At 56.8% G+C, this 56,854-nt stretch carries 56 protein-coding genes (2 of these 56 cut by a window edge); 22 read left to right on the top strand and 34 right to left on the bottom strand.

The window, feature by feature from the left end; all coding sequences use genetic code 11:
- Both topA and QC816_RS15550 read right to left on the bottom strand, forming a co-directional pair.
- Window positions 1-2,592, bottom strand: the 5' portion of a protein-coding gene (gene topA, locus QC816_RS15555) for a type I DNA topoisomerase (RefSeq protein WP_085919280.1). 39 nt of this gene lie to the left of the window's left edge; the window shows 2,592 of its 2,631 coding nt (coding positions 1-2,592); it begins with the start codon at window positions 2,590-2,592; the stop codon falls past the left edge of the window.
- 302 nt (window positions 2,593-2,894) lie between these two features.
- Window positions 2,895-5,246: a DUF3141 domain-containing protein gene (locus tag QC816_RS15550; protein ID WP_085919279.1), complete on the bottom strand. Its 2,352-nt coding sequence runs from the start codon at window positions 5,244-5,246 to the stop codon at window positions 2,895-2,897.
- 293 nt (window positions 5,247-5,539) lie between these two features.
- On the opposite strand from QC816_RS15550, the gene lipA reads away from it, so the two are divergent.
- Window positions 5,540-6,595: a lipoyl synthase gene (gene lipA, locus QC816_RS15545; RefSeq protein ID WP_085919278.1), complete on the top strand. Its 1,056-nt coding sequence runs from the start codon at window positions 5,540-5,542 to the stop codon at window positions 6,593-6,595.
- Between the two features lie 19 nt (window positions 6,596-6,614).
- Here lipA and lipB read toward each other — a convergent pair whose 3' ends face one another.
- The 11 genes from lipB to QC816_RS15490 form a co-directional block, all read right to left on the bottom strand.
- A complete protein-coding gene (gene lipB, locus QC816_RS15540) occupies window positions 6,615-7,283 on the bottom strand; it encodes a lipoyl(octanoyl) transferase LipB (protein WP_085919277.1) in 669 nt (222 codons plus the stop codon).
- Complete coding sequence (locus QC816_RS15535) at window positions 7,283-7,594, bottom strand: HP0495 family protein (protein WP_085919276.1); 312 nt, start codon at window positions 7,592-7,594, stop codon at window positions 7,283-7,285. The genes lipB and QC816_RS15535 overlap by 1 nt, the downstream gene beginning before the upstream one ends.
- Before the next feature lie 58 nt (window positions 7,595-7,652).
- Window positions 7,653-8,852 carry a D-alanyl-D-alanine carboxypeptidase family protein gene (locus tag QC816_RS15530; protein ID WP_085919275.1) on the bottom strand — a complete coding sequence of 400 codons (1,200 nt, stop codon included), beginning with the start codon at window positions 8,850-8,852 and terminating at the stop codon, window positions 7,653-7,655.
- A gap of 66 nt (window positions 8,853-8,918) precedes the next feature.
- Entirely contained in the window at window positions 8,919-9,878 is a 960-nt protein-coding gene (locus QC816_RS15525) for a septal ring lytic transglycosylase RlpA family protein (protein ID WP_309783251.1), read from the bottom strand.
- Complete coding sequence (gene mltB, locus QC816_RS15520; protein WP_309783249.1) at window positions 9,875-10,933, bottom strand: lytic murein transglycosylase B; 1,059 nt, start codon at window positions 10,931-10,933, stop codon at window positions 9,875-9,877. The genes QC816_RS15525 and mltB overlap by 4 nt, the downstream gene beginning before the upstream one ends.
- Before the next feature lie 47 nt (window positions 10,934-10,980).
- Window positions 10,981-12,138, bottom strand: a complete 1,158-nt coding sequence (gene rodA / locus QC816_RS15515) for a rod shape-determining protein RodA (RefSeq protein ID WP_309783247.1) — start codon at window positions 12,136-12,138, stop codon at window positions 10,981-10,983.
- A 2-nt stretch (window positions 12,139-12,140) separates the two neighbouring features.
- Window positions 12,141-14,048 (bottom strand): penicillin-binding protein 2, encoded by a 1,908-nt coding sequence (gene mrdA / locus QC816_RS15510; protein ID WP_199285214.1) that lies wholly within the window; start codon window positions 14,046-14,048, stop codon window positions 12,141-12,143.
- Between the two features lie 54 nt (window positions 14,049-14,102).
- Window positions 14,103-14,570: a 23S rRNA (pseudouridine(1915)-N(3))-methyltransferase RlmH gene (gene rlmH, locus QC816_RS15505; protein WP_085919270.1), complete on the bottom strand. Its 468-nt coding sequence runs from the start codon at window positions 14,568-14,570 to the stop codon at window positions 14,103-14,105.
- On the bottom strand, window positions 14,567-14,947 hold the full coding sequence (gene rsfS, locus QC816_RS15500; RefSeq protein WP_085919269.1) for a ribosome silencing factor: 381 nt from the start codon (window positions 14,945-14,947) through the stop codon (window positions 14,567-14,569). Before rsfS ends, rlmH begins: the two co-directional genes overlap by 4 nt.
- A 55-nt stretch (window positions 14,948-15,002) precedes the next feature.
- A complete protein-coding gene (gene nadD, locus QC816_RS15495; protein WP_085919268.1) occupies window positions 15,003-15,668 on the bottom strand; it encodes a nicotinate-nucleotide adenylyltransferase in 666 nt (221 codons plus the stop codon).
- A complete protein-coding gene (locus tag QC816_RS15490) occupies window positions 15,665-16,972 on the bottom strand; it encodes a glutamate-5-semialdehyde dehydrogenase (protein WP_309783245.1) in 1,308 nt (435 codons plus the stop codon). The genes nadD and QC816_RS15490 overlap by 4 nt, the downstream gene beginning before the upstream one ends.
- Window positions 16,973-17,164: 192 nt before the next feature.
- Here QC816_RS15490 and QC816_RS15485 point away from each other — a divergent pair, with 192 nt between their 5' ends.
- Window positions 17,165-18,019: a hypothetical protein gene (locus QC816_RS15485; RefSeq protein ID WP_085919266.1), complete on the top strand. Its 855-nt coding sequence runs from the start codon at window positions 17,165-17,167 to the stop codon at window positions 18,017-18,019.
- The gene (locus tag QC816_RS15480) at window positions 18,016-18,948 is read left to right on the top strand and encodes a diguanylate cyclase domain-containing protein (RefSeq protein ID WP_309783243.1); all 933 of its coding nucleotides are present in this window, start codon (window positions 18,016-18,018) and stop codon (window positions 18,946-18,948) included. Before QC816_RS15485 ends, QC816_RS15480 begins: the two co-directional genes overlap by 4 nt.
- A gap of 28 nt (window positions 18,949-18,976) precedes the next feature.
- Here QC816_RS15480 and QC816_RS15475 read toward each other — a convergent pair whose 3' ends face one another.
- From QC816_RS15475 to mpl, 3 genes are read right to left on the bottom strand one after another with little or no spacing between them, the layout of a single operon-like run.
- Window positions 18,977-19,600 carry a LysE family translocator gene (locus tag QC816_RS15475; RefSeq protein WP_309783241.1) on the bottom strand — a complete coding sequence of 208 codons (624 nt, stop codon included), beginning with the start codon at window positions 19,598-19,600 and terminating at the stop codon, window positions 18,977-18,979.
- A gap of 3 nt (window positions 19,601-19,603) precedes the next feature.
- Complete coding sequence (locus QC816_RS15470) at window positions 19,604-20,263, bottom strand: flavin prenyltransferase UbiX (protein WP_085919264.1); 660 nt, start codon at window positions 20,261-20,263, stop codon at window positions 19,604-19,606.
- Window positions 20,263-21,648, bottom strand: a complete 1,386-nt coding sequence (gene mpl / locus QC816_RS15465; RefSeq protein ID WP_264826210.1) for a UDP-N-acetylmuramate:L-alanyl-gamma-D-glutamyl-meso-diaminopimelate ligase — start codon at window positions 21,646-21,648, stop codon at window positions 20,263-20,265. The genes QC816_RS15470 and mpl overlap by 1 nt, the downstream gene beginning before the upstream one ends.
- A 212-nt stretch (window positions 21,649-21,860) precedes the next feature.
- On the opposite strand from mpl, the gene QC816_RS15460 reads away from it, so the two are divergent.
- From QC816_RS15460 to pepQ, 8 genes are all read left to right on the top strand, one after another.
- The gene (locus QC816_RS15460; protein ID WP_309783237.1) at window positions 21,861-22,247 is read left to right on the top strand and encodes a glutaredoxin family protein; all 387 of its coding nucleotides are present in this window, start codon (window positions 21,861-21,863) and stop codon (window positions 22,245-22,247) included.
- A 279-nt stretch (window positions 22,248-22,526) separates the two neighbouring features.
- Window positions 22,527-24,104: an ABC transporter substrate-binding protein gene (locus QC816_RS15455; protein ID WP_085919261.1), complete on the top strand. Its 1,578-nt coding sequence runs from the start codon at window positions 22,527-22,529 to the stop codon at window positions 24,102-24,104.
- A 97-nt stretch (window positions 24,105-24,201) separates the two neighbouring features.
- Entirely contained in the window at window positions 24,202-25,248 is a 1,047-nt protein-coding gene (locus tag QC816_RS15450) for an ABC transporter permease (RefSeq protein ID WP_085919260.1), read from the top strand.
- Window positions 25,245-26,186 (top strand): ABC transporter permease, encoded by a 942-nt coding sequence (locus QC816_RS15445; RefSeq protein WP_085919259.1) that lies wholly within the window; start codon window positions 25,245-25,247, stop codon window positions 26,184-26,186. Before QC816_RS15450 ends, QC816_RS15445 begins: the two co-directional genes overlap by 4 nt.
- Before the next feature lie 7 nt (window positions 26,187-26,193).
- Entirely contained in the window at window positions 26,194-27,210 is a 1,017-nt protein-coding gene (locus QC816_RS15440) for an ABC transporter ATP-binding protein (protein ID WP_085919258.1), read from the top strand.
- Window positions 27,207-28,274: an ABC transporter ATP-binding protein gene (locus QC816_RS15435; RefSeq protein WP_199285209.1), complete on the top strand. Its 1,068-nt coding sequence runs from the start codon at window positions 27,207-27,209 to the stop codon at window positions 28,272-28,274. Before QC816_RS15440 ends, QC816_RS15435 begins: the two co-directional genes overlap by 4 nt.
- A 46-nt stretch (window positions 28,275-28,320) precedes the next feature.
- Entirely contained in the window at window positions 28,321-29,235 is a 915-nt protein-coding gene (locus QC816_RS15430; RefSeq protein WP_085919256.1) for a LysR family transcriptional regulator, read from the top strand.
- A gap of 9 nt (window positions 29,236-29,244) precedes the next feature.
- A complete protein-coding gene (gene pepQ, locus QC816_RS15425) occupies window positions 29,245-30,534 on the top strand; it encodes a Xaa-Pro dipeptidase (RefSeq protein WP_085919255.1) in 1,290 nt (429 codons plus the stop codon).
- 95 nt (window positions 30,535-30,629) lie between these two features.
- On the opposite strand, the gene QC816_RS15420 is transcribed toward pepQ, so the two are convergent.
- Together QC816_RS15420 and QC816_RS15415 are read right to left on the bottom strand one after the other, a co-directional pair.
- Window positions 30,630-31,241: an OmpW/AlkL family protein gene (locus QC816_RS15420; protein ID WP_309783232.1), complete on the bottom strand. Its 612-nt coding sequence runs from the start codon at window positions 31,239-31,241 to the stop codon at window positions 30,630-30,632.
- Window positions 31,242-31,829: 588 nt separating this feature from the next.
- Entirely contained in the window at window positions 31,830-33,626 is a 1,797-nt protein-coding gene (locus QC816_RS15415) for an NAD(P)/FAD-dependent oxidoreductase (RefSeq protein ID WP_309783230.1), read from the bottom strand.
- Window positions 33,627-33,907: 281 nt separating this feature from the next.
- Here QC816_RS15415 and QC816_RS15410 point away from each other — a divergent pair, with 281 nt between their 5' ends.
- The 3 genes from QC816_RS15410 (at window position 33,908) to QC816_RS15400 (ending at window position 38,028) form a co-directional block, all read left to right on the top strand.
- On the top strand, window positions 33,908-35,890 hold the full coding sequence (locus tag QC816_RS15410; protein WP_309783227.1) for a sigma-54-dependent Fis family transcriptional regulator: 1,983 nt from the start codon (window positions 33,908-33,910) through the stop codon (window positions 35,888-35,890).
- Between the two features lie 98 nt (window positions 35,891-35,988).
- The gene (locus QC816_RS15405; protein WP_199285203.1) at window positions 35,989-36,843 is read left to right on the top strand and encodes an AAA family ATPase; all 855 of its coding nucleotides are present in this window, start codon (window positions 35,989-35,991) and stop codon (window positions 36,841-36,843) included.
- A gap of 3 nt (window positions 36,844-36,846) precedes the next feature.
- Window positions 36,847-38,028: a vWA domain-containing protein gene (locus QC816_RS15400; RefSeq protein ID WP_309783225.1), complete on the top strand. Its 1,182-nt coding sequence runs from the start codon at window positions 36,847-36,849 to the stop codon at window positions 38,026-38,028.
- A gap of 26 nt (window positions 38,029-38,054) precedes the next feature.
- Here the strand turns inward: QC816_RS15400 and QC816_RS15395 are convergent, their stop codons facing one another.
- A complete protein-coding gene (locus tag QC816_RS15395) occupies window positions 38,055-38,618 on the bottom strand; it encodes a hypothetical protein (protein ID WP_309783223.1) in 564 nt (187 codons plus the stop codon).
- A 127-nt stretch (window positions 38,619-38,745) separates the two neighbouring features.
- On the opposite strand from QC816_RS15395, the gene QC816_RS15390 reads away from it, so the two are divergent.
- On the top strand, window positions 38,746-39,144 hold the full coding sequence (locus tag QC816_RS15390; RefSeq protein WP_309783220.1) for a RidA family protein: 399 nt from the start codon (window positions 38,746-38,748) through the stop codon (window positions 39,142-39,144).
- Here QC816_RS15390 and QC816_RS15385 read toward each other — a convergent pair.
- Together QC816_RS15385 and QC816_RS15380 are read right to left on the bottom strand one after the other, a co-directional pair.
- A complete protein-coding gene (locus QC816_RS15385; protein WP_309783217.1) occupies window positions 39,104-40,570 on the bottom strand; it encodes a cobyric acid synthase in 1,467 nt (488 codons plus the stop codon). The genes QC816_RS15390 and QC816_RS15385 overlap by 41 nt on opposite strands.
- Window positions 40,571-40,657: 87 nt before the next feature.
- The gene (locus QC816_RS15380; RefSeq protein ID WP_309783215.1) at window positions 40,658-41,512 is read right to left on the bottom strand and encodes a bifunctional transcriptional activator/DNA repair enzyme AdaA; all 855 of its coding nucleotides are present in this window, start codon (window positions 41,510-41,512) and stop codon (window positions 40,658-40,660) included.
- 166 nt (window positions 41,513-41,678) lie between these two features.
- On the opposite strand from QC816_RS15380, the gene QC816_RS15375 reads away from it, so the two are divergent.
- Window positions 41,679-42,599, top strand: a complete 921-nt coding sequence (locus QC816_RS15375) for a glutaminase (protein ID WP_309783213.1) — start codon at window positions 41,679-41,681, stop codon at window positions 42,597-42,599.
- Between the two features lie 10 nt (window positions 42,600-42,609).
- On the opposite strand, the gene QC816_RS15370 is transcribed toward QC816_RS15375, so the two are convergent.
- Complete coding sequence (locus tag QC816_RS15370; protein WP_309783211.1) at window positions 42,610-43,314, bottom strand: aspartate/glutamate racemase family protein; 705 nt, start codon at window positions 43,312-43,314, stop codon at window positions 42,610-42,612.
- Window positions 43,315-43,464: 150 nt separating this feature from the next.
- Between QC816_RS15370 and QC816_RS15365 the strand changes: the two genes are divergently transcribed.
- Window positions 43,465-44,067 (top strand): LysE family translocator, encoded by a 603-nt coding sequence (locus tag QC816_RS15365; protein WP_268902196.1) that lies wholly within the window; start codon window positions 43,465-43,467, stop codon window positions 44,065-44,067.
- Here QC816_RS15365 and QC816_RS15360 read toward each other — a convergent pair.
- Entirely contained in the window at window positions 44,056-44,886 is an 831-nt protein-coding gene (locus QC816_RS15360) for an AraC family transcriptional regulator (RefSeq protein WP_268902197.1), read from the bottom strand. The genes QC816_RS15365 and QC816_RS15360 overlap by 12 nt on opposite strands.
- Before the next feature lie 171 nt (window positions 44,887-45,057).
- Here QC816_RS15360 and QC816_RS15355 point away from each other — a divergent pair, with 171 nt between their 5' ends.
- The gene (locus tag QC816_RS15355) at window positions 45,058-45,882 is read left to right on the top strand and encodes a DUF1206 domain-containing protein (protein ID WP_085919242.1); all 825 of its coding nucleotides are present in this window, start codon (window positions 45,058-45,060) and stop codon (window positions 45,880-45,882) included.
- A gap of 15 nt (window positions 45,883-45,897) precedes the next feature.
- Here the strand turns inward: QC816_RS15355 and QC816_RS15350 are convergent, their stop codons facing one another.
- The 4 genes from QC816_RS15350 to QC816_RS15335 form a co-directional block, all read right to left on the bottom strand.
- A complete protein-coding gene (locus QC816_RS15350; RefSeq protein ID WP_085919241.1) occupies window positions 45,898-46,686 on the bottom strand; it encodes a slipin family protein in 789 nt (262 codons plus the stop codon).
- 59 nt (window positions 46,687-46,745) lie between these two features.
- Window positions 46,746-48,131, bottom strand: coding sequence for an NfeD family protein (locus tag QC816_RS15345; protein ID WP_309783204.1), 1,386 nt, complete (start codon window positions 48,129-48,131; stop codon window positions 46,746-46,748).
- Between the two features lie 315 nt (window positions 48,132-48,446).
- A complete protein-coding gene (locus tag QC816_RS15340) occupies window positions 48,447-48,863 on the bottom strand; it encodes a DUF4019 domain-containing protein (protein WP_264826188.1) in 417 nt (138 codons plus the stop codon).
- A 152-nt stretch (window positions 48,864-49,015) separates the two neighbouring features.
- A complete protein-coding gene (locus QC816_RS15335) occupies window positions 49,016-49,945 on the bottom strand; it encodes an alpha/beta hydrolase (RefSeq protein ID WP_309783202.1) in 930 nt (309 codons plus the stop codon).
- A gap of 256 nt (window positions 49,946-50,201) precedes the next feature.
- Here QC816_RS15335 and QC816_RS15330 point away from each other — a divergent pair, with 256 nt between their 5' ends.
- Together QC816_RS15330 and QC816_RS15325 are read left to right on the top strand one after the other, a co-directional pair.
- Window positions 50,202-50,768, top strand: a complete 567-nt coding sequence (locus QC816_RS15330; RefSeq protein WP_309783200.1) for a cysteine hydrolase family protein — start codon at window positions 50,202-50,204, stop codon at window positions 50,766-50,768.
- Window positions 50,761-51,756, top strand: coding sequence for a GlxA family transcriptional regulator (locus QC816_RS15325; RefSeq protein ID WP_309783198.1), 996 nt, complete (start codon window positions 50,761-50,763; stop codon window positions 51,754-51,756). Before QC816_RS15330 ends, QC816_RS15325 begins: the two co-directional genes overlap by 8 nt.
- Window positions 51,757-51,943: 187 nt before the next feature.
- Here the strand turns inward: QC816_RS15325 and QC816_RS15320 are convergent, their stop codons facing one another.
- The 5 genes from QC816_RS15320 to QC816_RS15300 all read right to left on the bottom strand — a co-directional run bounded on the left by QC816_RS15320 (window position 51,944) and on the right by QC816_RS15300 (window position 54,699).
- Window positions 51,944-52,414 carry a RidA family protein gene (locus QC816_RS15320; protein WP_309783196.1) on the bottom strand — a complete coding sequence of 157 codons (471 nt, stop codon included), beginning with the start codon at window positions 52,412-52,414 and terminating at the stop codon, window positions 51,944-51,946.
- Window positions 52,415-52,474: 60 nt separating this feature from the next.
- Entirely contained in the window at window positions 52,475-52,921 is a 447-nt protein-coding gene (locus QC816_RS15315) for a GNAT family N-acetyltransferase (RefSeq protein WP_309783195.1), read from the bottom strand.
- Between the two features lie 95 nt (window positions 52,922-53,016).
- Complete coding sequence (locus tag QC816_RS15310; RefSeq protein ID WP_309783193.1) at window positions 53,017-53,565, bottom strand: nucleotidyltransferase family protein; 549 nt, start codon at window positions 53,563-53,565, stop codon at window positions 53,017-53,019.
- 230 nt (window positions 53,566-53,795) lie between these two features.
- Window positions 53,796-54,266: a YehS family protein gene (locus QC816_RS15305; RefSeq protein WP_309783191.1), complete on the bottom strand. Its 471-nt coding sequence runs from the start codon at window positions 54,264-54,266 to the stop codon at window positions 53,796-53,798.
- A complete protein-coding gene (locus QC816_RS15300) occupies window positions 54,256-54,699 on the bottom strand; it encodes a tetratricopeptide repeat protein (protein ID WP_309783189.1) in 444 nt (147 codons plus the stop codon). Before QC816_RS15300 ends, QC816_RS15305 begins: the two co-directional genes overlap by 11 nt.
- 118 nt (window positions 54,700-54,817) lie before the next feature.
- Here QC816_RS15300 and QC816_RS15295 point away from each other — a divergent pair, with 118 nt between their 5' ends.
- On the top strand, window positions 54,818-55,645 hold the full coding sequence (locus QC816_RS15295) for a PAAR domain-containing protein (protein ID WP_309783187.1): 828 nt from the start codon (window positions 54,818-54,820) through the stop codon (window positions 55,643-55,645).
- A gap of 1 nt (window position 55,646) precedes the next feature.
- Window positions 55,647-56,261, top strand: coding sequence for a tetratricopeptide repeat protein (locus QC816_RS15290; RefSeq protein WP_309783186.1), 615 nt, complete (start codon window positions 55,647-55,649; stop codon window positions 56,259-56,261).
- Between the two features lie 101 nt (window positions 56,262-56,362).
- On the opposite strand, the gene QC816_RS15285 is transcribed toward QC816_RS15290, so the two are convergent.
- Both QC816_RS15285 and QC816_RS15280 read right to left on the bottom strand, forming a co-directional pair.
- Entirely contained in the window at window positions 56,363-56,758 is a 396-nt protein-coding gene (locus tag QC816_RS15285) for a GFA family protein (protein WP_309783184.1), read from the bottom strand.
- 75 nt (window positions 56,759-56,833) lie between these two features.
- Window positions 56,834-56,854: the final stretch of a VOC family protein gene (locus QC816_RS15280; protein WP_230447939.1), read on the bottom strand. It continues 405 nt past the right edge of the window; 21 of the gene's 426 nt are visible here — the last part of the coding sequence; its start codon lies beyond the right edge, outside the window; it ends in the stop codon at window positions 56,834-56,836.

Genomic DNA, 56,854 nt, shown 5'->3' with positions numbered 1-56,854 from the left:
TTCAAAAGTCGCTTTCCAGCCTGTCGCCTTGCCCTCCTCGTCGGTCATCACGTACTGCTCTTTGAACTTGCGCGAGTAGCGAATCTGCGCAGGCCGCCCGTCCGGGTCTTCGCTGGGCGCCTTGAGGATGAAATGGTACTTTTCAGGCAACTCATCGGCATGGGCCTTGAGTTCTTTGACAAGCGGCGGACGTGTTTCACGGTTTTTGGGAAACTTGCTCGCTGCCAGAAACAGTCCGCTGGCACCGTCGCGCAGTACGTAGTGGTCATCGACTTTCTGACAGGCCAGTTCCGGCATATCAATGGGGTCCATCTTCGGCGGTGCCACTTCGCCGCTCTTCAACAGCTTGCGGGTATTTTTACATTCACTGTTGGTACAACCAAAGTACTTGCCAAAGCGCCCGGACTTCAGCTGCATGTCCGCACCACACTTATCGCATTCGATAAGCGGCCCATCATAGCCTTTAATCTTGAACTTGCCGGTTTCAACCTCATAACCTTCGCAATCCGGGCTATTGCCACAGATATGCAGCTTCCGGGTTTCGTCGATCAGATAGTTATCCATCGCCGTGCTGCAGACCGGGCAACGACGCTTGGCACGCAGCGCGTCGGTTTCAGCCTCTTCACCCGCATCAGCGGCCACGGCCTCTTCACCGGGAATCAGGTCGATGGTGGTCTTGCAGCGCTCTTTGGGCGGCAGGTTATAACCACTGCAGCCGAGGAAAACCCCCGTCGAGGCTGTACGTATCTGCATCTGACGACCGCAGGCGGGGCAGTCGATATCGGTGGGCACCGGTTGATTGGGCCGCATGCCGTCTTCGCTTTCAGCCTGGACCAGCTCTTCCCGAAATTCTTCATAGAAGGCATCCAGCAGGGCCTGCCAGTTACGCTCACCTTCGGCGACTTCATCCAGGCTGTCTTCCATGCGGGCGGTGAACGAAAAGTCCATCAAATCAGGGAAGGACTCTTTTAGACGCTCCGTCACGATATCGCCGAGTTTTTCGGCGTAGAACCTCCGGCTCTCGAGCTTTACGTAGCCGCGATCCTGGATCGTCGAGATGATCGAGGCGTAGGTCGACGGACGCCCGATACCCTGCTTTTCAAGTTCCTTGACAAGGCTTGCCTCCGTATAACGTGCGGGCGGCTTGGTAAAGTGCTGCTGCGGGTCAAGGGTTTCAAGCGACATGGGCGTACCGGTCGGCAGATCCGGCAGACGCTGGTCTTCATTCTTACCACTGGGTTTCATTACCCGAGTGTAGCCGTCGAACTTCAGCACACGACCTTTGGCACGCAGCTCATAACCGTCAACGTCGATACTCAATGTGCTTGAGAGGTACTCGGCAGGCGTCATCTGACAAGCCACGAACTGACGCCAGATAAGCTCGTAAAGGCGCTCGGCATCACGCTCCATGCCCACCAGGTCGGTCGCCTGACGGTCAACGCTCGACGGACGTATAGCCTCGTGAGCCTCCTGGGCGCTTTCCTTGCTGGTATAGCGGTTGGCTGACTCGGGTAAATAGCGCGGCCCGTATTCTTCACCGATAAATGTCCGCACGTTGTCCACCGCATCTTTGGACAGATTGGTCGAATCGGTACGCATATAGGTGATATAGCCCGCCTCGTACAGACGCTGGGCCATGGTCATGGTCTTTTTGACCGAGAAGCCTAACCGCCCGCTGGCCGCCTGTTGCAATGTCGAGGTGATAAAGGGGGGTGTTGGCTTCGAACTGGTGGGTTTATCTTCCCGCGAGGTGATCGAAAGCGACGCGCTCCTGAGCCGCTCGATACGCGCCAGGGTGTCCTTTTCAGACGTCGGGCGGAAGGCCTTGCCGTCCTGACGGGCCAGCACGAAGCGCACCTGTTCGCCATCCGGCGAGGCAAGGTCAGCGTGCACATCCCAAAACTCTTCGGGAATGAATGCCCGTATCTCCCGCTCCCGCTCGACGATCAAGCGCACGGCAACGGACTGCACGCGGCCAGCCGAGAGCCCCCGGGCAATCTTGGCCCAAAGCAACGGCGACAGCATGAAGCCCACCACACGATCAAGAAAACGCCGGGCCTGCTGGGCTTCAACACGCGGAATATTCAGTGCCCCAGGGGCTTTAAAAGCGTCCTGAATGGCGTTTTTGGTGATTTCGTTGAACACCACGCGCTTATAGCGGCTGTCGTCCCCGCCGATGGTTTCGCGCAGGTGCCAGGCAATGGCTTCCCCCTCGCGATCCAAATCCGTTGCCAGATAGACGGCATCAGCCTTCTCGGCCAGCTTCTTGAGTTCGGCAACGACTTTTTCCTTGCCGGGAAGTACTTCGTAGTGTGCTTCCCAGCCGTTATTGGGGTCGATGCCCATTCGTCTTATCAGCTGGTCCTGTGCCTTGCGCTTTTTATATTCGGCTTTATCGTCCGCCGACATTTTACGTGTAGCCGCGGCTTGGCGAGCGCGCTCCTTGGGGTCAGAGGCTGTCTTGCCTGAGCCGCTGGTCGGCAGGTCACGGATGTGACCCACGCTCGACTTTACGATGAAATCGTTGCCGAGGTATTTATTGATCGTCTTCGCTTTGGCGGGCGACTCGACGATGACCAGTGACTTACCCATAGTGCTCCACTTTCTGAGTGCACACGCTGAGGTGCGATGAATACGATGCCGCAACAGCCATCAAAACCGTGCGGGCGAAAAAATGCGCCTACCCTACCCCAGCCCATAACGAAGCGCCAGTGGTGAGCACGAGGATGCAGTCGACTCAATGATGATGAACATCACACTTTTCAACTAATTTGTAGCTAGACACTAGACTGCCGATTGCGCAACGGCAACCCAAAAATCAACGCCGCACAATGGAGATGCCAACGCAAACGCCCCTGCCATTGGACAGGGGCGTGTAGCACTCGATGAAACCGCTACTGTTTAGGCGGCGATTTGCGCCGTGACGTCGCGGACGTCTTACTCGCCGTCGATGCCTTGGCGGGCGACGCCTGGGGAGCCTGCTGAGGCGTCTGTGGACTTGCCGCAACGGCTTTTTCAACAGGCCGGGCCTGATTAAACAACTCCTTGGCCTGTGCAAAGCGCGATGCAGCATGCTCAGAGAGCTCACCACTGGCCGACAGCACATCCTCCAGGTGCGAAAGATGAGCATCAATCTCGTCGTTGGTCTGGCCTTCTAGCAGTGTTGGCAAGGTGTTAAGCGCTTGCTCCCGATCCAGCTTCAGGATAAAGAACTGCTCACGCACCAGGCTCTTGAAGTCGCTTAAATTGGCGCTGGGCTCCAACGCCGCTCTGGACGCGCGCAGCCGCTTGAAGTTGCGCTCGTCCGTCGCGGGTGCGCCACCCAGCACGTAAATAACGGCACGCATGACCGCTTCGTGAGGCCCACCCTGGGCAATCTTGGCAAGCAGTTCGTTCTCGCGCTGCTCCAGAAAGCGGCGGTGTTCCGGCTCGTCGCCGGGGCGACGGCGGTGCACGTGGGCGTCACCGTAAAGCCCAACAGCGGCCTGTAACAGGGGTTGCCCGTAGATATCCATGAACAACCGCTCGGTGGCACCGTCACGGGCATCGCGCCAGGCATTGAGCCCTGCCACGATCTGATCAGAGGTCATGGTTTCAAATGCCTTGAACAGGTTGTCCTTGCCCACCGGGTGACGCGACTGGCGAACCTGCTCGGCCATCACGGGTAGCGGCACACTCATCGGGTTACGGTCAGAAAGCAACTTGTAGCCCAAACGAATCGGGTGCATCCGGCGGATCCAGCGGGCTGCTTCAGGGGTCATGACCGCCTGAAGCCAGGGCTGCATATAAAGCCGATAAAGACCCAGATTGATTTCGGAAATACGCGCCACGGTCGCGAAACGCCGGTCATCTTCGGGCTTGTGCATGACTTCACGATCAAGCTCGTCAAAGTTACGCGGCGAAAATTCAAGCAGGTAGTCCCGCTCGAGGCTCTCGCCGTCGTGGCGTTCATCGGCGTGTGTAATCGTGGTTTCGTAAAGCCCCGGCGGCATCACATCGATATAATCCATGTTGGCCGTGAACTCGGTATGCTCCTTGCGCGACACGCTGCTCGACACGAAGATACCCAGGTGACCGGTTGTATCATGCTGGCAATAAACAATGGTCTGTTCATTGGCAATGATATCTTTTTCATCTTCGTAAAGATCACGGATCCAACCCAGCGCCTGTGGCGGCGGCGTAATATCGTCGCCCCGCGAGCAGAATACCACCACCGGCGAGCGCACGTTGCGTAGGTCGATGCGGCGACCGTCACGCGTGACCAACTGTGCGGTGGATAGCCGGTTGCCGACAAACAGGTTGTCGACGATATATTGAATCTCTTCGCCACCAAGGACTACGTGACCACCCCACCAGCGCTCAAACTCGAGGTATCGATTTGCCTCAGTATCAATATTGTCAAACAGGTGGTACTGCTTTTTCCAATAGGTGTTCGCCGGGTTGAGACGCTCGAAATTCTGCACCAGCCAGGCACCGTCGAACAGGCCATTACCCAGGTCGCTGGTCATCGCGGTTATCCAGCTACCGCCGGTCATGCCCCCGGTATAACGCATGGGGGCCTTGCCATGCTCGCCTGCCCAATACGAAAGCGGCGCACCGGCGATCAGAATCGGGCCGAACACCTCAGGCTCAAGGGCCGCCGCCATCATGATCTGCCAGCCCGCCTGGCAATTCCCCACCACCATGGGCTTTTCGCTGGTTTCAGGATGACGCTCGATCACATGACGCAGAAACGCCACTTCAGACTCGACCACATCTTCAACCGTTTGTCCGGGCTCGGGAAACGGTAGAAAGCCGATAAAGTAACAAGGATGACCCGCTTTTAATGCGACACCAAGCTCGCTGTCGGGCTTGAAACCACCGATACCGGGTCCATGACCGGCTCGCGGGTCGACCACTACAAAAGGACGGCTTTCAGGATCTGTTTCAATGCCTTCCGGCGGTATCACGCGCAGCAGTTCATAGTTGGTAGGCTGCGGCAATGTACGCCCATCCACCAACACTTCGGTGTCAAACCCCAGCACACTGGGTTTGGTCTGTTCCATATGTGCCAGGTATTGATTCCCGCGCTCACGCATCACGTCCAGGTAAAGCACGCTACGCTCAACGCTATCTCGCCAGTAATCAAAGGCGGCGCGGCCAAATCCGAAAGGATCGAACAGCGTGGCCATGGCATCACTGACAGATGCCGTCGCTTTATCCTGGTTTTTATGAGTCGGCGATAAAGGGTTAGCGAAGAAATTCATAGGATCTCCCATTGGGTTGATGCGGTAGCATCGAACCCGAAAGCAATGATGCTGCAACGCAATATAGTTTAGGCCTTTCCCCGCATCACGTCGATGCCTAACGCAGACTCATTGGTATAATCTATTACCGGTGCACAGGTTACCCATGACAGGTATCCACCCTGCGGTGTCATGCAAAAGCCAACCTATGTTACATTATGTCTTACTACCTACGTATCAATCGGCATGCAGTCGGACATGGCTTACATCGCCGCATGACATTGCCTGCCGCCCAGTAGAGAGGCTCTCTCGCTATGAGCAATAACACCTCGCCACGTGTCCCCAGCGGTGAAAAATTCCGCAATGAACACGGCATGACGGTGATTAAAGATGGCATGAAGCAGCGCAAAGCAGACGCCGATGCCCCTTCTCTGGATCGCAAGCCCAAATGGCTTCGCGCTCAAATCCCTGGTGGCGAGCGCTTTGAGGCGGTCAAAAAGAACGTTGCCACCCATCGGCTTAGCACGGTGTGCGCCGAGTCCCACTGCCCTAACATGGGCGAGTGCTGGAGCAACGGCACGGCGACGATCATGCTGATGGGGTCGGTGTGCACCCGCGCCTGCCGTTTCTGTGCAGTCGACACAGGCAACCCGAAAGGCTGGCTCGACCATGAAGAGCCAGACAACACGGCAAAATCAGTCGAGTTGATGGGCCTGCGCTATATCGTGCTTACCTCGGTGGACCGTGACGACCTGGACGATGGGGGGGCCAGCCACTACGCCAACTGCATTCGCGCCATCAAGGCACGCACCCCCCACGTGGTGGTTGAAGCACTGACCCCGGATTTTGACGGGGCGCCCGCGGCCATCGAGCAAGTTGCCGATTCAGGTCTGGAAGTCTTTGCCCAAAACGTCGAAACGGTTGAGCGCCTGACCAGCCGGGTTCGTGACCCGCGTGCAGGCTACCGCAAGACCCTTGACGTCCTGGCCCACGCAAAACGTTACCGTCCTGACGTGATCACCAAAACCAGCCTGATGCTTGGCCTGGGTGAAACAGACGAAGAGATTCTCAAGACATTCGACGATCTTCGCGAAATCGGCGTCGATATCGTGACCCTGGGACAATATCTGCGTCCGACCAAGAATCACCTGCCAGTGGAGCGCTGGGTAACGCCTGAAGAGTTCGACCGCTACCGCGAAATCGGGCTTGAGAAAGGCTTTATGGAAGTGCCATCTGGCCCACTTGTTCGCTCAAGCTACCGTGCTGACCGCGTCTTCGAGAAGAACAACCTCGGGCTGGCTTCGCCGGCAGCCGTGCCAGGCCAGGAAGAACCGGATCCCAATATCATTCCGGCCCTCAATGTCGGCTAATCAGCCCCACCGGCCACCGCTATGCATTCAGCGGTGGCGGTTGCACGCCTGTTACCAGTGAACGATCCAACTGGACGGCCAGCGCTTCAGCCAACTGCTCGCCTACCCGATGGTCGCTTGGCAAGGTTACCCAATCGGCCAAGCGTGTCATCGGCATGCCCGCATAGCCACAGGGATTGATGTAGGAAAAAGGCGTCAGATCCCCGTCGACATTTAGCGCCACACCGTGAAAGCTCGCTCCGCGGCGAATACGCAGACCTAGAGACGCGATCTTGGCTTCCCCTGCGTCGCCCTTCACGTAGACGCCCGGCGCATCGGGACGCGCCCTTGCCGACACACCGTAGTCTGCCAGCACGCTGATCACCGCATTTTCAAGCGCGGTCACCAGCGTACGCACGCCCAGTTTACCCCGCCGCACGTCGAGCAACGGATACAACACCACCTGGCCGGGTCCATGGTAGGTGACCTGCCCGCCGCGGTCGGTCTGCACGACCGGAATGTCGCCCGGCATCAGCACATGCTCGGGCTTACCGGCCTGCCCTTGGGTAAACACCGGGTCGTGCTCGACCAGCCAGAACTGATCAGGCGTCTGTGGATCTCGATGATCCGTCAACGAACGCATGGCCTGCCAAACCGGCAGATAGGGCTTGCGGCCCAACACATGCAGTTCGATGGGCGGTGTTGTCATTACACCACCATATGCACGAGGCCAGTGGCCTTCAGCTCGTCGAACAATTGCTTCAGCTGTTGTTCACCGGTTGCCGTGATGGTGACCCTCACCGATTGAAAGCGTCCGTTGCGGCTATCAATGACTTGCATCGTCGCCTCATCAAAGTCGGGATCGTGGCGGACAATCACCTGGCAAACCCGTGCCGGGAAATCCTCCGTGGCGTCACCCACTACTTTTAACGGATAGGGGCAAGGAAAGCTGATCTTGGGCGCTTCTTGTGCCGCCGGCTGACGCAGATCGCGAAAGCTGTTTTGTCCACCTTTTGACATGACAAACTCACTGGTTTTGCAAATGATATTCCTGCTTTGACGGCAAGACAGCTGACCATCAATCAGTAAAATTACTGATCAGGTTAGAGAAAAAGCGGCGAACCTGATCAAGCAACTGCTTGAAAAAGCCGCCCTCTTCAACGTCTTCCAGTGCCACTAGCTGCCGTTCACCGACGACATCGTCACCCATGTGAATCTCGAGCGTACCCACCTCGTCGCCGACACTGAGGGGCGCCTGGAGCTCAGCGTTGAGATTCAGGCGTGCACGCAGCTCGTCATTGCGGTTACGCGGCAATGTCATGGTGACGGCTTCATCCACTCCGACGCGAACCTCATTGATATCACCACCCCAGACACGCGGCGTGGCCAGCACGGCACCACGTTCGTAAAGGCTCATGGTTTCAAAAAACCGGAAGCCGTAGCTGAGCAGTTTTTGAGTTTCCTGAGCACGGGCCTCTTCAGAATCGGTGCCCATGACCACAGAAATCAACCGCATGTCGTCTCGTTTAGCCGAGGACACCAGGCAATAACCGGCCTCGGAGGTCCAGCCGGTTTTCAGACCATCCACCGTTGGGTCTCGCCACAGCAGGCGGTTACGGTTCGGTTGCGAAATACCGCCGAAGGTAAACTCACGCTCAGAGTAGATGGCGTAATGCTCTGGATAGTCATTGACGATATGTTGAGTCAACAGGGCCATATCGCGGGCAGATGAGTAGTGGTTTTCTCCCGGCAGCCCGGTCGGGTTTTCAAAATTGGAATTTTCCATGCCCAGCCGCGCCGCATGCTGGTTCATCAAATCGGCAAACGGGGCTTCACCGCCCGCCAGGTGCTCGGCCATCGCCACACTGGCGTCGTTGCCAGACACAATGATGATGCCATGCAGCAGGTCTTCAACCGCGACCTGGTCGCCGACTTCGACGAACATTTTAGAACCGCCCGTACGCCACGCTTTTTCGCTGATGCTCACCTGATCATCAAGGGCAATGCTACCCCGATCCAGCTCACGCTCTACCAGATAGGCGGTCATTAACTTGGTCAAACTGGCGGGCGGTAAGCGCTCATCCGCATCATGCTGTGCCAGTACTTTGCCGCTATCGGCATCCATTAATATCCACGAGCTGGCGGCCAACTGCGGCGGTGCGGGAATAATCGTTTGCGGCTGGGGCGTCTCTTGAGCACTGACAGCAGGGGCGACCACAATGGCCGCCGCAAACACACAAAGCCGCGCAGAAGAAAACAAAGCACTTAACACTTTCATGATCACATTCTCATTGACTTGAAAAAAACGCGCTCAGTAGCGCGCGTCTAAAATATCGATTAACAATTATCGCACGATAAACACATCGGTAAAGCCCGCATCGTGTAACGCTTTGCGAGCGTCACTCTCTTGATCAGCAGCGACCGGCCCCACCTGAACGCGATAAATGTCGTCGTCCTGGTTCACACGCACATCGTGAGAAATGGTATTGCTCAATTCTGAACGCATTTTCTGAGCGTTTTGGGGATCGCCTAACGCGGCTATTTGTAAATAGACGACCCCACCACTTGGCTCGCTCGGCGGATTATCTCTGTTGCGCTCGGGCGTTTCCGGTGCACTTGCCGTTGCCGTGTCGGGCACAGGCGTTGACCGAGACGTGTTACGCGAACGCTGCGCCTGCCACTGTTCGGGATTTATCGCCTCGACCGTCACCGCGCCAGTCCCTTCATCCAGAATACCCAGCCTGGCAGCTGCCGCGTAGGAAAGATCAATTTCGCGGTCACTGTGGAAAGGACCACGGTCATTGACCCTGACAATCACCGACTGTCCGTTACGTTCACTGGTCACACGTGCATAGGTGGGCAGCGGGAGCGAACGATGCGCCGCCGACATTTTGTACATGTCATAGATTTCACCGTTCGACGTTGCGTAGCCGTGAAACTTTTCGCCGTACCAGGAGGCCAGCCCCTGCTTGGTGTACCCGTCGGCATCGGGCAAGACATGATAGGTCTTACCCCAAACCTCGTAGGTTGATCGGTTGCCTGCCCGTGAAAGCGGTTCATCGCGGGGCACTGCATCCGGCACGCTGGAGACATCCGGCGGCTCGAGCGGATAGGCATCCCCGCTCATGGCGTAACGCCCGCCGGCAGTATCACGATCATTGCTCGGCTCGGCACTTGCTCCTGTGCGATTTTGCGCTGACTGGCTTGAGCCACTCATCGGCTCGTGACTTGCACAGCCGCTGACAACCACCAGAATCAAGGCAGCACAACCTAATTGCTGCCAGACGTTAACGTAATACTTCATGCGTCATCCTCACCCTGGAGACTTTTTACGCCCACCGCTTGCGCCTCAGCGGAGATGGCTTCTGCCAACTCGGCAACGGCCATGGCATAAAGATGGCTGTGATTGTAGCGGGTAATTACGTAAAAATTGTGATCAGCGAGCCGATACGTCAGTTGACCATCGCTCAGAGTAAGCACCAGCGGCGTGACCGAGGCGCTTTCATCCAGCGCCACATCCGGCGTGATACCTGCGCGTTGCAAGGCCTCCAACGACGTATCGGGGGGTGTTATCTGGTTGACGGACAGATCAGAGGGCATCGTTTCAGGCCCCTCCGCCGGGTAATAGACCGCACGCCCTTCCTGCCAGCCGTGCTCCGCAAAATAATTGGCAACGCTGCCAATCGCGTCAACCGGGTTGTTCCAAAGATCGCGCTGCCCGTCATCATCGAAGTCAACGGCATAGGCTTGATAGCTTGTCGGAATAAACTGGGGGTAGCCCATTGCCCCGGCATAGGAGCCCTTTAGGGCCACAGGGTCAACTTGCTGCTCGTACGCAATCTGCAGAAAGGCCCCTAGCTCACGACTAAAAAAATTCCCCCGCGTGGGATGCTCAAAGGCCAACGTCGCCAAGGAATCCAGTACCGGATGGCTACCCCGGTAGCGACCATAGTAGGTCTCGACGCCGATAATCGCGGTAATGATGTCGCGGGGAACACCATAAACGTCTTCCGCTTTGGCAAACGCATCCTGATGGGCCTGCTGAAACTCGACGCCTTCTTCAATACGCTGCTGGGTCATGAAAATATCGCGGTATTCGTGCCATTCAAGATGACGCTCGGCGGCCCCCGCCATGGCATCCAGCACCGACTGACGCAGTCTGGCCTGACGCAACTGTCGGTTTAACCAGTCGCTCGGCAATCCTTCGTCCTCAAGACTTTTCACCAATGCACGCGCGCCTGCATGGTGCTCAGGGTCGAAATACTGGGCACCGTCATCCTCCGCCATTAGAGGAAACGCCAGGCCGCCGACCATAACCCCCAACACGCCGACAACCGCCATCCGTTTGGCTCTATTCATTCACTCACTGCTCCTGTGGGCTGCGCTGTGATTTTCTATCGCTACCGCTAGCGTGGAAGAAGCCGACGATGCGCGTGAATCGACATGAGAATACCGAAACCCACCAGCAAGGTCACGCTTGAGGTGCCGCCGTAGCTGACCAGCGGCAACGGCACCCCAACGACCGGCAATATTCCACTCACCATACCGATATTGACAAATACATAGATAAAAAACGTCAGAATGATGCTGCCGGCGACCAGACGGCCAAAGGTATTCTGCGACTCGCTAGCCAACCACAGCCCGCGACTCACAATGAGCAGGTACAGAAAAATCAGTACCACCATACCGATAAGCCCAACTTCTTCGCCCAGCACCGCAACGATAAAGTCAGTATGACGCTCAGGCAGAAACTCCAACTGTGATTGCGTTCCCTCAAGCCACCCCTTACCAAAAACACCGCCGCTACCAATGGCGGTCGTTGACTGGATGATATTCCAGCCTGAGCCGAGCGGATCCGTCTCCGGATTCAGAAACGTCAGTATGCGCTGGCGCTGATAGTTATGCAGGTTCATCCACAGCAAGGGAAAGCCTGAAATCAATAGCACAGACACCAATCCGATCAGTCGCCACGACAAACCGGCCAGCAACACGACGATGATCGCCGCACTGGCAACCAACAGTGACGTGCCCAAATCGGGCTGGGCGGCAATCAATGCGACCGGAAGACCAATAATGAATGCGCAGACCACAATATCTTTCAGCTTGGGGGGCAGTTCACAGCGGTAGAGATAGGCCGCGACCATCATGGGAACGGCCAGCTTCATCATTTCCGAGGGCTGAAAGCGGATGACACCTGGGATTTCCAGCCAGCGTTGAGCGCCCATGCCAAAATCACCGACCAGTTCTACAGCTACCAGCATCAGCACGCCGACCCCGTAGGCCACGGGTGCCCAGCGCATGAAAAAGATCGGTGAAAACTGGGCCACCACCACCATTGCCACCAGCGCGACACCAAAGCGAATAGCTTGGGCAATGACCACGTTCACGCTCTGGCCAGAGGCGCTATAGATCACCAGCAGGCCACTGCTCATCAGGATCAGAAGGAGGCCCAGTAGCCAGGGGTCAAGATGAATGCGCTCCCAGATACTGCGACGCTTGGGGATACCCCCGCTGGGACGCACCGGATGGCCGCGTAGTGATCGGGTTATGGCCTGCCATGGCATGATCAGTTGCCCTCCACGTTGCTGGTATCGGTTTCCAGGGTCTCGCGCACCTCGTCGACTTCGGGGGCATCGTCGTCCAGCAACCATTCATCGGTCATCGCCCTGGCAAGATGGGCGGCGTGGGTACTCCCGCCACCAGCATTTTCAACGATGACCGAAACGGCAATTTGCGGGTCTTCGATAGGCGCAAAGGCAATGAACAGCGCATGGTCACGCAGGCGCTCTTCGAGCTCGTCGGCATCGTAGCGCTGGTCCTGGCCCAGCGAAAACACTTGTGCCGTGCCCGATTTGCCCCCCATGCGATACTCAAGACCCACACCAGTACGCCGCGCGGTCCCTTCTCTGCCGCTCACCACCTTTTCCATGCCGCTGAACACACTGTCCCACCAGTCGTCTTGTGCCAGGTTGATATCCTCCGGGGTATCGGGCAGGTCCCGTTCCAGCGGCTTATCACCAATTTTTCGCGCCATACGAGGCTTCACCCAATCACCACGGTTGGCCAATGTGGCCGTGGCGGTGGCCAACTGCAGCGGTGTAACCTGCCAGTACCCCTGACCGATACCCACGGATAGTGTCTCACCTGGATACCAGGGCTGGTTAAAACGTTCGCGCTTCCATTCACGCGATGGCATCAAGCCTGAGCTCTGGCTCTGGACATCATGCGCAACACGCTGACCAAAACCGAAGTTGGTCATTTGCTCATGGAGACTATCAATGCCCATTTCGTGTGCCAGCGAGTAATAAAAGGTATTGTTGGACACCGCCAGCGAGCGTTCCAGATCCACGCGACCGTGCCCCCAACGCAGCCAGTTTCGATAACGCCTTGAATCATTGGGCAATTGATAATAGCCGGGGTCGTTGATGGTGGTATCGGGCGTGATCGCTCCATCGACAAGTCCGCCAAGCGCCAGGAAAGGCTTGATCGTCGAGCCGGGCGGATAGTGACCACGAGTTGCCCGGTTGAACAACGGCAAGTTAAGATTTTCCTGGAGTGCTTGATACGAGGCCCTGTCGATACCGGTGACAAACTGATTACTGTCAAAACCGGGCGTCGAGACCATGGCAAGTATCTCGCCACTGTCTGGCTCGATGGCGACGATTGAACCCCGGCGGCCATCCATCAACTCGTAGGCGAGCATCTGCAGCGACGAATCAAGGGTCAACGTCAAATCCTTGCCGGGCACTGGGTCGGTGCGTCCAAGCTCACGCAGCACACGCCCCCGCGCGTTGGTTTCAACCCTTCGCAAGCCTGCCTGGCCGTGCAGTTCATCCTCGTAAAACCGCTCGATACCCGTCTTGCCAATAAAGTGCGTTCCGGCATAGCGGGTCGCATCCAGGTTAGCCAACTCTTCGGCGTTGATGCGTCCGACATAACCCAGCGCATGCGCCATCACCTCAGCATTGGGGTAATAACGCAGTAATTGAGCCTCGACCTCCACTCCGGGTAACTGATGACGATTAACGGCTAACCGGGCAATCTGCTCCTCACTGAGGTCGCTCGCCAGAAGAACGGGCTGAAAGGGGCGCTGCCATTGCTGGGAGCGCTCATAGAAGGTGCTGATTTCTTCACCTTTGAGTTCAAGAAGCTCGACCAGAAGTTCCAGGGTTTCATCGACGTCTTCCGATCGCTCGCGCACCAGTGTCAGGTTGTAGGTGGGCCGGTTTTCCGCCAGTAGCACCCCGTTGCGGTCGTATATCAACCCACGGTTAGGCGGCAAGGGTTCAACGCGAACACGATTTTTTTCAGAGCGTGTGCTGTAAACATCATGCTGAGCAACCTGCAGATAAGCCAGACGTCCAACCAGCAGGCTCGTCAAGGCCACCACAACCACAAAGGCCAGTAAGGCTCTGGCACGAAAAATCCGAAGTTCTTGCTCGGTGTTCTTAAGCTTGTCGGAGCGCGGTGGCATAGCGATGACTAACTCTCATTCAATCGATGAAGGGCATCCAGCTGTCTGAATAACTCAACGATGGTAGGGATGCCCCACCAGCAGCGTCCAGGCACGATAAAGCTGCTCGGCGAGCATGATACGCACCAATGGATGAGGTAAGGTAAGTGGCGATAACGACCAGCGCTGCTGAGCCATCGCCGACACAGCAGGATCAAGCCCGTCCGGGCCGCCAACCAGCAGCACCACATCCTGACCTTGCAGTCGCCAGCCATCGGCCTGCCGGGCGAGCTGTTCGGTGGTCCAGGCCTTGCCATCAACCTCCAGCGCGACCACATGCTCGTTGCCACGTAGCTTGCTGCGAATGCGCTCCGCCTCTTGTTCCCGAGCCCGGGCTATATCCGCATTTTTACCACGCTGGCCCAGCGCCACTTCTTCGATATCCAGGCTGAAATCTTTCGGCAGGCGCTTGCGGTAGGTTTCTACGCCCTCTTCCACCCAGGCGGGCATTTTACTGCCCACCGCCAACAGGCGGATTTTCATGACATGCTGGCCGGCTCGTCACTTAGCGAAAGCTCACGCCGCCCGGTGTCGCTGGGCAAGTCGGCCCATAAACGTTCAAGGTCATACAGGGCGCGTGCTTCAGGCAGCATGATGTGAACAATCACGTCGCTCAGATCGACAAGCACCCAGTCGGCGTTGTCACCCCCCTCGACACCCCGCGGGGATAGCCCGGCAGCTTTGGCTTTTTCAACCACGTTCTGGGCCAGGGCAGCAACATGGCGGGTTGACGTACCGCTGGCAATCAACATGATATCGGCAACGTCGGTCAGCCCAGTGACGTCCAACTGAGCGATGTCTCGAGCCTTCAATTCTTCCAGCGCATCAAGCGCTACGCTCTTCAATGTATCGATGTGCATATCTCCTAACGATAACCCCATGTAATGCGCTTTTTTAAGCGGGCCATTGTAACGACTAATAAGCGGACTGCCAGCGCTGATACAGCCCTTCGCGTAAAATGGTACTTTCCACCGCCTCGGGGACCAGAAAACGTACGCTTTTGCCCTGCCCCAGCCACTGGCGAATGTGGGTTGCTGAAATGGCCATCGTGGAAGGCAAGGTGACACGTAATACCTGCCCGTGAGGCGAGGCCATTAAACGGGACACGCTATCGACTTCACGCTCGTCCAGCAGTTCCATAAGAGGCCTCGACGGTGCATCGGCATGGCCTGGTCGGGCGATCACCACCAGGTGGGCAAACGCAAACAGCTGCTCAGGCTTGTGCCATTGGTCAAGCCGCAAAAACGCGTCCCAGCCTATGGCCATGACCAGTCGCGCCTGTTCACCGTACTCATGGCGAAGCGAACGCAGCGTATCCACGCTATAGGAAGGACCATCACGCTCAAGCTCACGCCCATCGGCCTTGAGACCTGGCGTATCACCAATGGCCGTTTGTAACAGTTCAAGGCGCTGTTGCGGCGATACCTGAGGCGTATCGCGCAAGGGCGGCTGCGGTGCGGGTATCATGTGGACTGTGTCCAGCCCTAGCGCATCACGCAACTCCACCGCGCTGCGCAAATGACCATTATGCACCGGATCAAAGGTGCCGCCGAGCATGGCGATACGTGCCGGCCGGGTCATTCGCGAACCTGGCCACTACCCATGACCACGTACTTCTGAGTGGTCAAGCCTTCAAGCCCAACCGGCCCTCGGGCATGCAACTTATCCGTGGAGATGCCGATTTCAGCCCCCAGGCCATATTCGAACCCATCGGCGAAACGAGTCGAAGCGTTAACGACCACCGAGCTTGAGTCCACTTCGGCCATAAAACGGCGGGCTAGCGAGTAGTCTTCAGTCACGATGGCGTCGGTGTGATGCGAACCATAGCGTTCAATATGGGCGATCGCCTCATCAATGTCGTCGACCACCTTGATTGCGAGTATCGGCGCCAGATATTCGGCACTCCAGTCATCGTCGCTTGCCGGAAGCGCCTGAGGAAGCAGCGCCTGGGTTTGCTCGCAGCCACGCAATTCGACCTCATGCTCGGCATATTGACGGGCGAGTTCGGGCAGCAGGAGGTCGGCAATCGCCGCATCCACCAGCAGCGTTTCCATGGTATTGCAGGTGCCATAGCGGTGAGTCTTGGCATTGACCGCAATCGACAGCGCCTTGGCCGGATCGGCCAGACTGTGGATATAGACATGACAGACACCGTCAAGGTGCTTGATGACCGGCACCTTCGCTTCGCGGGAAATACGCTCGATAAGCGACTTGCCACCGCGGGGAATGATCACGTCGATATAATCAGGCATGGTAATCATTGCCCCGACCGCTGCGCGGTCACTCGTGGCCACCACCTGAACACTACCGGCTGGCAGCCCTGCATCGCCAAGCCCTTCCTGGATACAGCGGCTAATGGCTGCATTGGACGCACGCGCCTCGGAGCCACCCCGCAGCACACAGGCATTACCCGCTTTAAGACATAAACTCGCGGCTTCAAGGGTCACGTTAGGACGCGACTCGTAGATGATGCCGATCACGCCCAGGGGAACGCGCATTTTTCCCACCTGAATACCGCTGGGGCGATAGCGCATGTCACTGATCTCACCCACCGGGTCGGGCAGTGCGGCCACCTGGCTCAACCCCTCGATCATGGCGTCGATACGCGCATCGCTGAGGGCCAGACGATCCAGCAACGCCGCATCAAGGCCGTTTTCCTGCCCTCTTGACAGGTCTTCGCTGTTGGCCGCCAGCACATCCTCACGGGCCGCATCCAGGCGGGCGGCCATGGCATACAGCGCTCGGTTTTTCTGGCCCGAATCAGCGCGACGCAGCTCACTCGCCGCCTGACGAGCGGCTTTGCCAAGTGATTGCATGTAGGCCGCGACATCGCCAGCCTCAAGGGATAGCTTTGCATCGGCGTCGAACGATGTTGAAACGCTCATGCGATCTCCATAAATTTCTCGGTGGGCATAAGCCACTCGGTCATATTTAGCCTGTAAGTTAAGCGGCGTGCTAAGCTATTTTAGCGCTATACTAAGGGCTTATTTAACACTTCTCGCCACCTTTCTAATGACGATTTTACGCATATCACGCTCACCATCACGCATCTGTCCAAGGGTTGATAGTAAGCCACCATGCAAAATAAATACAAAATACGTCTATTAAGAGCCAACCTGCTGGCGGCGGCCGTAGCGCTTGCCCTATGGACACCCTCCGCACCGCCGTCGGCTGCGTTGGTGCTATGGCTTTCAGTAGGCTGGCTATTTATTACCGCCCTTTTACTGGACTTCAGCCACCGCTACCCGCGTGGCCGTCCGTGGCAGCTGCTGCCCGGGGCGCTTCTACTCGGGCTGATTGCCGCCGCTCCGGAACGCCACGGTCTGTTGATCTGGGCCTGGGCGGCCTTGTTCATGTTACCGCAAATGAGCTGGGTAGCCGCGTTCAACATAAGCGCTGCCCTGCTCAGCAGTGTGCTGGTGGCCCCGCAGTTATCGACACCCGCCTGGCTATTGATGGTTATTTCACTGGCGATCCTGTGCGTTCTGGCATTGGCCCGTGCACAACAGCTGATCGACATGAACGGAGCGATTCGCCAACGGTTGCGACTCGTTCCAGGCTTGAACCTGTGGGCTGGCGAGCAGTTGGTGAGGGACATCCAGCGGGAACAGACGCGTTGCGCGCGGGAAGGCATTTATGGCGAACTAATAGTCCTGCATGTAAAGCGCCATCAACTGTGGCCAACAGCCAAAAAACTCTGCGAACTTACCCACGACTTCGAGAATGTGTATCGTCTCGATGGCACGACCCTGGCAACGTTAATGCTGTCTCGCTCGGCACTCGAAGCGCATGAGCGTTACCAGTCATTAATCAACGCGTTACCCGACAACACTATCGCCAACCCAATCGAGTTAATGGATGTGCCCCCTACCCCCTCAACGCTTCAAACGCTGACCCGACGAGAGGCAGGCGAATTGCGAGGCCAGCCATGACTCAGCATCATTTCCCTCGGCAACTGGTGACGCTGGCGTATATAGCCAGTATCGCCTTGATGGGCAGCTATACTGTTTGGCTTTATGCCATGGGCGAATATCGCGACCTCGTCATGCCCAGCTTCATGATCCTGCTCCTGCTGGCCGCCTTTCTGCTCCATCTGGGCCAGGACATGCGCGCTCACCTGCCGAGGCTGGTGCTGCTTTTTTGCACCTATACAAGCGTCATTGCCGCGCTTTATTACCAACCCGAAACCCCACTGATCTGGATCGGTTTGCCGATGACCGCCGCTTTCCTGCTGCTTCCCCTGCTGAGCGCGGTCTTATTGCATATGGTATTAATTCCACTGTGGTGGTTGATGCCTGCGCTAGCCCAAGCATCGCCTACCCTGGTGATGGGTTACGTGGCGCTGGCGCTTTTGCTTGCACTGCCACGCTGGGAACATGCAAGACGCCGCGCATTGCTGCGAGCCACCGATCCCAATGACAGCGAGTGCGACGCCTACCATATCGACACACTGAAGGAACGTTTGCACAGTGAATACCAGCGGGCCGATATGCTCAACCAGCGTTTGGCAGTGCTGGTCATCCACTTACCTCAACGTGACATGGCGGAAGAGCAGTTCGGCGCCCGCGCCGCCCAGGCATTGCTTGGCGCCTTGTGCACCGAGGTATATAGCTGCTGCCGCGACCACGACCTGCTGGGGCGTGCCGACAATGCAACCTTTTGGCTGGTATTGCCCGACACCAGCGAAAGCGGAGCGCTACTGGTCCGGGACCGGCTTCAGCGCGCGCTTTCACGGCGTGTATTGGTCGAAACCGGACAGTGCGAGGCGCGCATCGCCGCGTGCCTGCCCTGCCCCAAAGAAAATTTTGAACACTATCTGCAACGCCTGGAAAACCGGGGCAACGCACTGGCGACCCCCTGACAGACAACCAGACCGTATCGACTTGGCCTTATCCCAGCGCCAGCCACACCCCCACACCAATCATCAACGTCCCGGCAATACGGTTCAACAGGCGAACATTGCCGCTTTTACCCAGCACACGACGCAGGGTTTTTCCGCCGGTGGCATAGACCAGCATACTGACAAACTCGATGGTCAATATGACGGCGATCAACGTAATCAGTTGCTGGCCGAGAGGTCGGCTGCTATCCAGGAAAGGCGGCAGCAGCACCATGAAAAACGCCCATCCTTTGGGGTTGGCGACGGCCGTTAAAAATCCCTGGAGTGCCAATTGCCACCGCCCTGCCGGTGGGCCAGCTTCAAGCTCATTGGGGATCGCCATACGCCCTCTCGAGCGCCACATCATGATGCCGATATAGGCCAGGTACGCACCGCCTACCCATTTGAACGCCATAAAAAGCGCTGGCTGGCGCAGCATCAGTGCTGCCACACCTGCGCCCGCCGCCGCGGCTACCAGCCCGACCCCGATTAATTCGCCGACCATCATCCAGAGGGCGCGCTTGACGCCCTGGGTCATACCCAGAACCATCGCCAGCGTCATGCACATACCCGGCGTTAACGACACCAGCAAAAAAGTCGGCACAAATACCGAGAGCGTGGCCCACGACATCATTGGCTATCCATCCTTGGTTGTTGAAGCAGTCGATTGTTTTTCCCCCCAGCGCGGCATCAATTGGTGATCGATGCCCAACTGATTGAGAATGCGCGCCACAATAAAATCGATCAAATCATCAATGGATTGAGGACGATGGTAGAAACCGGGCGCTGCAGGCAGGATGACCACGCCAAGCCGACTCAGGGCCAGCATATGCTCGAGATGAATCGGGGAAAACGGGCTCTCCCGCGGCACCATCACCAGCGTGCGTCGCTCCTTCACCGCCACGTCAGCCGCGCGCTCGATCAGGTTGTTGCTGGCACCGGTGGCCACGGCCGACAGCGTGCCCGTCGAGCACGGACAGATCACCATGGCAGAAGGCGCGCCCGACCCTGACGCCACAGGCGCCATCCAGTCTTCACGACCAAAACAGCGAACTTGCCCGTCAGCCGCGCCGCTGCGCTCGCTCAGCGCCGCGGCAAGCCTTTCTGGCTGCGCGGGCAGGGTAATCTCGGTTTCGGTGGCGATCACCATATGGGCGGCCTTGGAGATCATCACCCAGACTTCATGGTTGGCGGCCACCAGCACCTCAATCAGCCGAAGCCCGTACTGTGCCCCCGAGGCACCGGTCAGCGCGACGGTGACCGGTGGTTTGAAAGTCGCTGTCATCGGGTTTGCCATTACGCCTCCTTCCTGGCGGCTAATGCGCTTATCAAGCGCTCGTGAACGCCCTCAAAGCTGCCGTTCGACATCACCACAATACGATCCTGAGGTGATGCCTGGGTGACGACGGCGCTCACCAGCACGTCAATATCATCGTAAAGCGTCGAATGCGCCTGAGCGTCTACTAGCGCCTCCATCGACCAGGCCACACTGGGCGGCTGAAACCAGAAAATCGCATCGGCTTCCGCTACGCTTTCCATCAGGCGTTCACGCATTGCCCCCAATCGCATGGTATTGGAACGCGGCTCGATAACCGCCAGCAGGCGCCCCTTCGGGGTTGCCGCCCTGAGGCCCTGCAGCGTCGCCGCAATGGCGGTGGGGTGATGGGCAAAATCATCGATGACCTGAATACCACTGACCTCCCCGCGCACCTCCTGACGACGGCGTGGGGTTTCAAAGCGCGCCAGGGCTGCGCAGCCTCGCGCCAGGTCGACGCCACACTGCCAGGCAGCGGCCAATGCGGCCAAGGCATTGCGTGCATTGTGTTCGCCGGTCAAGGCCCACTCCACCACGCCATCTTCTTCAATCGTACTTTCAGGATCGCGGTAGATGACCTGGAAACGGCTTGCATCGGCGCGCTCGCTGCGCAACTGCCAAGCGCTATCCGGGTGGTCGCCCACATGGTCAACCGGCGTCCAAACGCCCTGCTGCAGCACCCGCTCAAGCGCTGGCTGCCCATCGGCAACCAAGAGACGCCCCTGGCTGGGCACGGTTCGCACCAGATGATGGAATTGACGCTCGATGGCGGCCAGGTCTGGAAAAATATCCGCGTGGTCGTATTCCAGGTTATGCAGTACCGCAATATCAGGGCGATAGTGAACAAACTTGGATCGCTTATCGAAAAACGCCGTGTCGTACTCATCGGCCTCCACCACGAAAGGCGCATCCAGTGCCCCCAGCCGGGCCGAGACGTTAAAGTTTCGTGGCACGCCACCAATCAGAAACCCCGGCGATAGACCTGCACTTTCCAGTAACCAGGCTAACAGGCTGGCGGTGGTGGTTTTACCATGTGTGCCCGCCACGGCGATTACCCGCCGCCCCGGCAACACGTGCTCTGCCAGCCACTGGGCGCCGGACGTATACGGGAGGCCGCTGTTCAGCAAGGCTTCGACTTCCTCATTGCCCCGGGAAAGCGCATTGCCTACCACCACCATGTCGGGGGCTGGCTGCAGGTGCGCGGCCCGGTAGCCTTCCATCAGGCTGATTCCCGCTTCTTCCAGTTGGGTGCTCATCGGCGGATAGACATTGGCGTCAGAACCACTCACCTGATGACCCAACTCCCTGGCGAGCAGCGCCAAACTGCCCATAAAAGTGCCGCAAATTCCGATAATGTGCAGATGCATCGCTACGCCTCTAAACAACCCCTAAACAGCCCGCAAGCCTAGCACGCCCAGCCTTTGGGCTCACCTGTCTTGAGCGGTGGCCGTACCACAAGGGAACCATCCTCCAGTGACAACGTCTCTCAGATATTGCACGATGCCCGGTCAGTCCATACGCCTACGCTTCCCGCTACTCTAATCGAGACGGCAAGCATGATTACGATGAGGGTTACTTTATGCGCATACTGGTACGCTATTTTTTCCGCGGTCTACGCGTATTGCTTGCACCTATCATGCTGATATCCGAGAAACTTTCGACACCCCAGTCAGTAAAGCGCTCGCCTGAGGAACAGGCCAGGGTAGACGAAGCATGTAACAGCCTGGCGTTGTATCAGTTCCGCACCTGCCCGTTTTGTATCAAGGTGCGCAAGGAAATGGCCCGCCTGGGGCTGACGATTGAAAAACGTGATGCCCAGTTGGACCCTGACCACAAAAAGGCACTGCAGGAAGGTGGCGGCCGCGTCAAAGTGCCGTGCTTGAAAATTGCCCACGATGATGGACGCGAAGAATGGCTGTATGAATCTGATGAGATCAATCGCTGGCTACATCAACGGTTTGGATAATTTGAAAGCCTGCCTGGGTGACGTTTCCAACTACTCCTTTCGTCTCAATTCCTCTCCGTAACGCTCGCCACCGCCTGCCTCATTCATATGCTGAATGAGGTCAGTCATTATTTCGATTGTAGAGAACCCTCGCCTCTCACTATGTTAGACGCATAGCTTTCGAGCTGACCGTGTCTGTTTTGTTGCCGTTATGCGCCCCCTGAAACATCAAGGGTGCGTGGCAGAGCAGCAAAGCGAACAAACAATAATCCTTCTTGGGAACAACGATTAGGAATAATGATGACGTTTAAAAAAACGCTACTAGCTTCCGTGATTGGCGCAACGCTTGCCAGCACAGCCCTCCTGTCCACTGCCGCACAGGCCGAAAACACGCTGCGTATGGCCTACGATGCCGACCCGGTATCGCTGGATATTCACGAACAGCTGTCGGGCGGGATCCTGCAGCTGTCGCACATGACCCACGACCCGCTCGTGCGCTGGAATGATGCGCTTGAATTCGAGCCGCGCCTGGCCTCTGACTGGGAACGCATCGACGACACCACCATGCGTATGTCGCTGCGCGAAGGCGTTGAATTTCACAGCGGAAACGCCTTCACTGCCGACGATGTCGTCTGGACTATCGAGCGTCTCCAGCGCAGTCCTGACTTTAAAGCGATTTTTGACCCCATCGAAAGCGTCACTGCCGTTGACGACTACACAGTAGAAATCACCACCAAGACACCCTACCCGCTGCTGCTGAACCTGGCGACTTACGTCTTCCCCATGGATAGCGCCTTCTATTCAGGAGAAGCCGAGGACGGTGACCCGAAAGACGAAATCGTCAAAAACGGCAACTCCTTTGCCTCACGTAACGTTTCAGGCACCGGCCCATATACCGTCGCCGATCGTCAGCAGGGTGTTCGTACCGAGTTCGAGCGCAACCCTAACTATTGGGACACCGAATCACCGGGCAATGTCGATAACATCATCCTCACGCCCATCAGTGAAAACGCGACCCGCGTGGCGGCACTGCTTTCCGGCGACGTTGATTTCATCGCCCCGGTACCGCCCAATGACCTGGAACGCGTTCGCGAAAGCGAAGACGCCCAGCTCGTAACGATGTCGGGCACGCGAATCATCTTCTTCCACATGAACCAGGAGCGTGTCGAGGCGTTCCAGGATCCACGCGTACGTCAAGCCTTTGCCTACGCCGTTAATCAGGAAGCAATTGCTGACCGGTTGATGAAAGGCTTTGCCACGCCTGCCGCGCAGTTTTCTCCGGAAGGTTACGCTGGTCATATCGAAAGCCTTGAGCTTCGCCACGATCTGGAGCGTGCCAAGGAACTGATGGCCGAAGCAGGCTATGAAGACGGCTTTGACATCACGATGATGGCGCCCAACAACCGCTACGTGAACGATGCCAAGATTGCCCAGGCCGTGGCAGCGATGCTGGCTCGCATCAACGTCAACGTGGATCTGAGCACGCTTCCCAAAGCACAATACTGGGGCGAGTACGATGACCGCGCCGCCGACATGATGCTGATTGGCTGGCACGCAGACACCGAAGACAGCGCCAATTTCCACGAATACTTGACGGCCTGCCCGGATCCGGACACCGGCGCCGGACAGTACAATGCAGGTAACTACTGCAATCCAGAGCTTGATGCACTGGTGGCCGAGGCCAACGTGGAAGTGGATCGCGCCAAGCGGGCGGCCATGCTTCAGGAAGTCGAGCAAACTCTTTACGACGAAGCTGCGATTATACCGCTGCACTGGCAGGACCTGGCCTGGGCGTCGGCCAATCACGTCAACATCGAGCCGGTGGTCAACGTGATGAACTTCCCCTACCTGGGTGACCTGGTCATGGACGCCGAATAAGGCGCCAGTGAATTAACCCAGCGTCATTCGAAAAGCTCGCCCCGAGGTTATCCGCTTCGGGGCGAGCCCTACCTGTTTTACTGACGGAAACGTTTTCATGATCGCCTTTTTGGTTAAGCGCCTCTTCCATGCGCTGCTGGTGATGTTTGTCATCAGCATCATTGCCTTCGCTATACAAGATAACCTGGGCGACCCGATTCAACAGATGGTCGGCCAGTCGGTACCGGAGAGCGAACGTGCCGAACTTCGTGAAGAGCTTGGGCTCAACGATCCTTTCCTGGTGCAGTACGCGCGCTTTGCAGTTAATGCAGCGCAGTTTGATTTCGGCTATTCATACGTTTTCAACCAGCCCACCACCGAAGTCATTGCGCGCCACCTACCGGCGACGCTGGAGCTCGTGGCCGCGGCTACCTTTTTAATCATCACCCTGTCGGTGCCGATTGGCGTTTATAGCGCCATCAAACCTCGCGCCTGGCTTTCCCGCTTTTTTATGGGCGTCTCGATTGTCGGCATCTCGATCCCGGTATTTCTTACCGCGATCATGCTGATTCAACTGTTTGCCATCGGCGTCAGTTGGACCCCTTTTCCCGTCGATACCGCCTGGGGCAGTTGGCTCAACGGCGTGATATCCACCGAGGGGGGCATGCCTGCTTACGGCCGAGGTGATCCGGTCCCCGTGTTTGGCACCTGGGAAACCAACTTTGCAAGCCTGGAGGGGCTGACCTACCTGGTACTCCCCGCCGTTTCACTGGCCTCCATCATGCTGCCGCTGTTTATTCGCCTGATCCGTGCCGAAATGCTCGAGGTGATGCAGTCGGACTACGTCAAGTTTGCGCGGGCCAAGGGCATTTCCATGCGTCGCATCTATTTTCTGCACGCCTTGAAAAATACCATGCTGCCGGTCATCACCGTCGGCGGCGTGCAGATTGGTACGCTGGTCGCCTACACCATCCTGACCGAAACCGTATTCCAGTGGCCCGGCATGGGGCTGATGTTCCTGGATGCCATCGAGCGTTCTGATATTCCGCTCATCGTGACCTATCTCATGATCGTGGGCCTGATATTCGTGATCACCAATACGATCGTCGACCTGATTTATGGCCTGGTTAACCCCACTATCAAACTCACCGGAAAGCCCGCATGAATGCATCTTCTTCCGCGCTTCCCAGCCGCTGGGAACGCTTCCGCGACTCGTATCTGTTTTACAGCTTCAAACGCGACATGGTCGCTCAGGTCAGTCTGGTGGTATTCATCGCGCTGGTCGCCGTCGCCGTACTCGCGCCGTGGCTTTCGCCCATGAACCCCTATGACCTGGCACAAATCGATATTCTCGCCTCGGAACTGCCGCCGTTCTGGGTCGAGGGTAGCGACGCCCAGTACCTGCTGGGCACCGACGCCCAGGGCCGGGATATGCTCTCGACGATTCTGTACGGCGCGCGCGTGTCGCTGATTATCGGTTTTGGCGCCGTGGCTCTTCAGGCGCTGATCGGCGTCTGTTTTGGCCTGCTCGCCGGCTATCTGGGTGGCCGTATCGATGCTTTCCTGATGCGTCTCGCCGATATCCAGCTGTCATTCTCGACCCTGATGGTCGCGATTATCGTCGGCGCGCTGGTCAAGGCGATTTTTGGCGGCGAGACGTTCAGCGCCTACGCCGTGCCGCTGCTGGTGCTGATTATCGGCCTTGCCGAGTGGCCCCAATATGCGCGTACCGTGCGCGCCTCGGTGCTCGCCGAGAAGAACAAGGAATACGTCGACGCCGCCCGCGTCATGGGGCTCAGAAGCAAACGCATCATGTTCCGCCATGTGCTGCCCAACACCCTGTCGCCGATCTTCGTCATTTCGACGGTACAGATTGCCAACGCCATCATTTCAGAAGCCGCCCTGTCGTTTCTCGGCCTGGGTATGCCCGAAACCCACCCGTCGCTTGGCTCGCTGATCAAATCCGGGTTCGACTATATCCAGTCGGGTTCGTGGTGGATCACGCTCATTCCCGGGGCGTTACTGGTGGTACTGGTCTTGTCCATCAACCTGCTGGGCGACTGGCTCCGTGACGTTATGAACCCGCGACTCTACAAAGGCTGAGGACACCATGGCACTACTGGAAGTGACAAATCTGGACGTGCGCTTCGGCCTGCGCCAGGGCGAAGTGCGCGCACTGCGCGACGTCAATTTTACCCTTGAACGTGGCGAGCGCTTAGGCATTGTCGGCGAATCTGGCGCCGGTAAATCCGTGGCCGCGTTTTCACTGCTCAACCTGATTGCCAAGCCCGGCTTTATCGCCGGGGGCAGCATCAACTTCGAGGGCAAGACGCTCAACACCATGTCCGAGCGTGGCCTGCGCAAGGTACGTGGCAACCGCATCTCGATGATTTTCCAGGACCCGATGATGACGCTGAACCCGGTGCTCTCCATCGGTGAACAGATGGTCGAGTGCCTGAAGGCTCACCGGCGTATTTCCGGCAAGGAGGCACGCGCGATTTGTCTGGATAAACTGCGCCAGGTACAGATCCCATCGCCGGAAACCCGCCTGGATCAGTACCCCCACGAGCTTTCCGGTGGCATGCGCCAGCGGGTGATCATTGCCATCGCACTACTGCTGGACCCGGATATCATCATTGCCGACGAGCCCACCACGGCGTTGGACGTGACCATTCAGGCCGAAATCATGGCGTTGCTTCTGGAACTCTGCGAGCAGCACAACGTCGGCTTGATTCTGATCACCCACGACCTGGGTGTGGTCAGCCAGGTGACTCAGCGCATGCTGGTCATGTACGCCGGCCGTGTGATCGAACAAGGGCCCACGCGGGAAATCATCAACGACCCGCAACACCCCTACACCCAAGGGCTGATTAACGCCCTGCCGCAGATGGCCACCCCCGGCGAAAAGCTCAATCAAATCCGCGGCAGCATGCCATCGCTTTCAAACCTGCCCAGCGGCTGCGCGTTTCACCCGCGCTGTAACTTTATCAATCGCGCAGACGGAAAGCCCCGCCCCGCCTGCACCGAGCAGGTTCCAGGCTTTGTCGAGTCCGGCAACTGCCGCGTGGCGTGCCACATGGTCGCTGAAATGATTGAAGACCGCCGCTTGAAGGAGGAAACCTCATGACCGCGCCCGCTGAGGCCAAGGCGGCCCACCCGACGCCGACCCAGAACGAGAAAAGTGACGACTCGCTGTTGCAGATTCGAGGCTTGAACAAGCGCTTTTCGTTGTCGGGCGATTTTCTTGAACAATTACGCTTCAAGGGTGGCAAGCTGGTTCGCCACCAGGAATATGTGCACGCCATCAACGGCGTCGATCTCGACATAAAACGCGGCGAAGCGCTTTGCGTAGTGGGCGAGTCCGGCTGCGGCAAATCCACCGTTGCACGCATGGTAATGGGGCTGATTACCCCTTCGGAAGGCGAGATTCGCTACGCAGGCGAGCGCATTGACAACCTGAGTTCGCGGCAACTGCTGCCCTACCGCAAGCGCATGCAGATGATTTTTCAGAACCCCTATGCGTCGCTCAACCCCCGCATGACCATCCAGCAAACGCTGGAGGAGCCGCTGCGTCTTCACCACCCCGACTGGGACCGTGAAAAAATTGAACAGAAGGTCGAAGACGTCATGCGGTCGGTGGGCATTGACCCGGACTGGGGCAAGCGCTTCGGCCACGAATTTTCCGGCGGCCAGCGCCAGCGTATTGCCATTGCCCGCGCCCTGGCCGTTGACCCCGAGTTTATCGTCGCCGATGAGCCCATTTCCGCGCTGGACGTCTCCATTCAGGCGCAGGTACTCAACCTGCTCATGGAAGCTCAGCAAGAGCGCAACCTGACCTATCTGTTTATCACCCACGACCTGGCAGTCGTCGAGCATTTCGGGACCCGTGTTGCCGTCATGTACCTGGGCACGGTATGTGAAATTGCTACCACCTCGACATTATTCGCCAAGCCTCGCCATCCTTATACTCAGGCGTTGCTGTCGGCGATTCCACGGCTTGAAGACGACCGTCCCCAGCACATCCGGCTCTCCGGCGAAGTACCTACACCGGTTAACCTGCCCACCGGCTGCGTGTTTCATGGCCGTTGCCCCCATGCCAATGCGCGCTGTAAACAGGAAATCCCTGTCCTGCAGACACAGGATGACGGCACGCGGGTTGCGTGCCACGCTGTTGAAGAAGGCCGCCTATGAGGCGGTCGTCGAACCTTAGATGGCGCTATGCATGGAGAGGTAAAGCATGGAAATTCGCTGGCTAGAAGACTTTATCGCCCTGGCCAGAACGCGACACTTCTCCCGAGCTGCTGATGAACAGAACGTCACCCAACCTACTTTTTCCCGGCGTATCAAGCTGCTGGAAGAGGAAATGGGTGTGACGCTGATCAACCGGCAAACACTGCCGCTTTCCTTGACCCCGGCGGGAGACGAGTTCTTGCTGCTGTGCGAGCAGGTAACTGACCGCGTTCGCCTGACGCGAGACCGCGTTCGGGAAATCAGCGCGGGGCAGAAACGACGTATCATGGTGGCTGCTCCACAGAGCCTGTTGGGGCAATTTCTACCCGAGTGGCTGGCCACAACCGGCTGGCAGGAGCGTGTTCAACCCTATCTGCGCGCCACCGGCTGGGTGGCCAGCGACTATTTCCAGGCGCTACAGCGCGGCGAATGCGACCTGGCGATTTGCTACTGGCCGATTGGGCGCTGCGACCTGGACATCGACACCAGTTCCTGCACCTACCGTGTGATCGGCCATGAACGCCTGATTCCGGTGACCGGTGTTGACGATCACTCGGCGCCAAGAGCGTTATTGCCAGGCAGCCGCCAGCAGCCACTTCCCTGGCTCGCCTACCCACAACGAGGCCTGCTAGGCTCAGCGGTGACCGCCCACCTGGCGCGATTACCCCAGAGCAGCTATTTAAATGCCCAGAGCGAAAACCTCTATGCGGCGGGTATCAAGGAACTGGTGCTGCTCGGCTACGGAATGAGTTGGCTGCCCGAACGCAACGTCGAGGCTGAGCTTCGCCAGGGCAGTCTGGTCCGCGCCGGCGACAGCCGCTGGGATGTCCCCATGGAGCTTCGCCTCTACCGCCATCAGGGCCAGCACCATGGAGAGCTGGACGCCTTCTGGAGTGAACTCCCACACTTTCGCACTTACTAGAGACCCTGCATGTCATCGCAACTACATCGGTTACAGCAAGAGCACCTGACACGCCTGCAGCGTGACTATACTGCCTTGCTTGACGAGCACCAGCTCGACAGCCTGGCCATATACAGCGGGCACACCAACGCCTACTTTGCCGACGATCAGGCACCCCCCTTCCAGACCTACGGTCATTTCATGCACTGGGTGCCACTGGCCGACGTGCAACATAGCTGGCTGGTGATACGCCCTCATCAGCGGCCACAACTTTACCTCTATGCCCCGGCGGACTTTTGGCACCTGCCGACCCGGCTTCCCGAAGAACCCTGGGTCGACGAATTCGATATCCACCTCTGCAGCGACCACGTCAGCCCCGCGCTGGATGGCCACGCCGCAATTATCGGCGATGTGGCACAGTTACCCAGCGCCAGCCTGAAGGCGCAACTGAACCCTGCCACCTTGTTGAACCGCCTGGACGAGCTTCGCATCGTCAAGTCTGACTACGAAATCGCCTGCCTACGTGAAGCCAACCGGCTCGCGATCGCCGGACACGAGGCCGCCCAGGCAGCCTTCCTGGGCGCGTCCGGCGAGCTGGATATTCAACTTGCCTACCTGGCAGCTAGCCGCCAGCGCGAGTCGGCGGTTCCCTACCAGAATATTATCGGCCTGAACGACCACGCGGGCGTCCTCCACTACCAACACTACGACACAAGCCCGCCCAGGCGACGCCATAGCCTGCTCGTCGATGCCGGAAGACGCTTTCGTGGTTACTGCGCGGATATCACCCGCACCCACGCCGGACCAGATGCCCCGGCGCTATTCGGCGAGCTGGTGGGCGCCGTGCACGACCTGAAAGACGAGCTGGTTCAAGGTGTTACAGCGGGTACGGATTTCATCGCGCTGCACGAGCAAATGCACCAGCGGCTGGGCGATATTCTCATTACCCATGACCTCTTCCGAGGCAGCCGCGAACAGGCTATCGATGAAGGCGTGACGCGCGCGTTCTGCCCGCATGGGTTGGGCCACTCGCTGGGATTACAGGTGCATGACGTGGCCGGTTTACGCCATCCAGACGGCACTGCAGCTCCGGCGCCCAACGGACATCCGGCGCTTCGTCTCACGCGTACGCTTTCCAGCGGCATGGTCGTGACCATCGAGCCCGGGCTTTATTTCATTCCCATGCTGTTAGCCCCTCTGCGAGAGACATCGCTGCCCATCAACTGGACGCTGGTGGATCACTGCATGCCCTGCGGTGGTATTCGTATTGAAGACAATATTGCCGTGACCGACCAGGGGCCGGATAACTTGACCCCTTAGCCAATATTCGTATACGCCCGATACAAAAACGCCCAGCTGAGCTGGGCGTTTGTTCTAGCTAGGCTAACGCAACGATGGGCGTTCGATATGGCCGATTAGAAGCGGTAGGTAACACCACCACCAACGGTCACCGGATCAATGTCAACAGCACCAACGTTGTTACCGTTGGATGTAATGTCGGCGTCCACATCAGCATAGCTGACATAGCCGTTAAGCATGATGTTGTTGGTCACGGCCAGATCAAGACCCGCCTGGCCAATGGCACCAAAGCTGTCGTCGACTTTGACACCGGGGCCAATGTCTTCGCTGTAGAAGTTGGTGTAGTTAAGACCCACACCTACGTAAGGCTGAATACGCGAATCGACACCGCCCATCGGGTAGTAGTTGAACAGCGCATTAACCGGCAGACGCTCGACGCTACCGGCATCACCGGCGGCCGTTTTCAGGTCATGTTCAAAGCCTTCACCGCTGTTAAGCTCGATGCCGAACTTGTCATGGAACAGATAACCAACGCCGTAGCTATAGCCGTTTTCACTTTCAACGTCGAAGTCTGCTCCCCCTGCATTGGTGTCGTCGGAAGCGATGTCCGTTTTAGCGACCCCACCGCGAACAAAAACATCACCCGCGGTGTACGCAAGCGCGGCTTGGCTTGCCATGGCAAAGCCAGCGGTAATCACAGCGGCTGTTACAATTTTGAATTGGCTCATCAGGGTCATCCTCTCAACTTTCGCTTGGAGTCCGTTATCAAGCGTCACATATCACTCACGTCTACAACGTCTACGTTCATACCATCGGCGACGCTTCGATAACTTGTACAGTAATGAGTATACGAACACTGTTTCTAAACGTCACGTAAAATTTTGTTATAATATTAAGCACAAAATATGCAGAGAAGAGAAAAGGCCGAATTACACGCAAAAAAAAGTCCCCCGAAGGGGACCCAGGTGGAGCACGCCAGCTCACTCGGTGTATCGCTGAAAGTCAGCAGCGATGTAGGTGAAGAAGGGAAAGAAGCAAACTACCTAAGCTGTTGTTTCTCTATTCAGTCACCCTTTGCCTTATACATAGCGAACTACGTGCCACTTTTTTAAAAACTATTACATAACAATTGCTTATGATAAATCTTATGGATTTTTAGTAAGTTGCCTCGCATTGCAGCAAACAAAATGCACCAGCATTGCGCACTTTAGGGTCTTTTTGCATCACAAAGCATCATGTGAGTTCGTTAGCGCTCAGCAATCCTCAACGTCGCTATGTTGCTGATTCGTCGACTGACTCACAAGTATCCCTTCCTGTTATGACGCATGGTGAACCGGCTGCAGACCGTAGACAGGCGTTGCCAGCCCCTCCATGCGGGCTTTCAACTGCAGCGCCAAATAGTGTGAGTAGTGCCGCGACTGGTGCAGGTTGCCGCCATGGAACCACAGCGCCTCCTGCTGGGTGGGTTTCCACATGTTGCGCAGCTCACCCTCCCAGGGGCCAGGGTCTTTGGTGGTGTCGGAGCCCAAGCCCCAGCACTTGCCGACTTTATCCGCCACCTCCTGGGAGATAAGTCTGGCTGCCCAGCCGTTCATGGAGCCATAGCCGGTGGCATAAACGATCAAATCTGCTGCTAGCTCACTGCCATCGGTAAGCGTGATGGAGTGCGGGTTGATGCGCTCTATCCCTACGCCGCTGCGCAGTTTGATATCACCACTGGCGACCAGATCACAGGCGCCCACATCGATGTAGTAACCCGAGCCCCGGCGCAGGTACTTCAAGAACAGACCCGAGTCGTCGTCACCAAAATCGAGCATAAAGCCCGCATCTTCGAGTTTCTGATAGAACTCGGCGTCGCGCTGTTTGATCGCCTCAAACGCCGGGCGCTGAAAGTCCGGCAGCACCTTGTAGGGAATCGAAGCAAAAATCAGATCAGCCTTGTCATGGGTTAAGCCACTCGCCACCGCCTCTTCGGAGTAGAGCGGCCCCAGCACTTCCTCCATCAGCGAATCCGACTTCACAATATGGGTGGATGAGCGTTGCAGCATGGTGACATCGGCGTCGTGCTCCCAAAGTGCCGCGGCAATATCGTGGGCGGAGTTATTCGACCCCACAATGACGCACTTTTTACCAGTGTAAGCGTCTGGCCCCGGATGCTGGCTGGAGTGCTGCTGCTCGCCTTCAAAGCTTTCTGCACCGGTAAATGTCGGCACATTGGGCATCCCCGACATCCCGGTGGCCATGACGAGCTGCTTGGGTCGCAAAGTGATCGCTTCGCCGTTGCGCTTCACGTTTACCACCCACTCGCCTGCGGTTTCGTCGAAGTGTGCATTCTGACACTCGGTGGAACTCCAATAATTGAGCTCCATCACCTTTGTGTACATCTCCAGCCAATCACCCACCTTGTCTTTGGGCGCAAACACCGGCCAGTTTTCAGGGAAAGGAATATAGGGAAGGTGGTCGTACCAGACGGGATCATGCAGGCAGAGCGACTTATAGCGATTTCGCCAGGAGTCCCCGGCACGTTCGTTGCGCTCGATAATAATGGTCGGCACGCCCATCTGCTTCAGTCGCGCGCCCAAGCCGATACCGCCCTGGCCGCCGCCAATAATCACGCAATAAGGCTGCTGCGTGTAGCCAAGTTCCGCTTCTTCGCGCCGTCGTGCTTCCAGCCAGGTTTCACGCTGCTTATTGGCGCCGTGCTCAGCGCCTTTGGGGCGGTTGTGATTACGGGGTTCAGGGAAGTCGTGCAGGGACTGCATCGTGGTGAGCAGTGTCCAGCACTTCCCCTCTTTCAGGCGCAGGTAGCCTTTGCCGCTGGCGACCGCGGTCTCAAAGGTGAACCACGCCTCGGCGATATCGCCATTTTGGGTTGCTTCGCCTTCAAGCTGCCAGTTGGACGGACGCGCATTATCCAACGTTGCGTTCAGCATGGCCTGAATCTCGTCTTTACCTTCACAGGTTTTTAAATTCCAGGTAAAGGTAAGGAAATCGCGCCAATAGCACTCATCGCCAAATAGAGAGACTACCTGCTGAATATTCTTGGCTTGCAGAGCGGCGTCAACGTTGGTCAGCCATGCTTGTACAATGGCCGTGGCGGTTGGCTGTGTCATATCGGTACTCCAGGTCAGGTTTGTTATTGTTGAATCAGCCATGATTCAACAATTCCTAAGCACCCGCCGTGCCAAGTGCCTTAAAGACCACCTAAGACACTGATAAATCGGGAAATAAAAGGCAGTCATAAAACACCGCAGAGGTGTACACCTGTCACACCCTTTACACCCGGACGTTACAGGTGTAACTAGCGACTAACGGTGTAATTCAGCCGCGTTGACACCTTACCCAAAGCGCATAGTCTGGAAGGACAACAACAAAGCGCGACGTGAGGAATACCATGCCGACCAACTCGCCCCTGCCTGCGCAGCTACGATCCGTTCAGCGCCAGCATATTGAGCATGTGTTTCAGCTCGGCGAAGGCCTGGATTCGCCCCATACACCCGCCCAGGAAATGATTCGCCATTCTTGGCTGCGCTGCTTGAACGAATACCAGTTGGACCCGACTCAACCACGGCCCGCGCGCGTCGTGCCACAACAGACATTGCTGGAACACCGTGAATCGGTGGATGAATTGCTGCACGTGGCCCGGGCGGGCGTTGAACAGCTTTATGGACAAATTTCCCAGCTTGGCTATGTCCTGCTGCTAACCGACCAACGCGGTATCACGGTCGAGTTTCGCGGCGACCCACGCCAGGATCAGCAATTGCGCAAGGCCGGGCTCTACTTGGGCGCTGACTGGGACGAGCGCTTTGCAGGCACCTGCGCTGTAGGCACCTGCCTGCACGACCGCCAGGCGATCATCTGTCACCGCCAGGAACACTTCGACGCCTCGCATATTTCGCTCACCTGCACCGCCGCACCCATCGCCGACCCCCAGGGCAATGTAATGGCCGTGCTGGATATATCCGCACTGCAATCGCCTACTCAGCGTGAAAGCCAGAATTTCAGCCTTTCGCTGGTGACGCTCTACGCACGGATGATTGAAGACGCTTACTTTTTACAGCGCTATCGAGACTGTCTGATGGTGCGTCTGGATACGTCGCGGGAATTTGTGCACGTTAACGGACGCGGGCTCATCGCCATTGAAGAGAACGGGCAAGTGATTGCCGCCAATGCGATAGGCCGTGAGTTGATCGCCGAACACCAGCGTCGCTGGCCACCCTGGTCGACAAACCCTACGCCCATGCTAGGCGAATTATTCGAGTGCGAAATTACCGATGTCTTGAGCATCAACAGCGCCACCGACGACCAGATTCGCGCCTTCCGAGCCCGCGCCAGCAACACCATATACTTTATTAGCCTGCTGGAACCCAAGCGCCCCCGCTCGAGCCAGCCGACAAAACCGGCCAGTGCCTCGCTGCCAGAATCGCTGGCACGCTTAGGCGCGGATGACCCTGCCATGCGCAAGGTACAGAAGCTCGCTGAACGTTTGCGTAATGAAACCAGTGTCAATGTACTGATTAGCGGAGAAACCGGTACCGGCAAAGAGGTCATCGCCCGCGCCCTCCACGAAAGCGGTAACCGCGCCAACTATCCGTTTATTGCGGTGAACTGCGCCGCAATCCCGGAAGCGCTCATCGAAAGCGAGCTGTTTGGTTACGAACCCGGCGCCTTTACCGGCGGGCGCGCCAAGGGAATGCGCGGGCTGATTCCCCAGGCCCACGGCGGCACGCTGTTTCTGGATGAAATCGGCGATATGCCGCTAGCCCTACAAACCCGGCTGCTGCGCGTACTGGCAGAACGGGAGGTCATGCCGCTGGGTGCCAATACGCCTGTGAAGGTGGATATTCGGGTCATTACCGCCACCCACCGCAATATCGAGTCAATGATTCAGCAGGGCGAGTTCCGCGAAGACCTCTACTACCGCCTAAACGGGGCTCAACTGCGCCTGCCCGCGCTGCGTGAACGTGCCGATAAGCTCTACGTGATTCGCCAGGTGTTTAACGACGTGGTCAGCGAACGCGGCGGCAACGCCTCACCCAGGCTAAGGGCCGATGCCATCAGCGCCCTGCTCGCCTACGCCTGGCCGGGCAATATCCGCCAGCTAAAAAATGCACTGGCGTTTGCCCTGGCCACCTCGGAAAGCGACGAAATCACCGTTCATGATCTGCCCGATCAGTGCCTTAGCCAACGCATCACACGGCAGGCATCTCCCCCGGCTTCGGAAATGAATCACGACACCGATCCCACGTTGCTGACAACTCTCAAGGAGCAGCACTGGAACATAAGCGCCGTGGCTCGCGCGCTAGGGGTTTCTCGGCCCACGATCTACCGGCAAATGCAGCGCCAAGGCATCGTGCCGCCGAATTGGCAAGGGTAAACAAAGACACGCCAGAGAAGGCTGTTGGCCTTGGGATAGCCCTCACGTACACTTGTTTGAATCCTTTAACACGCATTCGACAAGCCGAGGCTCCTTCCATGGCGTTTGATTCCACCTCTTCCTATATTGCCACTGATGCGCTCAAGCAGGCAGTCAATGCTGCCGTGGTGCTAGAGCGTCCGCTGTTGATCAAGGGCGAACCGGGCACCGGCAAAACCCTGCTGGCCGAAGAACTGGCCGAGTCGCTCGGTACCCAGTTGATCACATGGCACATCAAATCCAGCACCAAGGCAGCCCAGGGGCTTTATGAGTACGATGCCGTCAGCCGCCTGCGCGATTCACAGCTGGGTGTGGAAGGGGTCGAGAACGTCGCCAACTACATCAAGCCCGGCAAGCTTTGGGAAGCGTTCAGCACTGGCGAGCGGGTGGTGTTGCTGATCGACGAGATCGACAAGGCCGATATCGAATTCCCCAACGACCTGCTCCAGGAGCTGGATCGGATGGAGTTTCACGTTTACGAGACCGGCGAAACCATCCGCGCCGAGTATCGCCCGATCATCGTTATCACCTCCAACAACGAAAAAGAGCTGCCGGATGCGTTCCTGCGCCGCTGCTTTTTTCACTATATCGAATTCCCCGACCGCGAGACCATGCAGGCAATTGTCGATGTGCACTTTCCTGACATCGCTCCCCGGCTGGTCAGCGAAGCCCTGGAAGTCTTTTTCGACCTGCGTGATGCTCCGGGACTGAAGAAAAAGCCCTCAACCTCGGAACTGGTGGACTGGCTGAAACTGCTGATGGCTGATGAGCTGGCTCAGGAAGCGCTTTATAACCGCGACCCGGCAAAAGCGCTGCCGCCCATGGCCGGTGCCCTGGTCAAGAACGAGCAGGATACTCAGTTGCTTGAACGCCTGGCGTTCATGATCCGTCGCCAGAAAGGCAGAGGCCGCTAAGCCATGTTTATCGGCTTGTTTGAAACATTAAAACGCTCAGGCGTGCCCGTCTCGCTGCGCGAGCTGCTCGACCTTCACGCCGTGGTAGAGCGCGGCGTGGTATTTGCCGATATGGAAGCGTTTTATCAGGTGGCACGTACGGTGATGGTCAAGGACGAGCGCTACTTCGACCGCTTTGACCGTGCCTTTGCCGCCTGGTTTAAAGGCCTTGAGGACATGGACGCCGCCATTGAAACGCTAATCCCCGACGATTGGCTGCGCCGTGAGTTCGAGAAGCAACTGACGGACGAAGAGAAAGCCAAGATCGAATCCCTGGGCGGCCTCGAAGAGCTGATTGAGACATTTAAAAAACGTCTGGAAGAGCAGAAAGAACGCCACGCGGGCGGCAACAAATGGATTGGCACCGGCGGCACCAGCCCATTTGGCGCCTACGGCTATAACCCGGAAGGCATTCGCATCGGTCAGGATGGCTCGCGACATCGTCGCGCCACCAAGGTATGGGACGAGCGGCGCTTTCGCGACTACGACGACTCGCTGGAGCTGGGCACGCGCAATATCAAAATGGCGCTGCGTCGATTGCGCAAGTTTGCCCGCCAGGGCGCGCTTGAAGAATTCGACGTGGATAGCACCATTCGCGAAACCGCCAAGGACGCCGGGCTACTCAACGTCCAGATGCGCCCAAAACGTCATAACGCGGTAAAGGTGCTGCTGTTTCTGGATGTGGGCGGCTCGATGGATGATCATATTCGCGTCTGCGAAGAACTCTTCTCTGCCGCCCGTTCAGAGTTCAAGCACCTGGAGCACTACTACTTTCATAACTGCCTTTACGAAGGGGTTTGGCGAAACAACATGCGTCGGGGTAACGAGCGGATCCCGACCATGGATGTTTTGCACACCTACGGCGCGGATTACCAGGTCGTGATTGTCGGTGACGCGGCCATGTCGCCCTATGAGGTCACCCACCCCGGCGGTAGCGTAGAGCACTTTAACGACGAAGCGGGCGGCGTGTGGCTGAAGCGTTTATGCGAAACGTTTCCCCGCCTGGCGTGGCTTAACCCGATGCCACCCCGGGCATGGGAGTACACCTACTCTACCCAACTAATCCGCGAAACCATTGATGACCGCATGTACCCCATGACCATGGAAGGGCTGGAAACCGCCATGCGCGAGCTGGCGAAAAAGTAGCCGTCTGGTCACTGCGTGATTGGCCTTTAAAAGGCTTCGGGGAAATGGGCCAGGCCATCGACAAATAACTGTTTAGCCTGCTCAAACGCTGCCGGGTCATGCTTGAAGCGGCGTAAAATAAGCGCCTCGTCGAGGGTGACCGTCGCGGTGAGCTGCTCGATGGTATTGGCCGGGTGACGAGCGCCTAACCCGATCCGCTGACCCTCGGCACCGTCCAGCCAGCGCTTAATGCCGCACTGCTGATAAAACGCTTCCTGTGCAGCGTCGCTAGCATCAACACGCAGCGGCGCTTTTAGCGCCAGCTCATTTACCAGCCACGCCTTTGCCTGGGGAGCCGCCAGATCGCAGGCGTGGGTAAGCGCCATCCCTTCGCCCTCTTCGTCCAATACGAGCAGCGCGAGAGCCTGGGGCTTGCCTTCGCCGTCGACCGCCGCCACCAAGCGCGCGGCTTCTTCGGCCAGAAGCACATTGCGTGTACCGGTAAATATCACGAGCGGCGTCAGCCCGGCGGATTGGCCATAAACCTCTGCACACAGCCGTGCCAGGCAGGCATCCTGCTGTGCTGCCTGGTCTATTTGGATTACTTTCATGAGGTCCCCCGCTCGCCAAAAGCGGCAAGCCTAGTGTAAACACGGCTATTTTAACAGCGCCACGCAACATGAACCTAGCAAGTGTTAACGTGTCGGATTGTTTACCAGGCACCATAGAAGGATGATTATGACGAAATTTATGAACGACCCCACCATGCCAACGCCGAGCTTCCCCGGTAGTCATATGGTGATGGATGATTGCTATGTGTTTATTTCAGGGCTAACGGTTTCTGACCTATCGAACGGCCATGCGGCCAAGGGCGACGTCAAGGAAGAAACCCGGTTAGTGATGCGCGCCATTTCACGCATGCTGGAAATGGAAGGCGGCAGCCTGGCAGACGCGCTACGCGTGGACGTTCACCTGACTGACCTGATGACTATCAACGATATGGACAGCGTCTATGCCGAGTTCTTCGAGCCGGGCCGCTACCCTGCGAGAACCTGTACCGAATCGCCCAATATCTGTGGAGGCTGCCACGTCGAGATTACCGTAATGGCGACGCGCCAGCTCCCAAAAGAGCAATGAGCGCCTCGATATCCAGGTGCGCCTCTAACGTATCGGCCAAACGGTCCAATTCTCGCTCGCGATGGGCGCGATAATCCAGACGCTGGGCTGCTGACAAGCCCAGGCGCGCTAATAGCGCCTGGCAAGCCTCAGAATGATCAAACAGGCCGTGCAGGTAAGTCCCCATCACCTGCCCATCGTCACTGACGGCGCCATCAAGGTGGGTGCCTAGATCAAAAAGCGGCTGCGCCAGCGCAGCGCCCTCGCTAACGCCATTGTGGATCTCGTAGCCCGTGACGCTCGCCCCTTCAGCCACTGTTACACCACCCACATTGCGTAGCTGTTTGCCCGCCACCATGCGCGTGGTGAGCGATAGTAGCCCCAATCCCATGACACGCTCGGCCTTGCCTTCCAGGCCGTCAGGGTCCTCCACCCATTCGCCGAGCATTTGAAAACCACCGCAAATACCCAGCACCTTGCCACCGTAGCGCAGGTGGCGCTGAATTGCCCTATCCCACCCCTGGCGCTTTAACCATGCCAGATCACTCGCCGTACTTTTACTGCCCGGCAGGATAATCACATCGGCCGCAGGAATCGGCTCGTCTGCGCCGACAAAGGTGAGGTTGACCTGAGGATGCAAACGCAATGGATCAAAATCGGTGTGATTGCTGATGCGGGGCAACGCAGGCACCACCACGTTGAGCGATTCTCCCTGGGTGGGCGCGTGGGTCAGGCCGATGCTGTCTTCGGCATCCAGCAGCAACCCTTGAAGGTAGGGCAAGGTGCCCAATACCGGCTTGCCGGTGTATGCCGTCAGCCAGTCAATGCCTGGGGTTAACAAGCTCATGTCGCCACGAAAGCGGTTGATCACAAACCCTTTCATACGCGCCTGCTCGCTTTCGCTCAGCAGGGCAAGCGTCCCCACCAACTGAGCAAACACCCCGCCTCGCTCAATATCGCCCACCAGTATCACCGGGCAGTCAGCCGCTTCGGCAAAGCCCATATTGGCGATGTCACCCTGGCGCAGGTTGATCTCAGCGGGGCTGCCCGCGCCTTCGGCGATAATCACATCAAAGCGGCTTTCCAGCGCCTGCCACGCGGCCATCACGCTCTCCTTGGCGGTGCGCTTGAAGGCATGGTAATCCATGGCATCCATATGCCCATGCACCTTGCCGCGCAAAATCACCTGGGCGCCACGGTCGGTTTCCGGCTTGAGCAACACCGGGTTCATATCACTGTGTGGCTTAACGCCAGCGGCCTGTGCCTGGAGCGCGGTGGAACGGCCAATTTCGCCACCATCTTCGGTAACGGCGCTATTGAGCGCCATGTTCTGGGGCTTGAATGGCGCCACCGAGATACCGCGGCGCTTCAGCGCACGGCACAGCCCGGCCACCACGGTACTCTTCCCGGCATCCGAGGTGGTGCCCTGGATCATCAATGTGGCCATAGCAGATGTCTCGCCCAGTTGGATAAGAGCGAAACTGTAGCGGGAGGGGTTAGCTAGCGCAACGGGGCCAAGCAACGAAGGGGTTGGTTAACTCACTTCAAACTCATGCGCCGCCGTATTCAACTGCGCCAACTCCCAGGCTTGCACCATCTGCTTTTTCGTGGGGCCCCAGCGGTAGCCGCCTAGCGCGCCGCTTTGTTGGATTACCCGGTGGCAGGGTATCCATAGTGCGATGGGGTTGGCGCCCACGGCATTGCCTACCGCGCGCGAGGACTTGGGGGTGCCCAGTGCCTGGGCAATGTGCGAATAGCTGGCCAGTTGGCCTTCTGGAATGGTCAGCAGCGCCCGCCATACGGCGATTTGAAAGTTGGTACCGGTCACATGCAGCGACAACGTGGCAGAGGCATCGCCTGACCTGTTGAAAAGCGCTTCCACCGCAAAACGCGTGGCGTCAGGATCGTGATGAAGCGTGGAAAGTGGCCACTCTTTGGCAAGCCGTGCCCGTAACTCGTCGGCACTGGTGGCATCCACAAACCCCATACGGCAGATACCCCGCGGCGTGACCGCCACGAACAGGCTGCCCAGCGGCGTGGCATGAACGCCGTAAGCAATCTCGACGCCCTGCCCCTGGCGCTTGTGCTCTCCCGGTGTGACCGCGTCCAGCTGCACAAAGTGATCATAAAGCCGCGAGCCGCCGCTAAGCCCCAACGTATGAGCAATATCCAGCAGCGAGGTAGAAGACTGCATCAGTTGCTTGCCGCGCTCCAGCGTAAGTGCCTGCAAAAAGCGCTTGGGACTGATCCCGGCATAACGGCAGAACAACCGCTGAAAGTGAAAGGCGCTCAAATGAACGTGGGCGGCCACCGCTTCCAGCTTGGGCTGCGTTGCCGCATGGGCCACCATGTAATCCATGGCTTTCTCGATACGCTCATAGTCGTTCATTGTCGTCTCTCACGTTGTATTATGATCAACCGCTAAACGTTACCTTCACAGCCTAAGCGCTCACAGGCGAGTTGCCGACCCGAATCTTGCTGACTGCAACAGCAGACAGCGCCGGGATTTTTCGCTAGGGTTATTGCCCGCCTCAACTGACGGTCACGATACGCCCATGCAAGCCTTGATCGACGACATTGCCGCCACCATGGCGAAAGCACAGGAGCGTGGCAAAGTAGCGGATTATATCCCCGAGCTAAGCCACGTCGACCCGCAGCAGTTTGCCATTTCGCTAGCCACTGTGGACGGCAAGGTGTACTCGGCGGGGTGCGCGACCACGCCCTTTTCCATCCAGAGTATCTCCAAGGTATTCACGCTGACCATTGCGCTGGGGCAAGAGGGTGATTCGCTGTGGTCGAAAGTGGGCCGCGAGCCATCGGGCGATCCGTTCAACTCCATCGTCCAGCTAGAGCATGAAAGCGGCAAGCCGCGTAACCCGTTCATCAATGCCGGCGCCATTGCAGTGGTCGATGCGATCATGATGGGGCACGAACCCAAAGAGACCCTGGGCGAGATTCTCAGCTTTGTGCGCTATATCGCCGATGACGACAGCATCTACTTCGACCACGCGGTAGCTGCCTCAGAGATGGCCCACCGTGACCGCAACGCCTCACTCGCGCATTTCATGAAAGCCTTTGGGCATCTACGCCATGACGTCGATAAAGTGCTGGGCACTTACTTCCACCAGTGCGCCATTGCCATGAGCTGCGAGCAGCTCGCTCATGCGGGGCTATTTCTGGCGTCAGATGGTATCAACAAACCCAGCGGTATTCGGGTGGTGGCCCCCCAGCGAGCCCGCCGGATCAACTCGTTGATGATGATGTGCGGCCATTACGACGCCTCGGGGGAATTCGCCTTCCGCGTCGGGCTCCCCGGAAAAAGCGGCGTAGGGGGCGGTATTCTGGCCATCGCGCCAGGCCACGGGGCGATCGCCGTCTGGTCACCGGGGCTCGATGCCTACGGCAATAGCCTGCTAGGCACCCAGGCACTCGAAATGTTTGTCCAGAAAACCGGCTGGTCGGTGTTTGGCCATTAACGGCAAGCGTTCAGGAGGCCACCCCATCACCCAGTGCCCAGGCCACCGCACGCTGGGCGTGAATCTCGGTGGTGTCAAAAAGCGCAACCGGGGTATCGCTCTGGTTAATCAGCAAACCAATCTCGGTGCAGCCTAGAATCACGCCTTGCGCACCTCGCGCTGAAAGCGTCGCCACCACGTCCAGATAAGCCTCTTTCGAGGCGGGGTTAATCGTCCCCCGGCAGAGTTCCTGGTAAATCACGCGATGAATGACCTCACGCTGCTCGGGCTCAGGCACGATAACTTCGATCCCCCGCGCCTCCAGTCGCTGCCGGTAAAAAGGCTGCTCCATGGTGAACTGGGTACCTAGCAGGCCAACGCGCTCTATCCCCTGCTGGGCCAGAATATCGGCGGTTGCCTCGGCAATATGCAAAAGGGGCAGGCCTGATGCGGCCTCCACCTCGGCAGCTACTTTATGCATGGTATTCGTGCCGATCACCAGAAAATCCGCCCCCGCTGCCGCCAGCGAGCAAGCCGCATTCGCCAGGATGTCCGCCATCGCCTCCCAGTCGCCCTGGCGTTGAAGCGTTTCGATCTCGGCAAAATCCACGCTATAGAGCACTATTTTCGCCGAGTGAAAGCCCCCCAGCTTCTCCGCCACGCCTTGATTGAGCATACGGTAATAGGTCTGCGTGGACTCCCAGCTCATGCCCCCCAGCAAGCCGATGGTTTTCATAACCCTTTGCCTCCCTTCGATAAATTTAAAGCGCCCTTGCCAGCTTTAAAGATACTTAACAATAGCTAAAAAGCTATTTGCAGATCAATTTTGTTCAATATATTCGCCACACTCCACTGCAAACTCCTTGTACTACCAAGGAGGACGATAATGAACGCTTCACTACTGCCCTTGCTGCTACCCATGTCCGCATTTGCCCTTGCCGCGTCCATTTCGCCAGGGCCGGTCAATATCGTTTGCTTGAGTAGCGGCACGAACCACCCCATTCGCCAGGGCCTTGTCTTTGTAACGGGTGCCACACTAGGTTTCATCGCCCTGTTTTTAGGGATTGGTGCAGGGCTTTACTCGCTGCTGCAAGTGGTGCCGCTGCTGGAGGATATTTTACGCTGGGCGGGCATCCTGTTTTTGCTTTACCTCAGCTATCAACTTTTCCAGCACGATGGACGCTTGCATGAGCAAGGCGCCGAGAAAGCGCCAGGATTCATGTCCGGCGCGATGATGCAGTGGCTTAATCCCAAGGCATGGCTGGCGTCTGCCGCTGGCATTGGTGCCTATACCAGCGGTGACGACCCCTACCAGCTTTGGCTATTCGCGGGGCTCTATCTACCCATTTGTTGGCTATCGCTTGCCAGTTGGGTATACGCAGGCGCTTTCCTCAAACGCTATGTTCACCGCCCCATCATTCTGTTAACGGTTAACCGCTTGTTGGCAGGATGTTTAGCCGCCAGCGCTATCTACTTATTAATCGATTAGCGTAGAGCGGTACTGGTTGGGTGTTGCTGCCACCAGCCGCTTAAAGGTCCGCTGAAAGTGGGGTTGGTCATTAAAGCCAGCGTTCAGCGCCGCCTCGACAATCGGTTGCCCTTGCTTTAGTGCCTCTTGCCCGATCTGGATGCGTTGATTAATCAAGTAGGCATGGGGCGTTAGCCCGTACTGCTGTTTGAACGCGCGGATTAGATGACCCGCACTGTAGCCAGACTGCTGGCATAAGCTTTCAAGCGAAATGTCGGCGGTGCAATGACTTCGTAAATAGGCGGCAACCTGCTCTAGCGTGCTGGGCGCTTCCGGCAATGCCGCTGGAGGCGCTTGGGCAAGCACCTGCATAAGTCTAGACAGGTATTCAGTTAGTACTGCTTGCTTATCGTCAATCGCTTGCCGCTCATCCAGCAGGCAGGACGCCATATCGCAATACGCTGCAAAAAGCGCAGGCTGGGTAAGCACAGCGGTGGCAATATCTTGCCAATTAGGCACTTCAAGCAGCCCCAACTGATAGCGCAAGTTACTCAACCACGCAGTATCGACGTAGAGCATCAGGTACGCCCAGGGCTGATCCTCGATGGGATTACAGGCATGTACCCAATGCGGGTTCATCATCACCAGGTCACCCGCGTTAATCTGATACGTCGTATCGCGGTAACTAAAGGTACTTCTGCCTTCCGTAACGGCGCCCAGCGACCAGTGCACGTGACTGTGAGGCGCATAGCAAACTTGCCGCGCATCGCTGATTTTACGCAGTTCCACATGGGGCATACGCTGATCGCGCCAGAAAACTGGAGAAGACGATGGATTCATGCGCTACTCAAACAATGAAAAAAGCAAATAGGTAGGCCTCCCCGCTCAACTGGTCACCAAGGTCTGATGCGCCTACGCTGGACAATCACACAGTGCAGACACAGTATAGATGCCGCTCATTCAAGTTGCTTATGGATAATTGGCAACAGCCTTATCGGTCAGGAGGACACCATGGCAAGCTCTACGCCCACGCCAGACCACCGCGACGCCATCAGCGCCTTTGCCCGCATGGGCTATGCCGCACGCGGCGTGGTTTACGTGTTGGTGGGGGGATTGGCGGCGCTCACCGCCATAGATCAGGGCGGCCAGGCGGAAGGCAGCCGCGGCGCGCTGGAAGCCGTGCTGGGTGCGCCGTTTGGTAAGGTGATGCTGGGCATTATCGCCGTAGGGCTGCTTGGATACGCCATGTGGCGCTGTATACAAGTTTTCAAGGACCCCGACCGTCACGGCACCAGTGCCAAAGGGCTGGTGATTCGCGCAGGCTTGTTTGTCAGTGCGATTACCCACACCTTGCTGGCATTTTTTGCCGCCAGCCTTGTCTTCCGTTTTCTCTCGTCCGGTTCCTCCAGTGGCTCAAGCGGTGGCTCGGAAGGCATGGTCAGTTGGCTGATTCAGCAACCCTTTGGCCGCTGGTTGGTGGCTGCTGTCGGCATCGCCATCATCGGTGCGGGTATCGCCCACGCCGTCAAAGGCTACAAGGCAAAATTTGACAAACACTTCGCCATGCCTTCGCGCACCCAAGCCTGGGCCTACCCGATATGCCGTTTCGGCCTGGTGGTCCGCGGGCTCGTCTTTGTGATCGTGGGTAGTTTATTCATGATCGCCGCTTACCAGTTCGACCCCAACGCCGCAGGCGGCACGGCGGAAGCGTTTAACACCTTGCGGCGCCAGGCCTTCGGGCAATGGCTTTTTGGGTTTGTCGCCACTGGCCTGCTGGCGTTTGGGTGCTATAGCGTACTTGCCGCCGTTTACCGCCGCGTCGACCCTTCTCTATAGCACCAGCTGGGACGTTTAAGCGTCGTCTTTTGGCGTACCCGATGCAGGCGGCATATGCTTGGCTTTCATGTCCTTGAAGGCCTCCATGATGTCCATGGGTAGCGGGAAGACGATCGTCGAGGCGTTCTTGTTGCTCATGTCGCTCATGGTCTGCAGGTAGCGTAGCTGCAACGCGGCGGAGTTTTCCTGCATCACGTTGGCGGCCTCGACCAGCTTCCTCGAGGCCTGCAGCTCGCCCTCGGCATGAATCACCTTGGCGCGCCGCTCGCGTTCTGCCTCGGCCTGACGGGCAATGGCGCGGATCATGCTCTCATCAAGATCCACGTGCTTGATCTCAACGTTTGCCACCTTGATACCCCAGGCATCGGTCTGAGCGTCGATGATTTCCTGGATGTCGTCGTTGAGCTTATCGCGTTCGGAAAGCATTTCATCAAGGTCATGCTTACCCAGCACCGAACGCAGCGTGGTCTGAGCAAGCTGGCTGGTGGCCTGAGAGAAGTTCTCGACCTGAATAATCGCCTTTTCCGGGTCGATCACGCGGAAGTAAAGCACGGCGTTGACCTTCACCGTCACGTTGTCCTGAGAGATGACGTCCTGCTCGGGCACGTCCATGGTGATAACGCGCAGATCGACCACCTGCATCTTTTGAATGGCGGGGATCACGATCACCAGACCCGGACCCTTCACTGTCTGGAAACGGCCCAGGAAGAACACCACACCCCGTTTATATTCCGGCAAAATGCGAATGGAGGCGGCGATCAGCAGCACCACCAGCACGACAGGCACTAAATACGATAGCAACATGGGACACCTCGTCTAGCGATTGATCAGTGATAGATGTGTAACGCAGGGTCAGCCAGGCGTTACGGGGGTGATACGTAAACCGTCAAGCCGTCAAGGCGCTCCACTTTCACCTCGTCTCCCTGCTTGATTGGCACGTTACTCACCGCGTTCCAGCGCTCGCCGTGCAGTTGCACATGGCCGCGAGTCTCAAAATCTTCCAGGGCAATGGCGCTTGCGCCAATCAACTGCTCCACGCCTGTATGGGCCGGGCGTCGGCGCAGCGTTGCAAAACGCGTCAAGGTCCACAGCATCAGCCCGCCGGATACCAGCGCCACGCCGCCAATCAGCGGCAACGAAATGGCCAGGTACTCGGCATCCATCAGCATGACCGACCCCAGCACAAAGGCCACAATACCGCCGACCCCCAGCACGCCGAAACTGGGCATTAACGCTTCGCCCACCATCAGCGCCAGACCGACGATGATCAGCGCCAGGCCCGCGTAATTGATCGGCAGCATCTGAAAGGCAAAGAGCGCCAACAGCAGCGAAATAACCCCGATGGTGCCAGGGAACAGGCTGCCGGGGCTCGAAAGCTCGAAGATCAGCCCGTAAAAGCCGATGATCAGCAGGAAGTAAGCAATATTGGGGTTCGTAATCAGCGAAAGCAGCTCTGTGCGCCAATCCGGATCAAAGCGTTCAACGGCAAGGTCGGCTGTCTCCAGCGTCCGGTCACCCCGCTCCATGACCACCGACATGCCGTCTATTTGCGAAAGCAGATCATTCAGGTCCCGCGCAATCACGTCGATGACGTTCTGCTCCAGTGCCTCATTGGCAGTGAGGTTGACCGCCTCGCGCACCGCCGCTTCGGCCCAATCGGCGTTCCGGTCGTGACGCTCGGCCAGGCTGCGGATAAAGCTCACCGCGTCTTCCATGACCTTGCGCTCCATGGCGCTGCTCTCTCTTCCAGACTCGCTTTCACTCTCGCCTTCCGATTGGCCTTCGGCGTTGTCATCCGCTTCATCAGCGCTGCCGGGAAAGCCGGAACCGCCCATCTGCACCGGCGTGGCAGACCCCAGATGGGTCGCGGGCGCCATGGCAGCAACGTGGCTGCCATACAGCAGGTAAGTGCCCGCACTGGCCGCCCGAGCGCCACTGGGGGAGACATACATCGCCACAGGAATGTCGGTATTCAGCATTTCCCGGATCATGTCGCGCGTCGTGTCGACCAGGCCGCCTGGCGTATCCAGCTCAACGACAATCACCTCACTGTTCTGCTCGCGGGCCTTGCGCAGACCGCGCTCAAGATAATCTTTGGTGGCGGGGCCAATGGGCCCTTCAATGTTCATGACCAGGGCGTTAGGCGATGAGGTCTGCGCCGTGGCCTGCCAGGCGAACGACAGCGCTAGCATCAGCACGCCTGCCAGCGATAACCACAGCCAAGGGGATTTGTGAGAAAGGCTTCGCATATCAACTCTCCCCGCGCCTCGCGTCCTGAAACATTACCTGGCTACCTGGTTAAGTAGCCGTTATGTCAGCACATCCGCTATAGGAATCAACATATACAGAAGCTACACCCTGTATATTTACTGAACAAGTAATATTGCCGCGTTGGTGTACTTTCAACATAGCAGTTGTGGCGGGATTGGTGATGGTGCGGAGCGTTTACTTCCTTACCGGGAAAAATTGACTCGATTTAGTGCCAACCTGGCATTTTTATCCCTATCGGGAAATAAACCTGGGCAAGCTGATGCGCCAGGCATGCAGCGCTGGTAGCGGGCAAATCATGGCGTTTCCACGTAATAGCTGCTCACCCGCCAGGTGCCGTTTTCAAGGTGGGGGGTAACGGTTTCGAGCCGACGTCCGCTGTTCTCGAAGCCGGTTTGGAAGGTGAAGACGATATAGTCGCCGCTCGGCGCACCCGGCATGGACGTCTGGTGGCTGGTACGAACGCGCTTGCGCGAGGCCACTTCGCCAAAGTCCCGGCGCACAAGCTCAATGGTGCGGGCCAGCATTCCCTGTGACAGCGGCGCTTTTAGTATAGGCGATGAGGTCTCCCAGGCTTGCTCGTAGTCACCGTTATCAATCGCGTTCAACCAGGCAAGCGCAGCGGCCTCCGCCTCATTGGCAGTATGGGCCATGGCATGCGTACTGAAAGACAGCAGTACGGCCGTGATGATGCAACTGAGTTTTTTGGGCATGGCTGATTCTCGATACATTGAGGACGGTCGAACAACGTCGTTCGATAACGTTCGTCCGATATAAAGAGATATCGGAAACTGGCGAGGTTTCTTTAGGGGGTTTGAAAGATCCGCCAATATCTATGGGCGGCGCCCGCACTTGTTGTTGCCCACTATAATCCCTGAAGCCACTGGCGAACGGTCGCGATACCCTCTTCACTGACCACTAGTCCCAGGTGCGATGCGCCTTCCACCGTGGTGATGTCCGCATGCGGCACAAGCGGACGCAGCACGGGTTCGAATTGAGCCGCATACAACGCCTCGTCCTCAGCACCGGTGACCACCAGAACGGGCACCTGCACTGAGCCCAGCGCCTGACGAAAATCAGCCGGACTAAAACCGCTCATCAACCGGTATGAATAGGCGAGCGTCTCTGAGCCATCGCGGTATTCAGGTGGCAAGTTGAACCGCAATACATCCGTCCCGTTGAAATGCGTGATGCCAATCGCGTTGAGCATCGAGATCGCCACAATCCTGGCGACACTTGGCTCGGCCCAACCACCGGAATTATCCCGCACAGTGGGCGCATCGTGCCCAAGGTAAGGCGCCAGCAGCAGATACGCCGAGGCAAGGTGACCATGCTGCCCACCGGCAAAGCGTACCGCGAGCCCGCCCCCGGATGAATGACCGCCAACGACCACCCTTGAGACATCGGTGTTGGTCTCTTTGATATGGGCAATGAGGTCCGCCAGGTCATCTTCAAGCTGCTCAATGTAGTCGATATCGCCACGGCGCGCCGGCGAAGGACCATGCCCGCGCACATCCGGCGTGTAAACACTGGCAGCACCTGACGCGGCTAATTCATGGGCGAGCGTCGCCAGGTACCTGCTGTCGGTTCCAGAGCCATGCACGAGGATCAGCGCAGTACGGGCATCACTTGGATAATGGCGATACGCGAGCGATGTTCCGTCCCGCGCTTCATACGTTTGCAGCGCGGGCAGCGGGCGTGATGCTTGCGCAGAGGCCAGCGCTTCAAAATCAAGGCTGTTCGCGTTTGTACCTGTCGGCATCGCCAGCAACGCCCCCATAACGGCAATCATCATGCGTTGTCTCACTTATTCCTCCCACCGCCATCACATCCAAGCTCGCTGCCACTTTCATGCAGTCATCCAGCGTGTTTTGAGCGTAGCAGAATCCGCAATGAGAACATGTCACGACAACGCCCCATGATGGTGGTGTTAGCGAGATGACACTCCCTATAAATGGCCGAATCTGCCCCCTTTGTGACCGGACAACGCATCGTTGGCAGGATACGTAGCAGCTAATCTATCACCTCACTTCAACACGATGAGATTAGCCATGACCCACTCTAAAACTGCATTGCTATTAATTGATGTACAGGCCTCTTTCCCCGCACGGGATTACTGGGATGAAGACCTCGCCCAGGACTGGCGCCCTAGGCAAAGGGCCGTGCTGAATGCAGCTCAGGCACACAAGATTCCCGTTGTGCGAATTCTGCATGAAGAACCCGGCAGCCAAGGGCCTTTTGACCCGGATTATGGCCTTATTCGTCCGCTTGATGATTTTAACGATGACGTAGCAGTCACCTATCATAAACGTGCCCATAATGCCTTCACCGATACCTCACTTGGGGACTGGTTACGGGAGCACGGCATTGAACGGCTTGCCATTAGCGGCATTCGTACCGAGCAGTGCTGCGAAACCACCGCCCGGGTGGCGTCAGATTTAGGCTTTAGCGTCGACTTTATAAGCGATGCTACCCTAACCTTCCCCATGACGCGCCACGACATCACTTGGTTGGCCGATGATATCAAGGCACGCACCGAGCTGGTTCTTGAAGGCCGCTTTGCACGTATTATCAGTACACACGACATGATCAACGAATGGCAAAATACGCGTGAGTGAAGAGCAACAACATAGCCAACCGCCATCCCCTAGAGCCACCACTTTACGGGTGGCGGTACTGATGATGCCCGGCCAGGTGCCACTTGACCTGATTGGCCCGCTACAGGTTTTGCAGTGCGCAGATCGGCTCTCGATAGACGTTCAGGTTCACTATATCGGCCCCACTGCGGCCATACAGTGGTTAGGGCCGCTCACCCTTAGCGGCATTGACCCATTACCTGAACAGCTCTCCCCTCAAGATTTACTGCTGATTCCAGGGCAGTATCGCAATAGTCTTGAGCCATTAGCGCAACAGGAGTGCGTCACTTGGCTCAAGGCGAATGCCCACCATGCGGATACGCTGATGACTGTTTGCTCCGGCACGCTATTACTGGCGGATGCTGGCCTCTTGGAGGGGCGGCGCTGTACCACCCACCACACGCTAATCGAGCAGCTACAAGCCAAAGCCCCACAAGCAGAGGTACAACGTGATTGTATCTTTACCGAGGACGGGCGCTATTTAACCAGCGCTGGGATCTCAACAGGGATCGATACCATGCTCTACTGGCTAACCCGTGTTTGCGGCCATTCACTGGCCTTAGCGGTTGCACGAGAGATGGTGCTGTATCTTCGCCGCAGCGGCCAGGAGCCTCAGTTGGGCGCCTGGCTCGAGGGGCGTAATCATGTGGATGAACGGCTGCATCGCGTTCAAGATGCCATCTGCGCCGCACCCTCTCAGAGATGGCCTATCGAAACGCTGGCGGCTCAAGCCGCCATGAGCGAACGCCATTTCCGGCGTCAATTCAAACGTCTCACCGGCATGCTGGTGGGCGACTACATCACGGGGTTACGCCTGCAGCGAGCGAAAGCGTTAATGACCGAAACGACATGGACGCTTGCGCGCATCGCGGAAGCGTCCGGATTCGGTGATGAGCGGCAACTACGGCGCATCTGGGCTCGCCAGGAAAAAGCGCCGCCTAGCGTATGGCGGCGCTCCCAGATATCTTGATTCATGATTTATTTAGCGTTATTGCACCATCGCATCAACACATGGTGTTGATTTGATAGGAAAAGATACCCCGAACGCAATATCCGTCATGAACGGCCTGCCTTTCCTGAATCTCGATGTTGGTTAAAAAGTAGCAACCAAAGATCAGTGCAGCTCATGGGAAAGATTAAGCGTGGCGATGCTGTGGTCAAGCGTCTGAAAACTCAACGATGGCTTCAATTTCCACCGCAACCCCCTTCGGCAATGAGCCTACCCCAATGGCAGAACGTGCATGTTCACCGCGCTCACCAAGAACGGTAACAAATAGGTCGGAACAACCGTTGATGACCTCAGTGTGAGAGGTGAAATTTGGATCAGCATTGACCATACCAAACACCTTCACGACACGCCGAACCCGATCAAAGTCACCCAGCGCCTCTTGAATGAGCGCAAGAAGATACAGGCCAACCTCTTGAGCGTACATCCGAGCCTGCTCGACAGTGACGTCCTGCCCAACTTTTGGGACAGCAACGCCCTCTTCTCGCAGCGGAGCGCCCTTACCTGACAGATAGAGCATGTTGTCCGAAATGGCATAAGAAAGAAAATTGCCCCTTGGTGTGGTAACGACGGGTAATTCCAAACCCAATGAGGAGATATGCTCTTCTACGGTTGATTTCATTACAGGCTCCACGTATGGACTGTTAATAATTTTGTGACAACGTGCACTGGTATTGATTCATTAAAGATCTAGGCGATAAACACTCCATTTCTTGATCTCACTGAAACCAAAGCTACTGATAAGATCATAGCCAATATTGAACTCTTTAAGGACACGCATCTCCGTTCTACAACAATTCTCAGACCGTGACACCTTTACGGCATGCTGTAGTAATATACTTTTATTTTCATCGCCATCAAAACCATCGATCAAATACAGATCCTCAATATAAAGAACACGGGATCCAACGTAACTCGCAAACTTAAAATTATATATATAGAAGCCAATTGGCTGATTGCCTTGATAAGCCAGCAATCCAAAACAAGCAGGTGTAGATGCTAAAAAAGCGTCAGCATAACTTTGTCTATCAGCAGTAAAGAGGTGCTTTTGACTTTCGGATTCAGCAAGCTTGATATTCAAGTCATACAGATCGTTGATATTTTCGTTATTCACTCTAGCAATTTCCATTGCTTAACCCCTTATTAACTTTCAATAAACTTTAACGACATAGTAATATTTTATCTCGATTCAGAGCCAGCTAACTCTGTAGACGCAACAATCATCTACAAGCCCTTTACAACCAATCTAGGCCATGCTTGCAGCCACCGCTTGCCAAATATGCGAGCGCTAAAATCCGTTGGTTTTGGCCGCTTGGGGTTTAATGTAATGGTATAGTCAAACAGAGGCTTAATACCAAAGGGAGCCACAAGGATCACGTCTTCACCATCATCCAAAGCAGCACCTACGGCAGTTTCGACCTCGACCCAGTAACTCATGGCATCTGCAGTGGAAGTATACAGACAGTCCATATTTGTCTCGTGCATTCTTGCCTGGTTCTTTACCGACCAGGGAAACGTTGAGACTTCTCTTAAGTTTTGCTCAATCCGATGATCGCGGGAATCGCTTATATCTTCAGGATTGAAGTAAATTAAATCGATGTCGTTAAGAGCCGTCTTCGTCTCAAAACCATGTAACTTGTCCCAAACCAAGTTTCTAACGAATCCAGCAGCGAGACACCACCCGGGCAGCCTCTGCCCAGCCGCTATTTTCAGGGCCTCCATACGGGCAGAATCATTCGTCAGCCATTCTTTGATCAGGGCATCATGTTCCATCTCAGCACCTTACTAATGCGCCTATTTTGAGCTGCTACACAGCGAGAACCAACCAAATATGGGCGTGGTAGTTCCCTCTACCCCTCCTGTTACAGATCAGCTCCAAAATTGATACCGTCGCTAACTGGCAAATCATCCAAGTCAAAGGGTTTCACGTCTTCCAAGCGCCCGACATGAAGCCATAAACACCGCGATTCAAGCGCAGAAAGCGTCTGAATTTACGTCACGTTTTAAACGTCTTGGTTTGGCCGCAACTGACGCTGAACGCCAAGCAAGAAATTGCGCAGCATCTGGTCCTTGCACTCACGGTAATTCTTGTGGCTCGGTTTACGGAAAAAGGCGCTGAGTTCATGGTGGCTCAACGGCAGCCCGACCAACTCAAAAACGTCCAGCACATCATCCGCTTTCATGTTCAGCGCAATGCGCAGTTTCTGGAACACCATGTTGTTGTTCAGTTGCGCTTCCGGCTCGGGTTGCGGGCCTTCACGCTTGCCACGCTTGAAGCTGATAAACCCGTTCAAGAACGCCGCCAGCTCCTTGTTCTTCATCGTGACAAAGGCATCGTCGTCATCCTTCTTCAGCCAGGCCGTCACCTGCGGCTGGGTAACGGGCACTTCTGCCAGCGCGAAGATATCCACGATGGTGTTGTCTTTTAAATCAAAGGTGTAGCGGATACGGCGAAAAATATCGTTATTGGTCAAAATGGGGTTCCTGGCCGGTAGTTAGTTTTTCAAGCAGCTCATCGATGTCTGATTTCAGTTCGTCATCTTCAATGCCCTGGGCGCTGATTTCTGCCTGTCGCAAATTGGCGATAGCCGCGTCGGTCTGACCTGCCTCAGCTTGCAACATCGCCATGGAAAAACCAATGGAAGCGCGATGGTCGTTGGAATCAATGGCGTTGGCTTTTTCCAGAGCTTTTTCGTATCCCGCAAGCGCGTCTTCCAGCTCTTCGGTAAAATCCGCCAGGGTTTCCCATTGTTCCGGGTGGTCTTTATCGGTGTTCTCGTTATCGATGCAGATTGCCTGCAACTCGGCATACAGCGCATCAAATGTTTCTCTGTCATCCTTGGCGGCAGCCTTCATCAGCTTTTCCGCCAGTTCGTAAACCGCCTTGTAAATTTTGGTGTTAATCACTGTGCATTACCTTTTCTATTACCCGGATTAATAGAGTTTCAGCTCCCCCCCTATCAGTAGCATGACCGATCATATGAGTGCTAATCTTCCATGATGCACTATATATAAGGAACGTTCGATGGATCTTGCCAAGGTAGGCGACAGAGTCATATGTCAGTGTAAAGGAAGCCCACACAACATTGTCTCCGGCGCATCCGCCACTATGGTCGATGGCATACCGGTTGCCAGGATAGGAGACAAGAGCTCTTGTGGCGCAGTCATTTCATCAGGTGCCAGTTGGTATTCGGTGGAGGGCTCTCCAACTGCCATTCATGGTAGTGCGACCTCATGTGGTGGCTATATCGTGGCAGCTTCTTCTGCGATAACTGGCTCACCCACCACAGGAGGCATACAGACATCCACCCATCAAGCAAGCGCAGCCGCTGATGATGCACCAAACCAGGAGGGCATCCCCTCATCTGAGCTTTCTCCTACCGAAAACAACGAAGAATCTATATACGAATTTGTCGCCGAAACAGCCGAAGTCACCATGAATCAACCCGCCTATCTACTCGTGGAGGGCGTGGGCATGAATGGCGGCTATTCATTTCGGAACAATATCGTTATTAGAGGAAATGCCCTCAATATTTCTTCGCTGGGCTGGGCTCCTTCTGCACTATCGCCAGGGTCAGGCTCCGCCGTGCTTAATATGCGTGCTGAACTCAAGGATGGCAACCAACTTATTCAGGCAGTAGTTCTTGAGAATAGTGGTATCAATGCCTGGCCAGACGACCCCCAGTATACGCCGGTAGGCCACGCCACCATCCGATTACCTGAACCACAACCTGACACAACGCTTTCGCTTCACTTCCAGGGCACTTTCATTTACCAGACAAGCTCAGGTTCAGTGACGCCAATGCCGCCAAGCACTAGCAAGATGATTTCTATCCAAGTAGTGGCAAAATGACATGATTAAAAAATTACTCCTTATTCTGCCAATTTTCCTTTTAATGTCAGCTTGCCAGGAAAGCTCGGGCAATAGCATTGATGACGAGTCTATCGATCTCCAAAGGCAAGCCAACGAAGAAGTTACCTTCGGCATAGCGGAAGAAAATAGCGAAAGACTGGACAGAGCGAAGGAACTGATCGAGCAATCACTAAATGCAGACCCCAACAACCATGCAGCGTTGATTAATAGAGCTCAGATTGCCGTATACCAACAACACTACGAACGCGCCCTAAGCGATGTGGAAAGCGCTTACGACATTGCGCCGAGCAATGATTCACTCCCACTTTTTCGCTGCATTCTGATAGAAGAAGTGAAAGGTAATGATAGAGGCAAGACGTGCTACTCATCTGTCGAAGCACGTTACGCCGAGCGACATAATTCTGATGGTAAAATTCCCGCCAATTGGGTAGGCGCGGCCATACTGGCTGATACTCAAGACGCACCAAGACTGGTCGAGGCATATCTTGAGCAGGCAAGGAGTAAGGGCGAGATGGAAGCTGAAATGGCCGAAATGACGATTGAAAGCCTCCAGGATGGAAGCTACGTGGACCAAGTATTGATGCGGCATAAATGAGTGTCAGCTCTACTACACTCTTGGGCAGCGTAAGCCCCACTTAATTAGCGCTACACCCATTGGTTGAATGACCCGCCTGCTTTTTTGCCGACTGAATTAACCTACAAATCAGCTTCATGATTGATACCGTCACTAACGGGAAGATCAGGTAAGTCATGCGGGTTAACACCTTCCAAACACCCGACATTGAATCCGTATATATCGGGATTCGAGCGCGTTTGGTGGTGCGTGTAGATGCCACAGTTTGAACAGAAGTAGTGTTTTGCGACTCCCGAATTGAACTGATAAAGCCTTAACTGCTCAGCGCCGCTGACAACGCGCAGACCACTCATTGGCACATAGGCCATCACCGCGCCTTTGCGCCTGCACATCGAGCAATTACACCTTTTGGGGTCGACAAGGCCATCAGGCAGATCGAGCTCAAGCACCACCATGCCGCAGTGGCACATCGCCCTATGCGTAGGCTGAATTTCTACACCGCCGACTTGTTTGAGCATTGCCCTCTCACATTTGTAGCGGCATGAAAGCCGCTACCAGTGCATGTCCAGCACAGGCAGCGGCCAAAAGTGTCCCTACTGAGCATCGCGGTTTAA

Source organism: Vreelandella janggokensis (assembly GCF_031451615.1).
GTDB classification, from domain to species: domain Bacteria; phylum Pseudomonadota; class Gammaproteobacteria; order Pseudomonadales; family Halomonadaceae; genus Vreelandella; species Vreelandella janggokensis.
This window is presented reverse-complemented; position numbering and strand designations above follow the sequence as displayed.

Excerpts from the sequence above, each read along its gene's own strand:
- QC816_RS15550 (WP_085919279.1), bottom strand. The coding sequence starts at position 5,246 with ATGAATTTCTTCGCTAACCCTTTATCGCCGACTCATAAAAACCAGGAT.
- lipA (WP_085919278.1), top strand. The coding sequence starts at position 5,540 with ATGAGCAATAACACCTCGCCACGTGTCCCCAGCGGTGAAAAATTCCGC.
- lipB (WP_085919277.1), bottom strand. The coding sequence starts at position 7,283 with ATGACAACACCGCCCATCGAACTGCATGTGTTGGGCCGCAAGCCCTAT.
- QC816_RS15535 (WP_085919276.1), bottom strand. The coding sequence starts at position 7,594 with ATGTCAAAAGGTGGACAAAACAGCTTTCGCGATCTGCGTCAGCCGGCG.
- QC816_RS15530 (WP_085919275.1), bottom strand. The coding sequence starts at position 8,852 with ATGAAAGTGTTAAGTGCTTTGTTTTCTTCTGCGCGGCTTTGTGTGTTT.
- QC816_RS15525 (WP_309783251.1), bottom strand. The coding sequence starts at position 9,878 with ATGAAGTATTACGTTAACGTCTGGCAGCAATTAGGTTGTGCTGCCTTG.
- mltB (WP_309783249.1), bottom strand. The coding sequence starts at position 10,933 with ATGAATAGAGCCAAACGGATGGCGGTTGTCGGCGTGTTGGGGGTTATG.
- rodA (WP_309783247.1), bottom strand. The coding sequence starts at position 12,138 with ATGCCATGGCAGGCCATAACCCGATCACTACGCGGCCATCCGGTGCGT.
- mrdA (WP_199285214.1), bottom strand. The coding sequence starts at position 14,048 with ATGCCACCGCGCTCCGACAAGCTTAAGAACACCGAGCAAGAACTTCGG.
- rlmH (WP_085919270.1), bottom strand. The coding sequence starts at position 14,570 with ATGAAAATCCGCCTGTTGGCGGTGGGCAGTAAAATGCCCGCCTGGGTG.
- rsfS (WP_085919269.1), bottom strand. The coding sequence starts at position 14,947 with ATGCACATCGATACATTGAAGAGCGTAGCGCTTGATGCGCTGGAAGAA.
- nadD (WP_085919268.1), bottom strand. The coding sequence starts at position 15,668 with ATGACCCGGCCGGCACGTATCGCCATGCTCGGCGGCACCTTTGATCCG.
- QC816_RS15490 (WP_309783245.1), bottom strand. The coding sequence starts at position 16,972 with ATGAGCGTTTCAACATCGTTCGACGCCGATGCAAAGCTATCCCTTGAG.
- QC816_RS15485 (WP_085919266.1), top strand. The coding sequence starts at position 17,165 with ATGCAAAATAAATACAAAATACGTCTATTAAGAGCCAACCTGCTGGCG.
- QC816_RS15480 (WP_309783243.1), top strand. The coding sequence starts at position 18,016 with ATGACTCAGCATCATTTCCCTCGGCAACTGGTGACGCTGGCGTATATA.
- QC816_RS15475 (WP_309783241.1), bottom strand. The coding sequence starts at position 19,600 with ATGATGTCGTGGGCCACGCTCTCGGTATTTGTGCCGACTTTTTTGCTG.
- QC816_RS15470 (WP_085919264.1), bottom strand. The coding sequence starts at position 20,263 with ATGGCAAACCCGATGACAGCGACTTTCAAACCACCGGTCACCGTCGCG.
- mpl (WP_264826210.1), bottom strand. The coding sequence starts at position 21,648 with ATGCATCTGCACATTATCGGAATTTGCGGCACTTTTATGGGCAGTTTG.
- QC816_RS15460 (WP_309783237.1), top strand. The coding sequence starts at position 21,861 with ATGCGCATACTGGTACGCTATTTTTTCCGCGGTCTACGCGTATTGCTT.
- QC816_RS15455 (WP_085919261.1), top strand. The coding sequence starts at position 22,527 with ATGACGTTTAAAAAAACGCTACTAGCTTCCGTGATTGGCGCAACGCTT.
- QC816_RS15450 (WP_085919260.1), top strand. The coding sequence starts at position 24,202 with ATGATCGCCTTTTTGGTTAAGCGCCTCTTCCATGCGCTGCTGGTGATG.
- QC816_RS15445 (WP_085919259.1), top strand. The coding sequence starts at position 25,245 with ATGAATGCATCTTCTTCCGCGCTTCCCAGCCGCTGGGAACGCTTCCGC.
- QC816_RS15440 (WP_085919258.1), top strand. The coding sequence starts at position 26,194 with ATGGCACTACTGGAAGTGACAAATCTGGACGTGCGCTTCGGCCTGCGC.
- QC816_RS15435 (WP_199285209.1), top strand. The coding sequence starts at position 27,207 with ATGACCGCGCCCGCTGAGGCCAAGGCGGCCCACCCGACGCCGACCCAG.
- QC816_RS15430 (WP_085919256.1), top strand. The coding sequence starts at position 28,321 with ATGGAAATTCGCTGGCTAGAAGACTTTATCGCCCTGGCCAGAACGCGA.
- pepQ (WP_085919255.1), top strand. The coding sequence starts at position 29,245 with ATGTCATCGCAACTACATCGGTTACAGCAAGAGCACCTGACACGCCTG.
- QC816_RS15420 (WP_309783232.1), bottom strand. The coding sequence starts at position 31,241 with ATGAGCCAATTCAAAATTGTAACAGCCGCTGTGATTACCGCTGGCTTT.
- QC816_RS15415 (WP_309783230.1), bottom strand. The coding sequence starts at position 33,626 with ATGACACAGCCAACCGCCACGGCCATTGTACAAGCATGGCTGACCAAC.
- QC816_RS15410 (WP_309783227.1), top strand. The coding sequence starts at position 33,908 with ATGCCGACCAACTCGCCCCTGCCTGCGCAGCTACGATCCGTTCAGCGC.
- QC816_RS15405 (WP_199285203.1), top strand. The coding sequence starts at position 35,989 with ATGGCGTTTGATTCCACCTCTTCCTATATTGCCACTGATGCGCTCAAG.
- QC816_RS15400 (WP_309783225.1), top strand. The coding sequence starts at position 36,847 with ATGTTTATCGGCTTGTTTGAAACATTAAAACGCTCAGGCGTGCCCGTC.
- QC816_RS15395 (WP_309783223.1), bottom strand. The coding sequence starts at position 38,618 with ATGAAAGTAATCCAAATAGACCAGGCAGCACAGCAGGATGCCTGCCTG.
- QC816_RS15390 (WP_309783220.1), top strand. The coding sequence starts at position 38,746 with ATGACGAAATTTATGAACGACCCCACCATGCCAACGCCGAGCTTCCCC.
- QC816_RS15385 (WP_309783217.1), bottom strand. The coding sequence starts at position 40,570 with ATGGCCACATTGATGATCCAGGGCACCACCTCGGATGCCGGGAAGAGT.
- QC816_RS15380 (WP_309783215.1), bottom strand. The coding sequence starts at position 41,512 with ATGAACGACTATGAGCGTATCGAGAAAGCCATGGATTACATGGTGGCC.
- QC816_RS15375 (WP_309783213.1), top strand. The coding sequence starts at position 41,679 with ATGCAAGCCTTGATCGACGACATTGCCGCCACCATGGCGAAAGCACAG.
- QC816_RS15370 (WP_309783211.1), bottom strand. The coding sequence starts at position 43,314 with ATGAAAACCATCGGCTTGCTGGGGGGCATGAGCTGGGAGTCCACGCAG.
- QC816_RS15365 (WP_268902196.1), top strand. The coding sequence starts at position 43,465 with ATGAACGCTTCACTACTGCCCTTGCTGCTACCCATGTCCGCATTTGCC.
- QC816_RS15360 (WP_268902197.1), bottom strand. The coding sequence starts at position 44,886 with ATGAATCCATCGTCTTCTCCAGTTTTCTGGCGCGATCAGCGTATGCCC.
- QC816_RS15355 (WP_085919242.1), top strand. The coding sequence starts at position 45,058 with ATGGCAAGCTCTACGCCCACGCCAGACCACCGCGACGCCATCAGCGCC.
- QC816_RS15350 (WP_085919241.1), bottom strand. The coding sequence starts at position 46,686 with ATGTTGCTATCGTATTTAGTGCCTGTCGTGCTGGTGGTGCTGCTGATC.
- QC816_RS15345 (WP_309783204.1), bottom strand. The coding sequence starts at position 48,131 with ATGCGAAGCCTTTCTCACAAATCCCCTTGGCTGTGGTTATCGCTGGCA.
- QC816_RS15340 (WP_264826188.1), bottom strand. The coding sequence starts at position 48,863 with ATGCCCAAAAAACTCAGTTGCATCATCACGGCCGTACTGCTGTCTTTC.
- QC816_RS15335 (WP_309783202.1), bottom strand. The coding sequence starts at position 49,945 with ATGATGATTGCCGTTATGGGGGCGTTGCTGGCGATGCCGACAGGTACA.
- QC816_RS15330 (WP_309783200.1), top strand. The coding sequence starts at position 50,202 with ATGACCCACTCTAAAACTGCATTGCTATTAATTGATGTACAGGCCTCT.
- QC816_RS15320 (WP_309783196.1), bottom strand. The coding sequence starts at position 52,414 with ATGAAATCAACCGTAGAAGAGCATATCTCCTCATTGGGTTTGGAATTA.
- QC816_RS15315 (WP_309783195.1), bottom strand. The coding sequence starts at position 52,921 with ATGGAAATTGCTAGAGTGAATAACGAAAATATCAACGATCTGTATGAC.
- QC816_RS15310 (WP_309783193.1), bottom strand. The coding sequence starts at position 53,565 with ATGGAACATGATGCCCTGATCAAAGAATGGCTGACGAATGATTCTGCC.
- QC816_RS15295 (WP_309783187.1), top strand. The coding sequence starts at position 54,818 with ATGGATCTTGCCAAGGTAGGCGACAGAGTCATATGTCAGTGTAAAGGA.
- QC816_RS15290 (WP_309783186.1), top strand. The coding sequence starts at position 55,647 with ATGATTAAAAAATTACTCCTTATTCTGCCAATTTTCCTTTTAATGTCA.
- QC816_RS15285 (WP_309783184.1), bottom strand. The coding sequence starts at position 56,758 with ATGCTCAAACAAGTCGGCGGTGTAGAAATTCAGCCTACGCATAGGGCG.